The organism is Polaromonas sp. P1_F4 (assembly GCF_056405675.1).
Genome location: NZ_JBFUBP010000015.1, coordinates 1 through 55,131, shown reverse-complemented (window position 1 = coordinate 55,131; position 55,131 = coordinate 1). Strand labels below are relative to the sequence as shown.

The window sequence follows — 55,131 nt, the reverse complement described above, 5'->3', positions numbered from 1 at the left end:
CTGTCGATGGTGCAGATGCTGGCGATGAGCATGGGCGTGGCCGCCGCGGGCGCGGTGCTGGCCGCTTTCACGGGCTTTTTCGGCGCTGGCGAGGCCGCGCAGACGCTGCATTCCTTCCAGGCAACGTTTGCCGCGATGGGTTTGATCACCCTGGCGTCAGCGGGGATTTTCTGGCAGCTGTCGCCGCAGGTGAGGGTGGTGAAGAAGGCTGAAGCGACCGAGGCTTCGGGGCAGGGGTAGTTTTTCTGCCGGCCGCCGCGTCAACTCACCAGTGCCAAAGCCGCAAAATCCCCGACCCGTTCGCCCAGCCCTGCTGCCACCAGCTCAAAATCATCCGTCAGGGCGGGCAACTTGCCGTGAATCTGTGAACGCAGACGCGGCAAGAGGTAATCGCGGTGATTCCAGAATACGCCGCCGCCCATGCTGATGCGCTCCAGGTCCATCGTGACGACGAGGTTGTAGAGACCGCGCCCCAGTACCCGGCACAGTTCATCCACGATCGTGATGGCGGCCATGTCGCCCGTCTGCGCAGCGGCGAACAATGCGGAAGCACCGGGGTAGCCCGCACCGGCAAAGCGCCGCGCAATCGCGTTGCCAGCCACAACGCCTTCGAGGTCACCCACATTGCCGCAGCCGCACAGCGCATCGCTGCTGTCGCTGACAAAGGAATGGCCTGCATGGCCCGCGTTGCCGTGCTTGCCGCGCAGGATCCGGCCATCCACGCACAGACCAAAGCCGATACCGGTGCTCCATGTCACGTAAGCGCAATGGCTGGAGCCTTGCAGTGCACCCCAGCGGCGTTCGGCCTGAAGGGCGCCCACGCCGTCGTTCTCGATGCGGAGTTTTTCGGCGAAGCGCCGGCGCAGAGGCGCTTCCAGCGGAACGCTCACCCAGTCGTTAGGCAGGCCGCGTGCCGGGCCTGCCATGCCGCCGCAGATGTTGGGGTTGGATATCTCCAGCATGCCGTCCCTCATCACGAAAGGGCCACAGGACGAAACGCCCACCGCATCGAGATCCTGTACGCGGATGCCGGCCGCATGGCAGGCCTCGTCCAGCATGCGCAACACCTGGCATGCCAATGTGTCGCGCGGGCCTTCTTTTCCAGTGGGTTCCGTGCGCCGGGACTGCAGGGCCAATGAGGCATGGGCGAAGGTTATCTCCGGGGCCGAGGGAATCAGGCTGACGGCAATCTTGGTGCCGCCCAGGTCGACGCAGGCTTTCATGTAGAGGGCCTTATTCTCAAATGAGCTTGGCGATCAGGCTGGCAATGAAGCTCAGCAGGATCGTGGTGGTGAGCGGGATGAACCATTCGCGCCCGAACAGGCGAAAACGCAAGTCGCCGGGCAGCTTGCCGAAGCCCAGCTTCTGCAGTAGCGGGCTGAACCAGCTGATAAGCATCAGGGCCAGGAAGATAACGATGAACCAGCGGATCATGAGGTTAGTTTAGCCCCCACGGTCGCTCACTTCGTGTAGCTCCCTGCCCCCCGAGGGGGCCGCCCGCCTGTGGCCCGGCAAAGCCGGTTCCACGGCTCATGCTGGCTTAAGAATTCAGTGAGCACAGCCAAGGCGCCGCGGGACTGGCTTTGCCAGATTGCAGGAGCCGTCCCCTTGAGGGGGAACAGGCTACGCGCGGTGAGCCTGGACGGGGTGCTTCTTCTAGAGTGTGTGTGTTCGATCGCCAGCGGCGAAGCCTATGGGTTCCCATGGTGGACTTCCCTTCGCGCCAAAGCCGATCACCTTGAACAGCTCGCCCATTTCATGCTCGTTCACCAGCTTTTGCAACATCACCCGGTCAGGCTGGCTGGCGTTTTCCATGCCGTCCAGCAAGCCGCAATTGAGCAAAAATCGCCCCTGGCTGGTGTAGCCCAGCACCTGCAGGCCGGCTTCCTGCCCTGCCAGGGCAACACCGGTGAAGTTGACATGCGCCGTGATGTCCTTGTCGCCCACGTCCGCCAGCGCATCGGCATCGGCCAGGTGGCCACGGTGGCACATCAGCGTGCCCATGCTGCGTTGCGGATGGTAGTACTCGTGTTCGGGAAAGCCGTAGTCGAGCAGGAATACAGCGCCGGCGTCCAGCCGGTCGGCCAGTGTCCGCATGAAGCCTTCCGCCTGCGGATGGATTTCAGTGACGTAATCGTGTTCGCCTTCCACTTCAATGGGAGGCCGGAGATCGGTCGGGCTGTCGGCATGGACAAATCCTCCCTCAAAGCGGGCCACGCCGCGCTCATGCCAGGCGTTGTTGAGCCGCGCGAGCAGCTTCACCGGCATGGCATCCAGTACTTCGTTGCCCACCACCACGCCCCGCATCTGCGCCGGGAGCTCCGCTACCCAGTCCACCTTGCCGGCAAAAGCCTGCAACCGTTCCTGCTGGCGCTCGCGCAGGCTGCCCGACAAATCGACGATGCGGTACTGCGTGACCGAATCGCCCAGCGCATCCAGCAACTGGTGCGCCAGGGCGCCCGAGCCGGCGCCGAATTCCCAGATTTCCGTGGTGCCGGTTGCCGCCAGGGCTTCTTTCACCTGCCTGGCCAGCGCCCGGCCAAAGTGGGCGGACATTTCCGGGGCCGTCGCAAAATCGCTGCCCGACTGCGGCATCAGACCGAATTTGCGCGAGGCATTGGCGTAATAACCCCAGCCGGGCGTGTAAAGCGCCATGTCCATGAAACGGTCAAACCCGATCCAGCCGCCGGCAGCGTCAATGGCCCTGGCGATGTGGTCGGCAAGGCCGGTCGGTAAAATGGGGGGATTGGTCGTCTGGGTCATGTTTGTCACCGCCTGCAATTGTCGGCGATACGTCCCTGACCTTTTTTGCCAACCCTCACCACCCATGACCCCAACCCCGCCATCATCCCGACCCGTTGTCCTCGTGACCGGCGCCGCCAGGCGGCTGGGCCGTGACATCGCGCTGGCGCTCGCGGCCGGCGGCTGGCAGGTGGCGGTGCACTACCGCAGCTCCGAAGAAGATGCTATGAAAACAGTAGCTGCTTGCGCACAACTGTCGGGCGCTGCAGCCGCTTTTCATGCGGATTTAAACGACGAAACGGCGGTGCGCGGCCTGTTGCCGGCCGTGGTGGAGCGCATGGGCCAGGTCGATGCCGTGGTGAACAACGCCTCGACCTTTGAGCAAGACAGCGCCGCCAGCTTCGGTTTCGCCGCCATGGACCGGCATCTGCACAGCAACACCGGCGCCGCCATCGTGCTGGCCCAGGCCCTGCATGCGCATGTGGCCTCGCGCGGTGCCAGGGGGGCCGTCGTCAACCTGCTGGACCAGAAGCTCTGGAACCAGAACCCCGACTTTTTCAGCTACACGCTTTCCAAGGCCGCGCTGGAAGCGGCCGGCACCATGCTGGCGCTGGCGCTGGCGCCACAGGTTCGTGTGGTCGGCGTTGCGCCGGGGCTGACGCTGACCAGCCACCTGCTCACCGACGAACAATTCGAGACCCGTCACAAACTGTCGCCGCTGGGCCGGTCGTCCACCCCCGCCGACGTGGCGGCCACGGTGAAGTTTGCACTGGAGAACAGCTCCATCACCGGCACCACGCTGCTGGTGGATGGCGGCCAGCACCTGATGAAGTTCGAGCGCGATTTTTCGCTGATGTAAGCCATCGGCAACGGCTTACACATCACCACAACCGACCCACTACAGACTGGCACCATGTTCAATTCCCGGGGCACCCAGATCCTGAACCTCACCGGTTTGCGCTTTGACGCCAACCTGGGCATTCTGGATCACGAAAAAACCGCGCCGCAACCGATCCAGGTCGATGCCGAACTGAACCTGGGCGCGCAGCCGCTGCTGCCCCATGACGATGACATCCACCATGTGCTGGACTACCGCAAGGTGCGGCAGATCATCATCACCGAATGCACCTCGGAACACGTCAACCTGCTGGAAAGCCTGATCGGCAAGCTGGCACACCGGCTGATGAAGTTGCCCGGCGTGCTGGGCGTGCGGGTGAAGATCGCCAAACTTGAAATTTTTGACGACTGCGAAGTAGCCATTCGCATCGAGACGGGACAGTGGTGAACGATATGGGAGTGAATGATATGAGTGCTGTTTGGGAAGATGCTGTCGCGGAACACGAGCAGCAGGAGAGTTCTGCACGTGTGCAAAACAGCATGAAAATTGAACGCGAAGACCACAAGCTTGAAAAACGCCTGTGCCGCGAAGTGGGCCGCGCCATCGTCGACTTCAACATGATTGAAGAAGGCGACAAGGTCATGGTGTGCGTTTCGGGCGGCAAAGACAGCTACGCCATGCTCGACATCCTGCTCAAGCTGCAAAAGCGCGCGCCCATCAACTTCGAGTTGGTGGCCGTCAACCTTGACCAGAAACAGCCCGGTTTCCCGGAGCACATCCTGCCGGACTACCTCGGCAAGCTGGGTGTGCCCTTTCATATCGAAAACCAGGACACTTACAGCATCGTCAAGCGCGTGATCCCCGAAGGCAAAACACTGTGCTCGCTGTGCTCACGCCTGCGCCGGGGCATTTTGTACCGCGTGGCGGGCGAACTCGGCTGCACCAAGGTCGCGCTGGGCCACCACCGCGACGACATGCTGCAGACATTCTTCCTCAACATGTTCTTCGCGGCCAAGCTCAAGGGCATGCCGCCCAAGCTGGTGAGCGACGACGGCAAGAACGTCGTCATCCGCCCCATGGCCTACGTGACCGAGAAAGACCTGACGCGCTGGGCGCAGGTGCGCGAATTTCCCATCATCCCGTGCACACTGTGCGGCAGCCAGGAAAACCTGCAACGCAAGCAGGTTGGCAACATGCTGCGCGAATGGGAGAAAAAATTCCCCGGACGGCTGGAAAACATGTTCGCGTCACTGCAAAACATCGTGCCGTCGCATCTGATGGACAACAAGCGCCATGATTTCAAGGGCATCAAGACAACGGGCATTGCCGACCCGGAAGGCGACAAGGCTTTTGACGCTGAGGAGTTCCGGGAGCCGGTGCCTCCGGGCCTGTCCGTGATCGGTGTTCATTCCGGTTGACTGGTTTTTTCGGCGTTCTTCGTTTTTCAACAACTCATTGCTTTGGAGGTCTCATGAAACGTGCGTTCGCGATTTTCTTCATGGCTGCCATGGCTTTTGTCATGGCGGGTTGTTCCACCGTGCGCCTGGTCGACAGTGATGTCACTGCCTTCTACAACTGGAACGGCGCGCCGCCGGCGCCGGGCACACCTTACCGCTTTGAGCGCCTGCCCTCCCAGCAGGCCCCGGGTTCGCCGCAGGAAGCCCTCGAGGGCATGGCGCGCAGCGCCCTGGCCAAGGTGGGAATGGAGCTCAATCCGCCCGCCGCACGCTACAGCGTGCAGATTGTGGCCAACACCCAGATCATCGACCGCGGCCCCTATGGCTACAGTCCCTACGGCGGTTTTGGGTTTGGAAGCGGTGTGTTCATGGGCGGCGGCAGCCGCGGCGTCGGGGTCGGCCTGTCGTTCCCAATCGGCGGCGGAATCTCGGAGCCGACCTATTTCAAGCGCGAGCTGAGCATCGTGATGCGCGACCTTCGCACCAACCAGGTCGCCTATGAAACGCGGGCCTTGCACGACGGCGTCTGGTCGGACACGCCGGCCGTGCTGCCCGCCATGCTGGACTCGGCCTTACGGGGCTTTCCGCAACCCCCGCCGGGGACAAGACGGATTAACGTCGAGATCCCACGATAAGAATGGAATCAACGCGCGTTATTGCCATACGGCATGGTGAGACCACCTGGAATGTGGATACCCGAATCCAGGGCCACCTGGACATTCCCCTCAATGACATTGGACGCCGGCAGGCTGAGCGCATGGCGCTCGCGCTGGCCGAGGAACCCATCACCGCCATCTACGCCAGCGATCTGACACGCGCCTGGGAAACCGCGGAGTACCTGGGCCGTGCACTGGGCATCGAGGTGACGCGTGAGGAAGGCCTGCGGGAGCGCGGCTTCGGCGACTTTGAAGGGAAAACCTTTTCGGAGATCGAGGCCCTGCTGCCCGAGCAGTCGATGCGATGGCGCAAGCGGGATCCGGAGTTTGCGCCTGCCGGCGGCGAGTCGCTGCTGGATTTGCGCAGCCGGGTGGTGGCCACCGCCGAGCGTCTGGCGGCCGCGCACCCGGGCGAACTGATCGCCATGGTGGGCCACGGCGGGGTGATGGACGTGCTGTACCGCGCCGCCACGCGGCTGGACATCCAGGCCCCACGCACCTGGGCGCTGGGCAACACGGCCATCAACCGCTTGCTCTGGACGCCCCAGGGTTTTTCGCTGGTAGGCTGGGCCGACACCCAGCACCTGGACGGCATTGCGCTGGATGACGGATTTGCCGGCGGCGAGGCCGGTTCCGGTGTCGGCGCACAATAGGCACAGATAAACTTCTACGTATCCATGAGCACCCTGCCATCCCATCTGGCCGAACTGATCGGCAAACCGGTCAACGACATCGATACCCCCGCCCTGGTCATCGACCTGGATGCGATGAAGCGCAACCTCGCGCGCATGGCCGAATTTGCCAAGAAGCACAACGTTCGTTGGCGTCCCCATGCCAAGCTGCACAAAAGCGTCGCGCTGGCCAAGGCGCAGATGCGGGCCGGCGCCATTGGCGTGTGCGTGCAAAAAACGTCCGAAGCCGAAATCATGGTGGCCGGCGGTGTGTACAACGTCTACATCAGCAATGAAGTGATCGCCCCGGGCAAGTTGGCCCGTGTGGCGGCGCTCACGCAAAAAGTCGCGGCCCAGGGTGGGCACCTTGCCATTGCGGTGGACAGCACCGAAGGCGTCATCCGCCTGGCGCAGGCCATGACGGAGGCCCGCATCAACAAAAAGAGCACGGGCGCCACCGTGATCGACGTGTTTGTGGAAATTGACGTTGGCCAGGGCCGCTGCGGTGTCGAGCCCGGCGCCGCCGCCGTCACGCTGGTACTGGAAATCCGCAAACACCCCGCGCTGCGTTTTGCCGGCTTGCAGGCCTACCACGGCAAGGCCCAGCACATGCGCAGCGCCCAGGAAAGGCGCGACGCCATCGCCAGGGCGGTGGAGGCCGTGCTCCTGACGCGCAAACTGATCGAAGCCCAGGGCATCACGGTAGACCTGGTCACGGGGGCCGGCACCGGCAGCCTGATGCTGGAGGCCGCCAGCGGCGTCTACGGCGAACTGCAGGCCGGCTCCTTCATGTTCATGGACGCCGACTACGCCCAAAACGAACGGGACCCGTCGCAGCCGCAGTTCGAACATGCGCTGTTCGTCAAAACGCAGGTTGTCAGCACGCACGGCAGCCATGCGGTGTGCGACGCCGGCCATAAAAGCCACGCCATTGATTCCGGCCTGCCGCTGGTGCATGCCTTTGACAGCGAAAGCGAGCTGGCCTATTTCAACGGCGGTGATGAGCATGGCATTTTGCGGCCCGCCGGCGACAGCAAGCGCCTGCCCGGCCTGGGCAGCATGCTGTGGCTGATTCCCGGCCACTGCGACCCTACCGTGAATTTGCACGACGCCATGATCGGCGTGGCCGGTGGCCTGCGCCACGGTACGGTGCAGCGCATATACCAGGTCGACGCGCGCGGCGCATTGACCTGACTCCCCTGCGCGTAAAACAGCGCGCCTAGAAGTTCACGCCGTAAACAGCGTACATCGGTGACGGCGCACCATTGATGCGCCCGCCCCGGTACTCCGCCTCGCGTGCCGACTGCAGCACCGCCTCATTGAGCTCGGCATGCGTGGACGACAGCACACGCGCATCGAGCAACCGGCCTTCAGCATCCAGCAGCGAGATCACTACAACCCGGCCATGGACTCCCTGCGCGCGGTAAGTCTGCAACGCGTCCAGCGCACCGGGCTTGCGCACGCGTGCGATGGAAATTTTTTGCCCCATACCGTCGCCGTCCTGCATCTGCGGCGCCTGCGGATGATCAGCGTAGAGTTTTCCCATCTGCCGGAACAGTTCGGGGAATTCCGGCAGGCTGGACGTGGAAGCGAGAGGCACGGCCGGATTGGGCATGCGCGGTCCCGATGCCGGGACCGCGCAGCCCCCGACAGCCATTGCCCAACAAAGCATCAGACCTAGCGAAATCAGGGAACGGCAAGACATGGCTATTTTTCTCAGGGGTTGGATTTGGATTTGGGTTTGGCGGCACTCACGCGCTCGGAAATCCGCGAATCAATGGCCTTGAGCTCCGCGCTGATCACCCGCACGCGGGCCTGGCCGGCTGCGGCGGTGACATCGCCCTGCACGGCACGTGCAGTGGCCAGCTGGATTTGCATCAGTTCCACCATCAGGTTGTTGGCGCGCTTGACGTCGCGCATGCCGGCGCCGACTTTGTCATTGGCAGGAATGTCCAGCGGGGCCAGGGCGCGCTGGACGGCCTGATAACCCGGCAGGTGCCGTGTTTCTATCGCCTGGACAAATTCAGGCTCCGGCAACTTGCCTTCCCGAAAAGCTTTGACATCGGCCTGAAAGGCTTTTTCCGCGGCTTGCATTGCGGGCAAAATGCGGGTCAATCCGGCCTGGAATTCAAACAGCTGCCGATGGTGCACGGCAGGGGTGGGCGTTGTGACTACCAGCGCGGCCAGCGCCATGGACGACACCAGCGCACCGATGGCCGCCGTTGAAAGTCGCCGCGCCGGCGTGGCCGCATCGGCGATCTTTTCCGTCAGCAGCCAGGCCAGTACACATCCCGCAATAAGACCACCCACGTGAGCGGCGTTGTCGATGCCCTGCTGGCTGAAACCCTGGACAAGGGCATAGGCCAGAAAAACCCCCTGGCTGGTCATCACCTTCTTGGTGGTGAGGCCGGGTATCTGCCCGCGATGCTGGTGCATCGCGACCAGCAAGGCCCCCAGGACACCGAACACCGCGCCGGAAGCGCCCACTGAAACCGATTGCTGAGCGGAAAAGTGCAGGCTGAGCGCGCTACCGGTAAGTGCGCTGGCCAGATAAATCAGCAGGAACTGGAAATTGCCATGAAGCCGGTTGAGCTGCCTGCCGGCTTCCCACAGGCCCAGCATGTTCAGCGCGAGGTGCAAAAAGCCGCCATGCAGAAAAGCGGCCGTCAGTAGGCGCCAGTATTGCCGGTCTTCCACTACCGAGGCCGCCGAATTGGCACCCCAGGCCAGAAGCTCCGAGGGCAAGGGCTTCAATGCGCTCAATCCGGAACCCAGATTGGCCAGCCAGACGGCAACGTTGAGGCACACCACCAGGTAAAGCGCCCACGTCACGGGCGTGAGCTGTTTGAGCCGGGCCTCAAAATCCTCGGCCGCCTTGAGTTCTGCAGTTCGTTGTGCCATGGCCTGCATGAAGCCGCGCCCGCCGTACGCTGCGAAGGCCTGCGTCGCAGCCGCTATCGCCTGGGTGTGGTCTTTGGTCCTGATGCTGCTCAATGGAATACCGAGGCGTTTTTTACGGCTGCCCCACCACCATTTTTCGTTCACGTGCGGCGCGAGCGACACGATGATCGACGTGTTGCCCTGCACAGTCTGCGACTCGATGTCGGAAACCTCGGACCACGCGACGCACCTGTTTTTCAATACGGCGGCGCTGATGCCTTCCGGACCCACGCGAAGCGCTGGACGCCCACTGACCAACTGCCGCCCGAGAAGCCAGGCAAGCCACAGCAGGCCACCCAGGGAGAACACCCGCCACCCCGGAAAGCCGGTGAGCGGGACAAACACGAGCATCAAGGCCGGAATGGCCGCGAGGAACAAAAAGAGGATCGTCAAGGTACCCGTCGTGCTGCGCCACGATGGGGAAAACTCACGCACATAATCATCGTGAGTCGCGCCGGCAGCCGAATCGCCATTCAGCTCTGCCGACGGAACAGTATCCGGAAATTCCACTATTCCCCCTCCTGCCCTTGCCACCCCGGTGAGCGGGCCTGTTTTTCAAAGGTGTTGCGCGCCGAAAAAGTCCTGTCCCTGCTGCGGCGGCGCCACGCCCAGGTGGCGGTAGGCGGCCAGCGTGGCGATGCGTCCGCGCGGTGTGCGCTGCAGATAGCCCTGCTGGATCAAATAGGGTTCGATCACGTCTTCGATCGTGTCGCGCTCCTCGCCGATGCTGGCGGCGATGTTGTCCAGGCCCACCGGGCCGCCGTCGAAGCGGTGAATGACAGCCTCCAGCAGCTTTCTGTCCATCACGTCAAAGCCCTGCGGGTCCACGTCGAGCATGGCGAGTGCCTTGTTGGCGATGTCCAGTGAGATGTGGCCGGTACCTTTCACGTCGGCGTAGTCGCGCACGCGGCGCAGCAGGCGGTTGGCGATGCGCGGCGTGCCGCGAGAGCGCCGGGCAATTTCAAAACCGCCTTCTTCATCCATGGGCGCATTGAGCAACTTGGCGCTGCGCCGCACGATGCGTGCGAGTTCGTCGGGCGTATAAAACTCCAGCCTCGCGACGATGCCGAAGCGGTCGCGCAGCGGGTTGGTCAGCATGCCGGCGCGCGTGGTGGCACCCACCAGCGTGAAGGGCTGCAGGTCGAGCTTGATGCTGCGTGCCGCCGGGCCTTCGCCGATCATGATGTCGATCTGGTAGTCCTCCAGCGCCGGGTAGAGGATTTCTTCGACCACCGGGCTCAGGCGGTGGATTTCGTCGATGAAGAGGACGTCGTTCTTTTCAAGGTTGGTCAGCAGCGCCGCCAGGTCCTTGGGCTTTTCCAGCACCGGGCCGGAGGTCTGCCGCAGGTTCACACCGAGTTCGTGCGCAATGATGTGGGACAGCGTGGTCTTGCCCAGACCGGGCGGGCCAAAGAGCAGCACGTGGTCCAGCGCCTCGCTGCGTTTTTTGGCCGCGCCGATGAAGATCTCAAGCTGGTCGCGCACCTTGGTCTGGCCGACGTACTCGTCAAATAGCTTGGGGCGCAACGCGCGCTCGATCGCCTCCTCGCCCGGCGAGGCCGGGGCTGCCGACATGACGCGTTTGGCGGGCGGGAAGTCGCCGGGGGAAAAGTCGTCTGTTTGTATGGTCATGCTGGAAGGTCTACTTAGCCAGCGCCTTCAACGCCAGCTTGATGCCGTCGCTCACGCCAATATCCTTGGGTAATGCCTTCAGTGCCAGCGCAGCATCGCGGTCACTGTAGCCCAGCGCCACCAGAGCCTGCAGGATATCGGACTGGGCATCGTTGGCGACGCTGACCTGAATACCGATGTCGGCGCCCAGTTTTCCCTTGAGTTCAAGCAGCAGGCGCTCGGCAGTCTTTTTGCCGATGCCGGGCACCTTGATGATGCGGCCGGCTTCTTGCTGGGTGACGGCTTGTGACAGCTCTTCAACGCTCATGCCGCTGAGCACGCTGAGCGCGGTGCGTGGGCCTACGCCGGAAATCTTGATGAGCTGGCGGAAGGCGGCACGTTCGGTGGCGCTGCCGAAACCGTAGAGGATCTGCGCGTCTTCGCGCACCACAAAGTGCGTCAGCAGGCTGACTTTTTCGCCCAGGCCGGGCAGGTTATAGAAGGTGCTCATGGGTACCAGCACTTCATAGCCGACGCCGTTGCAGTCCACCAGGATTTCCGGGGGATTTTTTTCGGCCAGCTGGCCTGAGAGTCTTCCGATCATGGGCAAATCTTATCAGTCAGACGCAGGCGTGCGTTTGGGCGGACAATTGTGTTTTTTCGCTTCTACCCGGTTTTTCAGGAAACACACTGCCTTGATTCTTCGTCACACCTTCACGCCGCCGAACAACACCCGTATGGGCCATCTGTGCGGACCCATGGACAGCCACATCCGCACCATCGAGGTGGCGCTGGACGTCACGATTGCCCACCGCTTCGAGCAGTTCAAGATCGACGGCACCAAGGTGAAGGCCAACCAGGCGCTGGAGGTGCTGCAGGCCCTGTACGAAATCGCCCAGCGCCCCATAGAGCCCGAAACCGTGCAGCTGATGCTGGCCGGCGACACCGCGCTCAGCATCGCACCCGACGGCGCCATGGCGCTGTCGACCCGCCGCGCCGACCTGCGTGCCCGCACCACCAACCAGGGCACCTACCTGGAAAACATCGCCACCCACGACATCACTTTCGGTATCGGCCCGGCCGGCACCGGCAAGACCTACCTCGCCGTGGCGTGCGCGGTGGATGCGCTGGAGCGCAGCACGGTGCAGCGCATCGTGCTGACCCGCCCGGCGGTCGAAGCCGGCGAGCGCCTGGGTTTCCTGCCGGGCGACTTGAGCCAGAAGGTGGACCCTTACCTGCGTCCGCTGTACGACGCGCTGCATGAGCTGATGGGCTTTGAGCGCGTGCAAAAGGCCTTTGAGCGCCAGCAGATCGAAATCGCACCGCTGGCTTTCATGCGCGGCCGCACACTGAACCACGCGTTTGTCATCCTCGACGAAGCGCAAAACACCACGCCCGAGCAGATGAAGATGTTTTTGACGCGTATCGGCTTTGGCAGCAAGGCCGTGGTGACAGGCGACATCAGCCAGGTCGATTTGCCGCGCACGCAGCTGAGCGGCCTGGTGGACGCGGAGCGCGTGCTCAAGCGCGTGAAAGGCATTGCGATCACACGCCTGACGAGTGCCGACGTGGTACGCCACCCGTTGGTTGCGCGCATTGTGGATGCGTATGACAAGACACGACCCGGCATCGCAGCAGAAATTGCTACAGATTCGATAGCTGCTCCCGCACGTCGCACAAGCGCCAGGAGCCGAAATGGCTCTTAAAAACCTGAGCCTGTCCTTGCAGTTCGGCGACCTGAAAGACGCCGCCCGCCACCGCGCCGCCCTGCCGCGCCACAGTGTGGGCCGCTGGATCCGCCACGCGCTCGCGCATGACGGCGAGATCACCGTGCGCATCGTCGACGCCGAAGAAGGCCAGGCGCTGAACCGGGACTACCGCCAGCGCGACTACGCCACCAACGTGCTGACCTTCGACTACACCCAGGAGCCGGTGGTCACGGCCGACCTGGTGCTGTGCGCGCCGGTGGTGGCCAAAGAGGCGAAAGAGAACAAGAAGACCTTGCAGGCCCACTACGCCCATCTGCTGGTACACGGCACGCTGCACGCGCAGGGCTGGGACCACGAGAGCGGCGAAGCCGATGCCGAAGCCATGGAAGCGCGTGAAATCGAGATCCTGGCCGGCCTGGGCATCCAAAACCCTTACCGCTGAGATTCAAGGGTTTTTTGGCTGAAGCCCAATAAGGACGGGCGCAAAGAGCTATTGAATTGATAGCGGGTTCACGTGCCCGGCGCAACCTGCAGGGGAATGGTCACCGGCCCGTCATTGACCAGGTGCACCTGCATGTCGGCTGCGAATTGCCCGGTTTCGACTTGCGGGTGCAGGCTGCGGGCCTGGGCCACAAAGTAGTCGTACAGCCGGCGCCCTTCGTCAGGCGGGGCCGCACCGGTGAAGCTGGGCCGGTTGCCGCCCGAGGCGTCGGCCGCCAGTGTGAACTGGCTCACGATGAGCAGGCCGCCTTTGACGTCCTGCACGCTGAGGTTCATTTTTCCGGCTTCGTCCGAGAAGATGCGCAGCTTCAATATCTTGGCCAGCAGCTTGTCGGCCTGCGCTTCAGCGTCGCCGCGCTCGGCACACACCAGCACCAGCAGCCCGCCGCCAATCTGGCCGACGGTTTCGCCGGCAATCACCACGCGGGCTTCGGCCACGCGCTGCAGCACCGCCTTCATCAGTCGGTCACGCCGGCAGCCACAAACAGCGGCTTGCCGACCGGGCCGGCCAGGAAACTGACGAACTGCTGGGCCACGTCCTGCTGTTTGCCGGAAGCCAGCGGCGCGGCGGTGTACGACGTGTAGTTCTGCACCTCGGCCGGCACCGGGCCGACGAACTTCAGGCCCTTGTCCTTGTACAGAAGAATCTCGGTCATCGCACCGAAGCCGATCTCGCGCCCCTTGCCCTTGAGCACGTGCTCCATCACCGAGGCGCCGTCGGGGTAACGTGTGGTTCTGCCTTCCACCTGCACATACACATCCATCTTCTTGAGAAGGCCTTCCAGGTACAAGCCGGTGGATGCGCGGTTGAACACCAGCGAGTCGGCGGCCAGCACCGAGCGTTTGAGTGCCTCGGCATTGGCGATGTCAGGCACGGGCGCGCCTTCGCGCACAGCCACGCCCATGCCGACACGGCCGACGTTGGCGCGTGTTTCCGCCAGCTTGCTGGCCGCGGCAAATTCGCCGATGACGGCGGGCGGTGCAATCACCACGTCAAACGCCGGATTGCTGTCCATGCGCTTTTTCAGTTCGGGTGCGGTGTTGAAGGTGATTTTGGCGGTGTGGCCGGTCTGCTTTTCAAAAGCGGCCGCGGCCGCCTTGAGGCCGGGCTCGATGGCACCGGCGCTCAGCACCTGGAGCTCCGCCGCCTGCGCGGCGGCGCTGAGCAGTGCGCAGGCAAGGACGCGGGCGGCAAGCGCAAGAGGGGTTCGTTTCATCAGGGCTCCTGGACTCATGGGTAGAAGGTCGGAAGTTCGGGGAAATTATCGGTGGCCGGAAGAGGGCGGCAGGCCGTCAGATCAGGTCGGCCTCATCGTCGAAATGGGCTTCCACGTCGCTGGGCAGCAGCTGGATGCTGGCGCGCAGGCCGGGCACGGCGCTCATCAGCGCCTGTTCAACGCTGGTGCGCACGGCCGCTGCGCGGCCCAGCGACCAGCTGGCCGGCATGTGCATGTGCATATCGACAAAGCGCCGCTGGCCGGCGCGGCGCGTGCTCAGGTGGTCAAAGCGGATGGTGGGGTGGCTGAAGCCAGCGAGCGTTTTCTGGATCTCGGCCAGCACCTCGGGCTCTACCGCCTCGTCCATCAGGCCTTGCGACGAGCGCCAGACCAGCCGGCCTCCCTCCCACAAGATATTCAGGGCCACGCCGATCGCCACCACGGCGTCCAGCCACAGCCAGCCGTTCAACATGACAGCACCTATGCCGACCACCACACCAACGGAGGTCCAGACGTCGGTCACCAGGTGCCGGGCGTCGGCCTCAAGCGCGATGGACCGATGCTGCCGGGCCGCGCGGAACATCACCCAGGCCAGCAGGCCGTTGAGCGCCGAGCTACCGATGGACAAGGCCAGACCCCAGCCCAGCTGCTGCAGCGGCCGCGGGTCCAGCACGCGGTGCGCGGCAGCCCAGATGATGGCCACAGCCGCACCGACGATCAGTGCGCCCTCGAAGCCGGACGAAAAATACTCGGCCTTGTGGTGGCCATAAGGGTGGTCGTCGTCGGCCGGGCGCTGTGCGATCGTGACCATGGCCAGGCCAAAGAGGGCGCTGGCCAGGTTGACGAAAGACTCCATGGCATCAGACAGCAGGCCGACCGAATCCGTGATGTACCAGGCCGCCGTCTTGAGGACGATGGTGACTGCGGCCACTGCGACGGAAGCGCGCAGCAGCCGTTGCGGCGTCAGGGACTGCCAGGCGGGAAAATTCATCTGTGCATTGTGAGGTATGGGGGCATGCCGGGTAACAAACCGGAGAAGGGTGGCGGGGTGGCAAGACTTGCCCGGCGAATCGTAACCAAAGGTAATGGATAATCGGCCCAAAGAGGTCTTCATGAAACATCGCTATCTGACAACCTTGGCCGGACTGATGCTTGCAGCCGTGCAGGCCACCGCACAAACCCAGCCGGAACCTGCCGCGGTCGTTCCGGCTACGCCGGCAGCCGCGCCAGCCGAGGCATCGGCCCCAACCGCTTCTGTACCCTTGCCCCCACCTCCACTCGCCCCCGGGCAGGCCGGCTTTCTGAAAACCCTGCGCGGTGATGTCAAGCTGCTGGAGGCCGGCGGCGCAGCGCGGCCGGCAAAGGCCGGAGACCCTGTATTGCCCGCCGGCCGCATCGTCACCGGCGCCGACTCCGCCGCCAGCCTGGTACTGCGCGACGGCACCACGGTGGTGGTGGGCCCGGCTTCGCAACTGGACATCAAGGGTTTCAGCTTTGATGCCACCACCCAAGAGGGCGGCCTGCTGCTTTCCCTGCTGCAGGGTTCGCTGCGCATGATGAGCGGCCTGGTGGGCAAAGCCCACCCCGAGACCGTGCGCATCGAGACCAAGACCGCTTTCATCGGCATTCGCGGCACCGACTTCATCGTCCAGGCGGACCCACAGCCATGAGAATCCATTTCCCCCTTCTCTCCGCCATTCTCCTGAGCACGCTGCTGGCGGCTTGTTCCACCGGCACCCGTGTTGTGCTGCTGCCGCAGGAAGACGGAACGCCGTCCGCCGTGGTGGTGCGCGCCCGCGAAGGCAGCGGCGGCGAAGCCGTGCTGTCCGCGCCTTTCCAGCGTGCCACGGCAGCGCTGGGTGCGACCGGTGTCCCCAAGGTGGACCAGGCCGATCCGGCCAAGGTGCGCGCCGATAACGCCGCGTTGTTCGACATGGCGCCGCCCAGGGGCAAGCGCTACACCGTGTACTTTGATGCGGGCGGCACGGTGCTGACGGCCGAGTCGCAGAAAATCATGGAAGACGTGCTCGCCGATGCGCTGGCCCGAAGCGGCGGCGACATCGTGATCACCGGCCATACCGACACCGTGGGCGCCGGCGCCAGCAACGACGTGCTGTCGGCCCAGCGGGCGCAGCAGGTGCGCCAGATATTGATCGACCGCCAGTTTCCGGCGGAGCGCATCGAAGCGGCGGGCCGGGGCGAGCGCGACCTGGCGGTGCCTACCGCTGACGAAGTGGAAGAACCGCGCAATCGGCGCGTGGCCATCGAGGTTCGCTAGGGAAATCGCCAGAATTCAAGTGAAATTACCCTGCAGCCCAATAGGAACGAGCGCAAGCAGCTATTAAAACTGTAGCGCTCGGTCGCCGTCCGCGGGTCTGCGGAAAGCGCCCCGTGCCGCAGTTCAGGCCAGCGTGACCCTGGCAAACTTGCGTTTGCCCACCTGCACCACATACGTTCCGGTGTCCAGCTTGAGCGCCTTGTCGCTCACCACGCTGGAGTCAATCCGCACGCCGCCGCCCTCAATAAGGCGCGTGGCTTCGCTGCCCGAGGGCGCGAGGCCGGCCGCCTTGAGCAGCGCACCAATGCCCATCGGTGCGCCTGACAGCGACACCTCGGGAATCTCGTCGGGCACGCCGCCCTTGCTGCGGTTGATGAAGTCCTGCTCGGCGGCATCGGCCGCAGCGGCCGAGTGAAAGCGCGCGGTGATTTCCTTGGCCAGCGCCACCTTGGCGTCCTTGGGGTTGCGCCCGCTATCCACTTCGGCCTTCAACGCCGCGATGTCGGCTTCACTCTTGAACGACAGCAGCGTGTACCACTTCCACATCAGCACGTCGGAGATCGACAGCACCTTGGCGAACATGGTGTTGGCGTCTTCGCTGATGCCGATGTAGTTGTTCTTGCTCTTGGACATCTTCTCGATGCCGTCCAGGCCTTCGAGCAGCGGCATGGTCAAAATGCACTGCGGCTCCTGGCCGTATTCCTGCTGCAGGTGCCGGCCCATCAGCAGGTTGAATTTCTGGTCGGTGCCGCCGAGCTCGAGGTCACTCCTGAGCGCGACCGAGTCGTAGCCCTGCATCAGTGGGTACAGAAACTCGTGCACGCTGATGGGCGTGCCGGCCTTGAAACGGTCGTTGAAGTCGTTGCGCTCCATCATGCGGGCCACGGTGTAGTGCGAAGCCAGCTTGATCATGCCGGTGGCGCCCAGCGGTTCGCTCCACTCGCTGTTGTAGCGAAGCTCGGTTTTGGCGGGGTCCAGGATCTTGTCGGCCTGCGCCCGGTAAGTTTCGGCATTGACCTTGATCTGCTCGGGCGTGAGCGGGGGCCGTGTGGTGTTGCGCCCGGACGGGTCGCCGATCAGGCTGGTGAAGTCGCCTATAAGAAAAATGACTGTATGGCCCAGATCCTGGAGCTGACGCATTTTGTTCAGTACCACGGTATGTCCGACATGAATGTCAGGCGCCGTGGGGTCCAGCCCCAGTTTGATGCGCAGCGGGACGCCCGTGGCCTCCGATTTGGCCAGTTTTTGTATCCAATCGTTTTCCGGGATCAGCTCATCGCAGCCGCGCAGGGACACAGCCAAGGCCTCCCTGACGCGGTCGGTGACGGGGAATTTTGTAACAAGCTCTTGATTCATAAGGGTTTTTCACATGTCGGGGAATTGTCCGACAGATATACTGGCGGCTCTCCTGCAGCGGCGGAGCCATTTTAGTTGGCCTGCAATTTGCTGATCAGGAAACTCATAACCGGATGGCTCCGGCCCCACCCCTGCATCCAGGGCTGGCCGCCAAAGCTCTCCACCTTTTATACAGCAGTCCGGTGCTCGCGCAGCACCCGATGCACTTTTGTTGGGAATACTGCTTTGCCACTGCCATCTCCCTCCCAGATACTGCTGCCCATCGCCGACAGCCTCCGTCGCCATCCCAAACGGGTCACCGCCAGCCTTGCAGCGCTGCTGCTGGGCACAGGCGTCACCGCATTCGGCGTTGCGCCCCTGGCACCCGATGCGGCCAACCTGCCGGTCCGCCAGATACTCGAAGCGGTCGAGCCTTTGCCCACGCAGATACAGACCGATTCCCTCACCGATTTCCGTTTCAAGCTGTTCCGCACCGAAAGCACCCGCAGCAGCGATACCGCCGACACCCTGCTCAAGCGCCTGAACATCGACGACAGCGCCGCTGCCGCCTTTTTGCGCAGCGACGCCAATGCGCGCCTGCTGCTGTCGGGCCGGGCCGGAAAGAACGTAACCGCTGAAGCCAGCGACAGCCAGCAACTGCTCAAGCTCAGCATGCGCTGGCCCACTGACGACGAAACGATGTTCAAGCGCCTGGTGGTCGAGCGCGGCGCTGCCGGCTTCAGCTCGCGCATTGAAACCGCCCCGTATGTGGCTACTGCGCGCTTGTCCAGCGGCAGCATCCAGACCTCGCTGTTCGCCGCTACCGACGACGCCCGCATCCCCGATGGCGTGGCGGTGCAGATCGCCGAAATTTTCTCCAGTGATATCGATTTCCGCCGCGCACTGCGCAAGGGCGACCGTTTCAACGTGGTCTATGAAAGCCTGGAAGCCGACGGCGAGCCGCTGCGCACCGGCCGCGTGCTGTCGGCCGAGTTTGTCAACGCCGGCAAGGCCTACCAGGCCATGTGGTTCCAGCCTCCGGGCGTGGACGCCACGGGCGCTGCCCACAGGGGCGGCTACTACACGCTCGACGGCCAGAGCCTGCGCCGCGCCTACCTGAGCTCGCCCGTCGAGTTCTCGCGCATCAGCAGCGGCTTTTCGATGCGTTTTCACCCCATCCTGCAAAAATGGCGCGCCCACCTGGGCACCGACTTCGCAGCGGCTACGGGAACACCTGCACGTACCGTCGGCGATGGCGTGGTGGAGTTTTCGGGTGTCCAAAACGGTTACGGCAACGTGGTGTTCGTTCGCCACCGCAACGGTCATGAAACTGTTTATGCCCACCTGAGCAAAATCATGGTGCAGCGCGGCCAGAACGTCAGCCAGGGCCAGACCATCGGTCTCGTCGGCTCCACCGGCTGGGCCACCGGCCCACACCTGCATTTCGAGTTCCGTGTCAACGGCGTGCACCAGGACCCGATGATGATCGCCAAGCAAAGCGAGACCATCCCCGTCGCTGCGGCCTCCATGCCGCTGTTCAGGGAGCGTGCAGCCGGCGTGAAGACGCAGTTGCTCGCGGCTGCGACGATCACCCAAACCCGGGCTGAATAAATGGCCCCCACGGTCGCTCACTTCGTGTAGCTTCCTGCCCCCCGAGGGGGGCCGCTGCGCCTGCGGCCCGGCAAAGCCGGTTCCGCGGCCCCTGCTGGTAGGGAACTTACTGCGGCAGAATAGTCAGAATGCTTGATCTCTACATTGGCCTGATGTCAGGCACCTCGCTTGACGGCGCCGACGGCGTCCTGGTGGCGTTTGAGGGCGACAAGCCGCGCGTGCTCGCCGCCGCGACCGAGCCATTCAGCGATGCCTTTCACGCCGAACTTCTGGCGCTCAATACACCCACCCACAACGAACTGCACCGCGCCGCCCTCGCCGGCAACCAGGTCGCTGCGGTCTATGCCAAGGTCGTCGCCGCGCTGCTGACCCAGGCGGCAACCCAGGATATCTCGCCGCTAGACATCAAAGCCATAGGCGCGCACGGCCAGACCGTGCGGCACCAGCCGCAAAGAACGTCAAACGAGCCTGCCGGCGCGGGCTATACGCTGCAGCTCAACAACCCGGCCCTGCTGGCAGAGCTCACGGGCATCACCGTCGCGGCCGATTTCCGCAGTCGCGACGTGGCCGCGGGCGGACAAGGCGCGCCGCTGGTGCCGGCTTTTCACCAGGGTGTCTTCGGCCGTGAAGACACCGCAGTGTGCGTGCTCAACCTGGGCGGTATTTCCAACCTCAGTGTGCTGCCGAAAGCGGCGGCCTCGCCGGTGCTGGGATTTGACTGCGGGCCGGGCAATGCGCTGATGGATGCCTGGTGCCGGCAGCATACCGGCCAGCCCTATGACGCCGGCGGCGCCTGGGCGGGCAGCGGCAAGCCGCTGCCCGCATTGCTGGACAGCCTGCTGGCCGAGCCCTATTTTTCGCAGTCGATTCCCAAGAGCACGGGCCGCGACCTGTTCAGTCTGGACTGGCTGGCAAGCAAGCTCCAGCCCTTTGCCGGCGAGCGGCCTGAGGACATCCAGAACACCCTGACCGAGTTCACCGCCAGGGCCTGCATCTTGGGCGTCGATGGTTACGGCAAAGGCAGCGAGTCGCTGATCGTCTGCGGCGGCGGCGCTTTCAACAACCACCTGCTGGCGCGCCTGCAGGCCGGCCTGCCCTCGCTGCACGTCAGCACTTCCGACCAGCACGGCCTGCCGCCGTTGCAGGTAGAAGCGGCGGCGTTTGCGTGGCTGGCGCGGCAGCTGGTGCTGGGTCGACCGGGCAATCTGCCCAGCGTGACGGGCGCGCGCGGCCTTCGCGTTCTCGGCGCGGTCTATCCTGCCTGAGGCCTAAGGTAAGTCCTTGTAAGGCTCGGGCTGCGCCGCATCGCGCGGCCCCACAGTGCTCAACCTTGCTTTCAGCGACTGCGGCCGCCCCGTCAGGATGGCCGCGTAGTTGGTGGTGTTGGACAGCACTTTTTTCACGTAGTCGCGCGTCTCGCTGAAAGGAATGCTTTCGGCCCAGATCGCCGCGTCCAGCACCGGGCCGTTGCGCCAGGTGCGCGGACGGCCGGGCCCGGCGTTGTAGGCGGCCGCGGCCATGGGCATGGAGCCGTTGAAGTCATCCAGTGCGAACTTGAGGTAGGCCGTGCCGATCGCGATGTTGGTGTCGCGATCGTTGAGCTGCTCTTGCGTGAAACCTTCCAGACCGATTTTTTTGGCCGTCCAGCGCGCCGTGGCCGGCATGACCTGCATCAGGCCAGAGGCGCCCGGTCCGGAACGGGCATCCATGATGAAACGGCTTTCCTGGCGGATCAGGCCATACACATAGGCCGGGTCCAGGCCGATGGACTGGCTGCGTTTGGCCACTGCTTCGCGAAACGGCATCGGGAAGCGTTGCTCGAAGTCGATCTCACCCTTGGTGCGTTCGCTGGTGTTGATGCAGCGGTCCCAGATCTGACGGTCGCAGGCGAGCTGGGCGGCCGCCAGCAGCTCACGGTCGTTCATGCCGCCGCGCTTATGCAGGTTGGTGCTGTAGTTCCATTCGCGGTTACCTTCCGAGCGCAGGTCGATCGTGATGGCATATATGGCGCGGTTCAGGCCCGGGTTCAACCGTGCGGCTTCTTTTTCCTCGGCCGTCAGCGGCGCGGGCCTGGCCGGCACTGTGATCTTCTGGCCCAGCTCTTCCAGCGCGAGCTGCTCGTAAAAACCACGGGTCGACGCAAAGGACTGCAGCAAGGCCAGGGCCTCGGCCCGCTGCGGCGCAATGGTGATGCCGGTGCTGATGGTTTGCGTCACGCCGGGTGTGGTCGCGACGACGATCGGGCCTTTGGGCGCCACGTCGGGCGGCGCGGTTGCCAGCAGCGCACGCGCTTTCCAGTAGCTCCAGGTGGGGTCCTTGCGCGCGTCGTCGCTCATGGCGTTGACCGCTGCCAGCACCAGCGTCCAGTTGGGCTGTGTGCCCGCGCGCAATGCGGCCCGGACTTTCCAGCCCAGCATGTCGTCGGTAAGGTCGGTGTCCTTGGTGACCTTGGCAAAGTATTGCAGTGCGTCGCCTGCAGGCGTGGTGCCCAGGCGGGTGGCGGCCTGCCTGCCGATTACACCCCAGACCCAGTTGCGCTCTTCGGTATTCAGCTGCATGCCCCATTTGTTTTCCATTTGGGATGCCGCTCCGTCCGTGTCGCTGATCGCCATCTTGATCAGCGCCAGCGTGACGATTTCGCGCCGCGCCTTGCTGAGCGCGAGGTGTTTGCCCGCCAGGAACCTGATGGGGCTGGCGTTCAGTTCATTGACCATGCCAACGGCATCGGGGGCAACGATCTGCACGGCGCCTGTCGCTGCCCGGGGCCGGTTGGCTTCAGTGGCCAGGCGGGCCTTGATCCACGCGTCCTGCGGTGTGAGGTTTTTGGTGCCGACCAGCCGCTCGGCGGCCGAGTTGCAGCCGTCGTCAGCTTCGCGCTGCGCAAACCAGTTCTTCTTCACTTCGTCAGCCAGGCGCGCATCAGCCACCGGATTTTTGAGGTGTTCGACCAGCAGCGCGTAGCAACGCACTTCCTTGTCGTCGTTCATCCGGTAGTTGGGGTATTCAGCGGCAAAGCCGGCCCAGTCGCGGCGCTGGCCCAGCAGCAACAGCCAGTCGTTGCGCAGGCGGTCTTCCTGGTAGGTGCCGGCGTAGCGGCCGAAAAAATCCTGCACTTCCTGTGCACTGGCTTCGCCCAGGCGGGCTTTGAGCTCCCAGTAGGCGGCCCAGGGCTCAAGCGCGTGGCCCCGGGCCTGGGGCAGCAGTTGTGCCAGCCGGCCCTTGTCACCGCGTTTGAAAGCCTTGTTCATCTCCACAATCACGTTGTCAGCTGCGCTGGCGCTTGCGGGAAGGGTGGTTTGGGCGGTTGCAGGAACGAGCAGCGTCAGGGAGGCAATCGCGGAAAAAATGGCGGGCAGGGCGGCCGAACGTACCGGGCCGTTAAGAAATTTGTATAGCATCGGGACATTATGGACAAATTAAGCATACGCAAGGCGCTGGTGGAAGCGCGACTGAACATGCCTGACCGCCTGGTGCGGGCTGACCTGCTGCAGCGTGTGATGCGCATCTGGCTGGTAGGTTCCACGCACGAGGTGATTGGCGCGTATTGGCCCATCAAGGGCGAGTTCGATCCGCTGCCTGCGCTGTACCGCTGGCAGGAAGATGCCATTTTGAGCCAGGACTCGTCATCAAATCCGGCGCTGGACCAAGTGGAACGTGCGCAACTAGCTACTGAAAGCATAGCAGCGCGATCGCCGCGCAAGATCGGTCTGCCGGTGGTCAACAAGCTGCACAAGACATTGACTTTCCATGCCTGGTACCCGGGCTGCCCCATGGAAGAAGACGCCTACGGCATTCCGAAACCAAAAGATACAGAGGTGATTATTCCCACCCTGCTGTTCGTGCCCTGCGTAGGTTACGGGCCCGGGGGCTATCGGCTGGGCTATGGCGGGGGCTTTTACGACCGCACGCTGGCCACGCTGCAGCCACGGCCCTTCACAGTGGGCCTGGGCTATACCCAGGGCTGGCTGCCCGACATGGAGCCCGAGCCGCACGACATTCCGCTCGATGCCATCCTGAACGACAAGGGCGTGGTCTGGCCGGTGTGACCGTCAGGCGCCCGACAGCCTCCCGGCTTCGCGGGTGAGAAGGGCCGGTATATTAGCCACTCGAGCAAAGCGGTTAATGACTAAAAAAACAGGGAGCGGAGCATGGCAGGCAGTGGAGAAGACAGCAATACGGTCAGCAGCAGGATCAGGAAGGACCTGCTGAAAGTTCTGGCCCTCGCGCTGGTGACGCTGTTTCTGGTTCCGGGTTCAACCTTGCTGTTCGCCAGGCATGCACAGCAGCAACTCGACCGCACCATCATCCAGTCGATAGAGCGGCAGGTCGACCAGGACTCGAGCATGTCCGCCGAAAGCAAGGCGCAAACCAAGAAGTTTTACCGTGACAACCCGGTCTCCCGCATATGTGCCGATGCCAACGCCGACCTCGTGCAGGACAGGGACATGTTCTGCGAGCCGTTCTCCGAAGTCTGGCAGTTTTACGCAGCGCATCTCATCGCCAAATGGACGATTGCCGGCGGTGTGGCCATCTTGCTGGTGGAACTGCTGCTGGGCGCCGTGGCTTTCTGGAACCGCAAGGCCCAATATCTGAGTTTTGTGACCGGCTGGCGCCTGCTGAGCCTGGCCAGTGCGGCGCAAATGCTGGTGCAGGGCACCATGCTTGTCTGGCTGTCCTTTTGGGTGACGGCGTTCTTCTTTCACGTGTATTACATCAAGCTGATCGCGCTGATCGGCTTTGTGGTGGCTGTCGCGGTGTTCTTTGCCATTGCCGGACTGCTGCGGCGCCCCGCCATGGGAAATACCATTGACGGGGAACTGGTCAGCGATGGCGACGCGCCGGGCCTGTGGGCCAACACCCGCGCCCTGGCCGCACGCCTGAAGACCGCACCGCCCAAACAGATCGTGGCGGGCATCGACACCAATTTTTTTGTCACCGAAGCGCCGCTCACCGTGGCCGGCCAGGCGCTCACCGGCCGCACGCTGTTTGTCAGCCTTCCGCTGCTGCGGCTGCTGGATCGCGCCCAGGCCGATGCCGTGCTGGGCCATGAGCTCGCGCATTTTCGCGGTGGCGATGCCGCCAGCAGCGCCCGGCTTGGGCCCAAGCTTGTGCAGTACGACCACTACCTCGGCCTGATGCGTGGCGGCGGCCTGACGGTGGCGGTCTATCACCTGATGTACCTGTACCGGGTGATCTTTGAGTTCGCGCTGATGCGTGACAGCCGCGAGCGCGAATTCAAGGCCGACCGCGCCGCCGCGAAGCTGGTTTCGCCGCAGGCCATTGTGGAATCGCTGATCAAGATTACCGCCTACGCGAGCTACCGGTCGGAAATCGAGCGTGAACTGTTCGAGCACGACCGGCAGCACGGCCAGCAACTCGGCATTGCGCAGTTTGTGGCCTCGGGCCTGGCACCCTACGCCGCCTCTACCAAATTCGTGAAGGCCATGGGAACAGCCAGCGTGCCTCATCCGTTTGATTCGCATCCGGCCATGCTGGATCGCATGAAAAACGTGCGTCACCTGGTCAAGCCCGACGCCTTCGGCGCCATCGTGACTGATCCACCATCGCGCAACTGGGCTGACGACATACAGACCGCGCCGCAGATTGAGCAACGACTGTGGTCGGCCTACGAGCAGGGTTTTGCCGCTGACCATGAACGTACCCTCGCTTACCGCTATGGGCCGGACAATGACATGGAGCAGGCGCTGGTGCTGCGCTACTTTCCTCCTGTGCTGTTTCAGCTCAAGGGCACTCTCTCTGTCGGTGTGACATACAGCGGCCTGCAGCTGCCTGGCAAGCCCGATGAACTCTCGTGGGATGACATCCAGAACCTTGGCTATGAAAACGGTTTTGGCGGCGATGTCCTCACGGTTACCTTGACTGAAAAAGGCCTGTTGGGTGCCAAGACAACCAAGGTAAAACTGCCCGGCATCAGTGCGCAGCGGGAGCAGTTCAAAGAGGTGCTGGGGACTTACCGGCACCGGCATGAGGTGATGCGCGAGCAGTTGGCGGGGTAGGCTTTTATCGGCCGGTTCTTGCTCCGGCCTTTGCGCTCTTTGCTGAGATCTGCTGGCCGGGGGTAGCCCGGCGGCTACTCACTTTTCTTTTGCTTCGCCAAAAGAAAGTTACTTGCATGCCGGGCAACCCCCGGCCAGCAGGATTCAAAGGAGGGCGCGCCGCCGGAGCAAGCCAGGCCTAGCCCTTGGGCTTGTAAGCCACAACATCAATCTCCACCCGTGCATCCACCATCAACCGCGCCTCAGTCGTCGAGCGGGCCGGCTTCTTCTCACCGAAATAGCCCATGTAGATGCGGTTGAAGCTGCCGAAGTCACGCGCATCCTGCAGCCATACCGTGCTCTTGCAGACGTCGTCCAGCGTGCAACCGGCCAGGGCCAGCACCGCCTGCAGGTTCTTCATCACCTGGTGGGTCTGCACCTCAATTCCGCCGGTCACGATCTCGCCGTTTTCATTGGCCGGCACCTGGCCGGAGACATAGACGAAGTCACCGGCGCGTACAGCGGGTGAGAACGGGCGTGGCTGGCGGTCGGAGGCCAGCGGAGGATTTCCGAAATGTTCCAGAGGCATGAAGAACTCCTTTTTTCCAGTCTCTTTTGTAGCAAATTATGAAATATATTTTCATGAATATGTGCAAATACTCGGGTTTATCCTGAAAATGATCGTCTTCAGGTCAATTAATCTTCACTTTTGAAATTTAACTTCAATCAGGAGTTGTCATGATCCGTGGAATTCGCATGCACCGCCGCACTGCCCTGTCTTCCCTGTTGGCCCTGGGTGCGGCCGGCGCCGGCTTCGGTCCGGCCGCCGCGCAGACGGGCAAGTCAGCCCTGAACCTGGCCATGGTGGCTGAGCCGCCGACACTGGACATCCAGTCGACCCCGGCCGACCTGGTCTGCATCATCATGCAGCACGTCTACGAGCCGCTGTTCACCTTCGACGCCAAGGCGGCCTTGGTGCCCATGCTGGCCGAGGCGATGCCCAAGATCTCGGCGGACGGCAAGCTCTACAGCATCGCACTGCGCAAGGGCGTGATGCTGCACAGCGGGCGCGAGCTTCATGCCGACGATGTGGTGGCCAGCCTGAAACGCTGGATGGAAGTCTCGCCGCGTGGCAAGTCGGTGGCGGTGCAGGTGGCCGACCTGTCGGCCAAGGGCCCGCACGGTGTGGAGATCAGCCTGAAGAACGCCTATGCGCCGTTGCTCTCGCAACTGGCCATGGCGTCGGGCATGGCAGCCATCATGGCCAAGGAATCGCTGGCCCAGCCGCTGCGCGAATACGTGGGCACCGGGCCCTACAAGTTCAAGGAGCGCAAGCCCGACCAGTATGTGCTGCTCACCCGCTTCGACGGCTACACCGCGCGCAATGAAGCTGCCAGCGGCTACGGCGGCAAGCGGGTGGCTGCGGTGGAGGAACTGCGCTTTGTGCCGGTGCCCAATGCCAACACGCGGGTGGAAGGCGCGCTGGCAGGCCAGTTCCACTACGCCGATTTGCTGCCGATTGAGGCGCTGCCCCGGCTGGAAAAAGCCGCCGGCAAGGTGGTCCCCATCATGACCCCCTCTTTTGGCTTTCCTTACCTGGTGTTCAATACCAAGGAAGGCTCGCTGGCACGGCAGCCTGTACGCAAGGCGGTGCAGACCGCGCTGGGCGAAGGCGAGATGCTGGCTGCGGGCTTTGGCGACACGCGCTTTTTCATCGCCGAAGGCAACCATTTTCCCAAAGGCACCCCTTTCTATTCCACCGCCGGCACCGCAGCGTATAACGAACGCGATGCCAAGAAGGCCAAGAGCCAGGCCGAGCAGGCCGGCTACAAGGGTGAGCCGGTGCGCATCCTGACCAGCCGGCAGTACGACTTTCACTACAACATGGCATTGATCATGGCCGAGCAGCTCAAGCGCGCCGGCTTCAAGGCCGAGCTCAACGTGGTCGAGTGGGCAACGCTGCTGCAGCGCCGCGCCGACCCCAAGCTGTGGGACATCTACATCACCCATTCGGGCCTGTTCCCCGAACCCATGCTTTCGCCGCCGCAACTGGGCGACGGCGCGCCGGGCTGGTGGAGCTCGCCCGCCAAGGCCGAGGCGCTGGCCGCGCTGAACCAGGAGCCGAACCCTGCCAAGCGCGGTGCGTTGTGGGGCAAGGTGCAGCAGGTGGTGTATGACGAGGTGCCTTACATCCAGGTGGGCAAGTTCGCCAGCCTGTCGGCGCGTGCCCCTGCGCTGCAGGGCTACACCCCCTATACCTATCCGTTCTTCTGGAATACCAGCCTAAAGAGTTGAGCCCCCACGCTCCCCCACTGCGAGCCTGCGGCGCGCTGCCCCTTTCCTCACGTATGGGGGCCGCCCGCCTGCGGTCCGGCAAAGCCGGTTCCGCGACTTGACTGGCTTGTTTCGTTTCGTCTCGGATCGGGTTTAGTGCTGCTGACAGGACACCCTTGGATGGATAAAGAGATTTCCCCCTTTATGAATAGAGCAATGTCATGACACGGTACCTCCTGTCCCGGCTGGGCGGCATGCTGGTGGTCATGGCCATCGTGGCGGTGCTGGTTTTCATTCTCACGCGCGCCGCGCCGGGCGACCCGATCGCCGTGCTGCTGGGCGACCAGGCTACAGCCGAGGACATCGCGCGCGTGCAGAAGGTCTATGGCCTGGACAAGCCCCTGCCAGTGCAGTTCGGCCTGTGGGTCCGTGAGCTGGCGCGCGGTAACCTGGGCGAATCGATCTTTCTGCAGCGCCCGGTGACCCAGGCGCTGTGGGAGCGGGCCGAGCCCACGACCCTGCTCTCACTGATGGCGATTGCCATTGCAGCGCTGATCGGCGTGCCCTGCGGCATCGTTTCGGCCGTGTATCGCGGCAGGGCCGTCGACCAGGCCTTCACCGGTTTTGCCATGCTGGGCGCCAGCATCCCCAGCTTCTGGTTCGGCCTGGTGCTGATGCAGATCTTCGCGGTCTCGCTGGGCTGGTTTCCGGTTTCGGGCTATGGCGAGCCGGGCGCCTCACTGGCGGCCCGCATCCACTGCCTGGTGCTGCCGGCCACGGTGCTGGGCGTGCTCAATTCGGCGCTGATCATCCGCTTCACCCGCGCCTCCATGCTGGATGTGCTGGGCGAGGACTACGTGCGCACTGCCCGGGCCAAGGGGCTTTCGGAAAACGTGGTGGTGCTCAAGCATGCGCTGCGCAATGCGTTGGTGCCCATCGTCACCGTGCTCGGCCTGACAGTGGCGCTGATGATCGGTGGCGCGGTGGTCACCGAGACGGTGTTCGGATTGCCCGGCGTGGGCAACCTGGTGGTGAGCGCGGTGATCCGGCGCGACTACCCGGTGATCCAGGGTGCGCTGCTGGTGGTGGCCGCGATCTACGTGGTCATCAACTTTGCGATCGACCTGCTCTATACCGTGGTCGACCCACGCGTGAAGTACTGAAGCGACGCATATGCCTCAACTCCCTCTCATCCTGCGCAAGCTGTTTCGCCGCCGCATCGTGCTGGCTGCGGCCATCGCGTTGGTCGTGGTAGTGCTGGTGTCGCTCTTCGCCGGCCCCCTGAGCGGGCTGGACCCGAATGAAACCGCCGTGAGCCAGCGCCTCGCGCAACCCTCTTCCAGCCATCTGTTCGGCACCGACGAACTGGGCCGCGACCTGTTTGCCCGCATCGCCTTCGGCGGCCGCTATTCGCTGACCATCGCGTTGCTGACGGCGCTGGGTTCGGTGGTGGCCGGTACCTTGTTTGGCCTGGTTGCAGGTTTCTTTCGCCGGCTCGACGCACCCGTCATGCGGGTGGTAGACGCCATGATGTCCTTCCCCGACATCCTGCTGGCCATCGCCCTGGTCGGCATCCTCGGCCCCTCGATGCTGAACGTGGTGCTGGCCCTGGTGCTGGTCTACACGCCGCGCGTGGCGCGGGTGGTGCGCGCCTCGACGCTGGTGGTGCGCGAGCTGCTCTTTGTGGAAGCTGCACGCGCCGTCGGGGTCTCCACCGTGCGCATCCTGTGGCGCCATGTGCTGCCCAACCTGATGTCGCCCATCCTCGTCCAGGCTTCGTTCATCTTCGCCTACGCCATCCTGGCGGAAGCCGCGCTGTCTTTCCTGGGTGTCGGCGTGCCGCCCGAAATCCCGACCTGGGGCACCATGGTCGCCGGCAGCCAGCAATACGCCCACCAGGCGCTGTGGATCGTGTTGTTCCCGGGCCTGGCCATCATCCTTACCGCGCTGTCGCTCCAATTGCTCGGCGACGGCATCCGCGACCTGCTGGATCCGCGCCTGCGGAAATCGATGTGAACCGTCTCGAAGTACGCCACCTTTCCACCTTCTTCGACACCGACGAAGGCCTGATCCGTTCCGTCGCCGACGTGAGCTTCAACATTCGTGCCGGCAAGACCACGGCCCTCGTCGGCGAATCGGGCTCGGGCAAATCGGTCACCAGCCTGACGCTGATGCGCCTGCTGCCGCGTGCGGCATCGACGCAGGTCAGCGGTCAGGCCTTGTTCGTCAATCGCGCCGGCGAGACACTGGACTTGTTGACGCTGCCCGAGCCGCGCATGCGCGCAATCCGCGGCAACGAGGTGGCGATGATCTTCCAGGAGCCGATGACCAGCCTGAACCCGGTCTTCACCGTGGGCGAGCAGGTGGCCGAATCGCTGCGCCTGCACAAGGGCCTGGGCCATGCGGCAGCCCTGGCCCAGGCGCTGCGCATGCTGGAACTGGTGGAGATCCCGGCGGCTGCCCAGCGCCTGCACGAATACCCGCACCAGCTCTCCGGCGGCATGCGCCAGCGGGTGATGATCGCGCTGGCCATGGCCTGCGACCCGACGCTGCTGATCGCCGACGAACCCACCACCGCGCTGGACGTAACCATCCAGGCGCAGATCCTGGCGCTGATGCGAAGGCTGCAGGCTGAGACCGGCATGAGCATCCTGTTCATCACCCACAACCTGGGCGTGGTGGCCCACCATGCCGACGATGTGGCTGTGATGTACGCCGGCCGCATTGTGGAGGCCGCGCCCGTCAACGACCTGTTCGCACGGCCGCAGCATCCCTATACCCAGGGCCTGCTGGCCTGCTTGCCGGCGCAGCAGCGCGGGCGGGCGCCAGCAGAGGTGGGCAAAGGCCAGGATACGGCGGGAGGCAAGCGCCGGCTCTACGCCATCCGCGGCCAGGTCTCCAGCCCGCTGGCGCCGCCACCGGGCTGCGCCTTCGAGCCACGCTGTGACAAGGCCATCGCGGCCTGCCGCGACGCCATGCCGGCGTTGCGCAACGACGAAGCCGGCGGCAGCGCCCGCTGCATCCTGGTGCCGGAGGCCGCATGAGCATAGAGACGCCAGCCGCTGCGCCCTTGATCGAGGTGAGCAACCTGCAGAAATTCTTCGGCTCCTCCGTGCGGCCGGTGCGCGCGGTGGACGATGTGTCCTTCGTGATCCATCCCGGCGAGACACTGGGCCTGGTGGGCGAATCGGGTTCGGGCAAGAGCACCATCGGCCGCGCCCTGCTGCGCCTGGTCGACAGTACCGGTGGCACAGTGAGCTACCGCGGCGAAGACCTGGGCGCGGCTTCGGGCGGCCGCATGCGCGCGTTGCGCAGCAAGCTGCAGATGATCTTCCAGGACCCGTACGCCAGCCTGAACCCCAAGATGCGGGTACGCGACATCCTGGGCGAGGCGTTGCAGGTGCACGGCATGGCCAAAGGCAAGGAGGCGACTGCGCAGCGTATCGCCGAGCTGTTGCAGCTGGTGGGGCTACCGCCCGAGCACGCGGCGCGTTACCCGCACGAGTTTTCCGGCGGCCAGCGCCAGCGTATCGGCGTGGCGCGGGCGCTGTCGGTGCAGCCCGAATTCATCGTGGCCGACGAGCCGCTCTCGGCACTGGACGTGTCCATCCAGGCGCAGGTGGTCAACCTGCTGTGCGACCTGCGCGACAGCCTGAAGCTGACCATGTTGTTCATCTCGCATGACCTGGATGTGGTGGAATACCTGTGCGACCGGGTGGTTGTGCTGTACCTGGGCCGGGTGATGGAAGTGGCGCCGACGGCGGCGCTCTTCGCCCGGCCGCTGCATCCCTACACCCAGGCGCTGCTGGCCGCGTCGCCCAAACCGGACCCGACCATCAAGATGGTGCATGTGCCCTTGAAAGGCGACATGCCCAGCCCGGTCAACCCGCCTTCGGGCTGCGTGTTTCGCACACGCTGCCCGCATGCCATTGACGCCTGTGCCCAGACGCGGCCGGAGCCGCGCGACATGGGCGGCGGCCGCCTCAAAGCCTGTATCCGAGACGACATTGAATCATTGACGACACCATGACATTGCAAGACATTCTCGACCCCCTGCTCGACGCCTCCTGGAAGGGCTTTCCGCACCACAGCCCGCCGCTGCGCCGTTCGGCCATCGGCGACCAGGGCTGGAACGTGCTGCGCGGAGACCTGCCGCTGCCGCTGGCCGTGATCCGCCGCGACGCGCTGGCCGGCAACCTGCAGTGGATGCAGGGCTTCGCCGGCAGTCATGGCGTCGGCCTGGCGCCGCACGGCAAGACCACCATGTCGCCGCAGCTGTTCCGGCGCCAGCTGGAGGCCGGCGCCTGGGGCCTGACTTTCGCCACTGTGACGCAGCTGCGCGCGGGCGTGACGGCCGGTGCGAAACGCTGCCTGATCGCCAACCAGGTGTTCCAGTCGGTGGACCTGCAGGGCATAGCCGAGCTCAAGCGTGCCAATGCCGGGCTGAGCGTGGCTTTTCTGGTGGATTCCCTGGCGCAGGCAGAACTCATTGAAGCCTGGCATGCGGTGAATGCACACGCTGAGCCTTTCGACGTGCTGCTGGAGATCGGCGTGGACGGCGGCCGCACCGGCTGCCGCAGCCACGAGCAGGCGCTCGCATTGGCCAAGCGCCTGCGCAGCGGCACGGCCACGCGGCTGGTCGGCATCGAATGCTACGAGGGTCTGGGCGCCACCGGCCAGTCGGACGCTGACACGGCCTACGCCAATGCGCTGATGCAACGTGTGCGCGACATTGCGCAAGCCTGCGACGAACAGCAGTTGTTCGAAACGGATGAAATCCTCCTTACGGCCGGCGGCTCCGCCATCTTCGATCTGGTAGCCGAACACCTGAAGATGAAACTGTCGCGGCCTGTGCAGGGCCTGCTGCGTTCGGGCTGCTATGTGACGCACGACCATGGCACGTACCACCGCTTCATGAATACCGTGGCCGCGCGCATGGGCTGCGGCCATGGCTTGCACGCGGCGATGCAGGTGTGGGCGGCGGTGCAATCCCGCCCCGAGCCGGGCCTGGCTATCCTCGCGGTAGGCAAGCGCGACATCTCCTACGACCTGGAGCTTCCCGTACCCCTGGGTGTGTGCAGAGCGGGCGAGGCCACCATGACGCCGGCGCCGGACGACTGGAAGATCGCCGGCCTGAACGACCAGCACGCCTACCTCCGCCACGCGACCCCGGCCGGCAGTGGCCCCGAACACCAGGCCTTGCGCGTGGGCGACCTGGTTGCGCTGGGCATCTCCCACCCCTGCACCACCTTCGACAAATGGCGCTGGATGCCGGTGGTGGACGAACAAAACAACGTGTGTGACGCCATCGTCACCTGCTTTTAAATGACCCCCCGCGTACTCGAAAAAATTGCCGAGATCATGGACCGCGCGCCGGCCGCGCGGCGCACCGTGCTGGCCCTGATCCTGGAAGACCCGCAGCGCGTGCTGGACGAGACCTTCGAGACCCTGGCCCAGCGCGCCAACAGCTCGGTCCCCACCATCATGCGCACCTGCCGCGACCTGGGCTACCCTGGGCTGCGCGAGTTCAAGCTGGCGCTGGCGCAAGAGCTGGCGGTGGGCGGCTCGCCACTGAACCGGCGCGTGCGCATCGATGACGACACCCGACAGGTCATCGCCAAGGTGACGCGCGGCGCCACCACGGTGATCAACAGCGTGCAGGCTCAGCTCAATGTCGAGGCAGTGCAGGCGGCGGCCGACGCCATCGTCGACGGCGCCCGGGTGGACTGCTACGGCGTCGGCGTCACCTCCAACTTCATGGCTTCCGACTTGCAGGCGCGGCTGTACCGCATGGGCGTGGCCTCCAACAGCTACCTGGACCCGCACCTGCAGCTGATCTCGGCCGCCACCATCGGCCCGCGCGGCGTGGTGATGGCCATCACCCACGTCGGCGGCATGCCTTCGCTGCTGGAGGCGGTGGACGTGGCACGCTCGCAGGGCGCCACCATCATCGCGCTGACGCAGCCCGGCTCGCAGCTCGCGGCGCTGGCCGACATCGTGCTGGGCGTGGAAGTGGCGCCCGACCCGGTGATGCCGGTGGGCCCCGAGGCTTACCTGGCGCACCTGACGGTGATCGAGATCCTCACCGTGCTGGTGGCACAGCGCCTGGGCGACAAGGCCGTGAACCGGCTGGCCAACATCCAGCGCACGCTGGAAACCCGCGGCGTGGACATGCACCACCATCCCCGGCTGGACTGGGACGAAGGCGCCAAGCTCACCATGGGAAAAGTACGATGACGCGCGCCACCTTGCTGGAAAACGGCTTGCTGGTGGACGGTACCAGCGCGGCTGGCCGATCAGGCGACCTTCTGCTGGCGGGCGACCGGATTGTGGCCATGGGCCCGGACTTGCGCCGCGGCCTGCCGGATGGCCTGTCTCTGTCCGATGTCCAGGTGTACGACTGCAGCGGCCTGGTGATTGCGCCCGGCTTCGTCGACGTGCACACCCACGACGACGCTATCGTGCTGAACGCGCCCGGCATGTTTCCCAAGCTGTCGCAGGGCATCACCACGGTGGTCACCGGCAACTGCGGCCTGTCGGTCGCGCCCTTCGTGGTGAAGGAGCCGCAGGGCGCCCTCACCCTGCTCGGAAATTCGTTTAAATACCCTTCGGTGGAGGCCTACGCACAGGCCGTAGCCGAAGCGCAGCCGGCCGTCAATGTAGCGCCGCTGATCGGCCACACCACGCTGCGCTATGCCTGCGTGGACGACCTCAACCGGCCAGCCACCGCCGACGAAGTGGCCGCCATGTGCGCCCTGCTGGAGCAATGCATGGCCCAGGGCGCGATTGGCCTGTCGTCGGGCCTTTTTTATGCCGAAGCCATGCCTGCGCCAGCCGCCGAGGTGACAGCGCTGGCGCGCGTCGTCGCGCGGTACGGCGGCATTTACGCCACCCACATGCGCTCGGAGATGGCCGACATCCTGGAGGCCATGCACGAGGCCGCCGGCTGCGCCTTCGAGGCAGGTGTGCCGCTGGTGATCTCGCATCACAAATGCGCCGGCCCGGCCAACTGGGGCCGCACGCAGGAGACACTGCCGCTGATCGACACGCTGGCGCAGCGCCAGGACATCGCAATGGATGTCTATCCCTATGTGGCCGGCTCGACCGTGCTGCGCGAAGACCTGGTCGACGGCATTATTGACGTGCTGGTGAGCTGGTCGGCCCCGCACCCGGAAATGATGGGCCGCACCCTGGCGTCGATTGCCGCTGAATGGGGCGTCGACCAGAAAACAGTTTGCCGCCGCCTGCAGCCGGGCGGGGCCTGCTATTTCCAGATGCACGAGGATGATGTGCGGCGCGTCATTGCGCATCCGCTTTCCATGATCGGATCCGACGGCCTGCCGCATGACAAGCATCCGCACCCGCGCCTGTGGGGTGCCTTCCCGCGGGTGCTGGCGCGCTACTGGCGCGAGCAGCAGCTGCTTTCGCTGGAGACCGCGATCTACAAGATGACCGGCCTGTCGGCGCGCAACTTCCGCCTGCACCAGCGCGGCCAGTTGCAGCCGGGCTGGTACGCCGATGTCGTGGTGCTGGACCCAGCCCGAGTGCGCGACGTGGCAACGTACGAAAACCCCATCGCGCTGTCGGAAGGCATTGAAAAAGTTTTTGTGAACGGCGAACTGGCCTACGTTGCCGGCGCTGCTGATGCGGCCAGCGTCAGGGTGCAGGCGCGCGCCGGGCGCTTGTTGAAACGGCATGTGTAATAAGAAACACCCCCGTCCAGGCTCACTGCGTGTAGCCTGTTCCCTCCTCAAGGGGGCGGCGCCTGAGGCCGGCGAAGCCGGACCCGCGGCCCCTGCTTGCATGGGGCCCCGCTCGCTGTACTCAATGAACTCTTAAGCCCAGCATGAGCCGTGGAACCGGCTTTGCCGGGCCACAGGCGGGCGACCCCCTCGGGGGCAGCGACCCACACGAAGTGGGGGAGCGTGGGGCCCCTGTTTCTAGTCCAGGGAATCCACTGTGTCCGGATCAGGCACATCCCCAATCGCCTCGCGCGTCAGTGCGGCCTGGCTTTTGAGCCAATCGCAAAACGCCAGCACTTCGGGCCGGGCCACATTGCGCGGGCCGATGATCAGCCAATAACTCATCGGGGACTCCATGCGCATTTGCGGCAGCGGCTCCACCAGATCGCCTGAAGCCAGGCTTTCGGCAATCAGTGGCAGCCGCGCCAGCACCACGCCCTGGCCCGTCAGCGTCGCCTGCACCATCTGGTAGGCGTAGTTGAAGTACAGCCAGCGCTTGGCTTCCAGCTTGGGGCTGGCGTGCTCTTCCAGCCAGCGGCGCCAGGTCAGCCATTCCAGGTGCGTCTGATGGGCGTCGCCCGCCTCAATCAAGGTGAACTGCGCCAGGTCGTCGGGCTTCTTCAGGCGCGGCCCGCTTTTAAGCAACCAGGGGCTGATCACCGGCGTGATCTGCTCGCCGAAAAGGCGTATGGCGCCTGGCGGCATGTGGCTGGCCGGGGCGTAACGCAGGGCCAGGTCCAGGTCTGAAATGTCCAGGTCAACAGCCACGTCCGACGCATCAATCCGGATGTCGATGTCGGGGTTGTCGCGCTGAAAGCCCTCCAGCCGGGGAATCAGCCACATCGAGGCAAACGAGGCAAAGGTGGTGAGCGAGACGCTCTTGCGCCCGGCGGTCTGGCGTATCTGCCGCACCGCGTTGTCGATGCGCTCCAGCGAGGGCGTGACGGCCCGCAGCAGGATGCCGCCGGCGGTGGTGAGCTCCACGGCGCGGGTGTGGCGGTGAAAAAGGCTCACGCCCACGTCTTCCTCCAGGCCCTGGATCTGGCGGCTCACAGCCGACTGGGTGAGGGCCAGCTCTTCCGAGGCGGCGCGGAAGTTGAGGTGGCGGGCGACGGCCTCAAAAGCCCTTAACTGGCCGGCGGAAATCGGCCGGGAGCGCAGGTGTGTTTGTGAATGGAGCATGACAGTGTGGGGGTGAAAAAGGCCAAATAGGGCAATTCGGGCCTAATTGATTGATGCGATTATGGAATCAATAGCTTACCGCGATTTCATTGGACTGTGCAAGCCCGTGGCGAGATGATTCAACCCTCATCACTCACTTTGTGCCTTTTTAGGAGAACACCATGGACCACGCAGCTCACCTCTCAGGAGATCGTTTCTTGCAACAGGCTTCCGATGCCACCAACGGCCATGTGGCCGGCCTGGCGGGCTTCTGGAAACTGGGCGCGGGCCGAGCGCTGACGCTGCGTGCCTCGCAGGCCGGTGTGTTGCGAATTGCGCATGGCCGGGTCTGGGCCACCTTCGACTCCGCCAGCCAGGACATCCAGGTCCGCGCAGGCGACCATTTCCTCGGCCGGGGCGAAAGCCTTTCGCTGCGGGCGGGTGAGTCGCTGGTGATGGAGTCCTTCAGCGCTGGTCACGCTGCTTCCGCTTATTTCAGCTGGGAGCCGGCAACGGCCTGCGCCGAAGTGCCCGAGATGAAAGAGACTTCCGGCTGGCGTGCCGGCGTGATGCAGCCTTTGGGTGACTTGCGCGCCGCCTTCGGCCTGGCCACCAGCGCCCTCGGCCGCCTGGTCCGCGGGCTGGCGATGGGTGCTGTCGCAGCTATTGAAGCGGTGCTGACCCCCGTTGCCCTGGTGTTCGTCACTGCCCGCGCCCGGCCTCACGTCACCGGTCACGACTTTGACGCCTACAGGGACAATCAGCTCCAGCCGCGCAACTACAACGTGCTGGCCATGTCCAACCTGGTCTAAGCGCAGATAGCCAACAGTTTTACTCCGGGAAAACCGTTTAACCCGCAGTCGCAAGGCTGCGGGTTTTTTTATGGGCGCCTGGTTCGGGGCTTGGCCGTTTTGGCCGTCTTGGTTGCCGGCGCCTTTGGCGTTTTCCTCGCCTTCGCTGTCTTGGGCGCTTTGGTCGCCTTGACCGCACGCGCCTTCAACGCACACTCCAACGCTACACGCGCCCACTCCAGCATCACGGCGGGCGACTCCATCGCCTCTTCGGGTGCCGCGTAGTAGTTGAGACTGTGCGGCGCACTGACGCCATTTCGTGTCATTTCATAGGTGAACCGCTCACAGCCATGGGCTTCATACAGGCTGCGGGTCTCCGCATCCGCCTTGAGCCACAGCTTCTCGCCGCCGCCCAGGTCGGCCACCAGGGCCAGCGTCAGTCCCGAGGTGCTGATGCCAAACCCGCCAAACATGCGCCTGGCCGTGCAGGGCCCGACGCCTGACAAAAGCTCGCAGCAGTAGGTCGCAAAATCATTCCTGGAAGAGGCCATCGCGCAACCATACCAAACCCGGCGGACTTGTGTTGCGGCGAGCGCAGCGCGCCGTGGCTGTCGCTTTGTTCAAAAAACCGACGTCTGGCAGATATCGCAGGCGCGACGCGCAAAGACGCGGCGGGCCGCGATAATTTGGGCATGGCCCCAGCTTCCCAGACCCACTCCTTCTCCGCGCCCGGTGTGCGCCACGCCGGGCCGCCGGTCCATGTGGTGGTCATGGGGGTGGCCGGCTGCGGCAAGTCGGCGGTCGGGCGTCTGATGGCCGACCAGCTCGTGTTGCCGCTAATCGAAGGGGATGATTTCCATCCCCCCGGCAACATCCAGAAGATGCAGCAAGGCATTCCCCTCACGGACGAGGACCGCGCTGACTGGCTGCGCCAGCTGGGTGTGGAACTGGCGCGCCACCCGGCCGGTGTTGTGCTGACCTGCTCGGCCCTCAAGGCCGCTTACCGCGACAGCCTGCGAGCTGCCGTGCCCGGGCTGCAGTTTGTGCACCTGGCCATCAGCCAGGCTGAATCCCTGCGGCGCGTCTCCGCGCGGCCGGGCCACTTTTACCCACCCAGCCTGGTCGCCAGCCAGTTTGAGGCGCTGCAGGATCCTTCGGCCGAGCCGGGTGTGTTGACCCTGGCCGGGAATGCTTCCCTGGAAGCCCTGGCCGACAGCGCGGTCGCCTGGCTGGAAATCCGCGGGTAGAGCCCTGCCGCCAGGCCTCGCCTGCAGGCCCCGTTTTCTGGCATCAAATTGCCTCGCAGGCCAATCAGGACGAGCGCGAGCAGCTATCAAATAAGTAGCAGTCTTGAAAATCGTTTTCGCCGGGCAGGGTATCGGTTTAACTATCCGTAACGCATTACGTTTAAGTAAAATGACCCAAAACTGGCGCCGGCTTCACTGAACCGCCGGCGCAGCGTCCCAAACACAGGAACCGCATGTCCAAAGCCTTCGCCTCGCAGTCCGATCTCACCGACAAGGTCATCACCTTTGAGCAGCTCAGCGCACATTGCTGGGCCTACACCGCCGAGGGTGACCCCAATTCCGGCGTGATCATTGGCGAAAAATTCATCATGGTGAGCGACGCCACCGCCACCCCGGCCATGGCACAGGACCTGATCGCCCGCATCCGCACCGTGAGCGACAAGCCCATCAAATATGTGCTGCTGACTCACTATCACGCGGTCCGGGTGCTGGGCGCCAGTGCCTACCTTGCGGAAGGCGCCACGGAAGTGATCGCCAGCCAGGGCACGTACGAACTCATCGTCGAGCGCGGCGCGCAGGACATGCAAAGCGAGATGGAGCGCTTTCCGCGTCTCTTTCGCAACGCCGAAAGCGTGCCCGGCCTGACCTGGCCGACTTTGGTCATCGAAGGCGGCAATCCGGTGAAGGGCGAAGTGCCCGGCAAGCTGGTGCTGGACCTGGGCGGTGTCAAGGTGCAAGTCTGGCACCCGGGCCCCGGCCACACACGCGGCGACACGATTGCGTGGGTCGAAGAAGAAAAAGTGCTGTTTTCAGGCGACCTGGTCGAGTACGAGGCCGGCGTTTACACCGGCGACGCGCAGCTGGAGGAATGGCCCGCCACACTGGAAGCCCTGCGCGCACTGAAAGCCGAAGCCATCGTGCCCGGCCGCGGCGAGGCCATGAAGGGTGCGGCCAACGTCAACAAGGCGCTGGACTATACGAAGCGCTGGGTCGAAACCCTGTACCAGGCGGGCAAAGAAGCCGCCGCCGCCGGCATGGACCTCAAAGCCGCCATGGACCACACCCGCAAAAGCATGGACCCGATCTTCGGCCACGTGTTTATTTACGAGCACTGCCTGCCGTTTGACGTGAGCCGCGCATTTGACGAAGCCAGCGGCATCAAGAACCCGCGTATCTGGACAGCCGAACGCGACCAGGAAATGTGGCAAGCGCTGCAGGGCTGAACCTCAGGCGTCGAGATCCAGCCTGGAAAGCAGTCCCACAAATGACTCCAGCGCAACTTGCCCGTCCATCCGCTCCATCCGCTCCAGCACGTCGTCGTCGTCGACCGTGCAGTAACCCAGGCTGAAGCGCCGAAATCGCCGGGCGTCCAGCTCGTCGTGGTGCAGAACCTGCATGTTGATGTGGCGGGTGTCCTGGCGGATGCGTTCCAGCAACGTCAGCACCTGCTTCTGGTCGCCCTCCAGTTGCTGGCAAAAGCGCATGCCGTCAAAAATCAGCAGCCCGGTGATGTCCCGTTCCGCGTTGGCCTGGCGGGCCTTGACGGCAATGTTCGCCACGACGCTGAGCGGCGCTTCGGGCGCCAGGGTACTGACATAAAGAACTTCATACAACGTGGGGCTTTTTGGCGTCATGGCGGCAGAATGTAGCGGGCGGTCCGGCTTTTCACAATGTCAAAAGACACAGTCAAAAGCGCCTAAGATTCTCCTTTTATGAACATTCCAGCGCCAACGTCATCGATTTGTCCGCCTCACTGCAATGCCTGCGGGCTGCGCAGGACCGGGGCCTTCATGCCTGTGAGCGATGGGGAACTGGCGTTCATCGAAGCCTTTCGCACCGGCACCTCTGCAGTGCGGGCGGGCGGCACCATCCTGTATGAACAAAAGCCCAACGGCAAACTCTTCACGCTGTATTCGGGATGGGCATTCCGGTACAAAACCCTGAGCGACGGCCGCCGGCAAATCCTCAATTTCCTGTTGCCCGGCGACTTCATCGGCCTGCAGCAAAAGTTCGCGGACGGCGCCATGCACGGCATCGAGGCCGTGACGGATGTAAGCCTCTGTGTGTTCCCGCGGGACGGTCTGTGGGAACTGTTTCGCAACCACCCCAGCCTGGGCTACGACATCACGTGGATGGGTGCGCGAGAGGAAGGTATGGTCGATGACCATCTGCTGACGGCCGGCCGGCGCAACGCCACCGAACGCGTGGCGATGCTGTTGATGCACCTGTACCGCAGGCTGGAACGCGTGGGCATGGCCGAAAAAGGCTGGATAGGGTTTCCCATCAACCAGCAGCATATTGCCGACGCGCTGGGACTGTCGCTGGTGCATACCAACAAGACGCTCAGGCGTTTGCGCCAGCTGGGCCTGCATGAGATTGAAAATGGGCAGCTCCGCTTGCTCAATACCCGCGCGCTGGAGCGCATTGCCGACTATTACGACACGCCGCCTGCGCAGGTTCCTTTGCTCTGATTTCGTCTGTTTAAGCTTTGGTTCAGGTGTGTAGGCGGCCGCTGACAACAAGGCCATGGGGCGGATGACAAATGCGGCCTGCATCCGGTTTTAAGGTGGCTCTCTTGCCCACGATTTGTCCTTTCCTGCGAAGGGAAAGCCGTGGCGACGCGCACCGACCACCACCCAGGAGACGTTCATGAACCACGCACAAGCACCCGGCGCACGCCTGCAGCAGCAACCGCGCCGTGTTTCCGACCGCCAGCAACAGCAAAGCAGCGGCTCACGCGAGTTCCAGCCGCGCCAGTCAAAGCCGGGCGATGCCCCGGCCGGTCAGATGGGCGAAGGGAGCTATGAAGCCACCCGCGACTACCGGAAGAACATCAAGTCCTATCTCAAGGATGCAGATGTCGCTGCCGACGCGAAGGCGGCCAGGCCCGACTCGCCCCAGCAGGCCGCGGAGCTGAAAAAAGCTGAGCAGGAAGGCTTGTCCCATACCAAAGCGCCCGGCAAATAAGGGGGGTGTGTGGGGCGATTCCGGAGTCAGGACTTTTGGCTGTTCAGTGCTCTGAAATCCCGCTCATAGCGGTGAAGGTTTTCCACGGCTTTTAAGCGCTGGGCGGGCGTGGTGCTGTTGTGCAGTTCTGCAAATCCCTGGCAAATGTCCTGGGTCAGGCGTTCGAAGTAGTCCCGATAAGCGACGTCCGGTGAGTTCAGCGTGCGCTCAAACAGTCCATTCACGGCGGCCTGCGTTTTCTCGGGTGCGCTGTGGCCGTCAGCCAGCGGGCGCAGGGTTTGCAGGGCATCCTGCTGGCGCCGCAGCCTTTCCCGGTAGGACACGGCGGCGTCAAAGTGGGACGCATCGATCCGACGGCCAATGATGTCCAGCTGTTTTTCTTCCAGCCGCCCGTAAAGCATTTCGGCCCGATTCACCGCCTCTTTGTAGCGTTTTTTGCGGCTGGTTTTGGATGACTCCAGAAAGTCCTCGCGATAGTCGGCATTGCCTTTTTCAAAACGCTGCTGCAGCTTCTTCATCTGGCTGGCGTGAAGCGTGCCCGCCAGCTTCGTCATGAGGGGTTCCGCCTCGTTCGACACCACCAGCAGCTTTCGGCGCAGATCGGTATAGACCGCACAAGCTTTTGCCGTATCCATATCCTGCGGCATCTGGTGCTGCAGTTTTTGCAGCGTGTCGATATAGCCCGGCAGCTGGGTTTGCCGGTGCCAGGCATGCAGCTTGTCCAGGTCGGCCCTGACCTGCACGCTTTGCGTGTCGGTGAAGTCAAAATGACCGTCCAGATGCCAATACACCAGCTCAGGCGCCTGGTTGTAGGCCAGTTTCATCATCACGTTGCAGCCAGGCAGCGCTACACCCAGCAGCACGGCGGCAAGCACACCGATAATCCGTAAGCTGCGTACCAGCCCTGCCCCGGCGGGGGGGGCGCGCTTTTCAAATCCTGTCCTTCGAAAATCCAGAGGAAACTTCATGGCAACCCCAGTTGATGTCGTCATCATGGCCGCGGGCAAAGGCACGCGGATGAAAAGCAGCTTACCCAAGGTTTTGCACCGATTGGGCGGGAAGGCTTTGCTGCAGCATGTCATCGAATGCGCTGCGTCTTTGTCAGCGCGCAAGGCGGTCGTCATTACCGGCCACGGCGCGGAGGCTGTTGAGGCCGCCTGCCAGGGCTTTGCGCAGCAGGAAGTGGGCCCGGATTCGAAGGTCAGCCTGCAATTTGCGCGGCAGGAACCACAACTCGGTACGGGCCATGCGGTGCAGCAGGCAATTCCCCTGCTGGCCGACGATGGCGTCACCCTGGTGCTGTCGGGCGATGTGCCGCTGACCCAGGCCGCCACGCTGCAGGCCCTGCTGGCACAGTGCGACGGCCAGCGGCTGGCACTGCTCACGCTCAGCATGGCCGACCCCACGGGTTATGGCCGTATCGTGCGCGCGCAGGCGCACGCCTCCGAGCCCTTGCGGGCCGGCGCCGAAACTTCGGCCCAGGTACGCGCCATCGTCGAGCATAAAGATGCGACACCTGCCCAGCGCGAGATCCGCGAAATTTACAGCGGCATCATGGCCGTGCCCACGCGCCTGCTGCGCGCCTGGCTTTCCCGGCTGGACAATCAAAATGCCCAGGGCGAGTATTACCTCACCGACATCGTCAAGTTTGCGGTAGCTGATGGCGTGGCCGTGGTGGCGCAGCAGATTACCGACGCAGCCCAGGTGGCCGGCGTGAACAGCCCGGTGCAACTGGCCGAACTGGAACGCGTGTACCAAAGCCGCCTGGTCACGGCACTGATGGAGCAAGGCGTGCGGCTCGCCGATCCCGCACGGCTCGATGTGCGCGGCACGCTCCACTGCGGCCAGGATGTGGAGATTGACGTGAATTGCGTGTTCGAAGGACAGGTCACGCTGGGCGACGGTGTGCACATAGGCGCCAACTGCGTGATTGCCAACTGCACCATTGCCGCCGGCGCCGTGATCCATCCCTTTACGCATATCGACGGCGAGAAGCTGGGTGTGCAGATCGGCGAGGGCGCGTTGATCGGGCCCTTTGCCCGACTGCGGCCCGGCGCGCAGCTGGGCGCAGAGGTGCACATCGGCAATTTTGTGGAAGTCAAAAATGCCACCCTGGCCAAGGGCGCCAAGGCCAACCACCTGGCTTACCTGGGTGACGCGACAGTGGGCGAACGCGTGAACTACGGCGCTGGCAGCATCACCGCCAACTACGACGGCGCCAACAAGCACCGCACGGTGATTGAAGCCGACGTGCACATCGGCAGCAACTGCGTCCTGGTGGCACCCGTCACCATAGGCGCGGGCGGCACGGTGGGCGGAGGCTCAACCATCACCAAAAGCACGCCACCGGATTCGTTGAGTGTGGCGCGGGGCAAGCAGGTCAGTTTGCCTAACTGGAAGAGGCCGGTGAAGGCGCCCCGCCAGCCTTGAAGGCGTTTTCTTCGGGTATTCCCGGAGTGGCTTGAATGGCGGTTACGTGACGTAACATATGCCCAGCGGCACTCGCAATGAGGGCCGTTCATTCCAATAAATCAACGAGGGGTTTTTCATGTTTCAACAGCTCAGGCGTGTTGTCCTGTTCACGGGTATTGCCGTGTCTGCGTTTTTGGTGGGTTGCGCGGGCCCGGCACCCAACTATGCGCCGTCCATCGACAACGTCGAGACGCTCAAGAAAATGGACGGCGCGCGTGCCGTGAAGACGGGCGTCATCAGCGTTGCGCCAGACCTGCAGGGCGGCGCCTCGCTCAGCCTTCGCGCCAATACCATGACCTCGCCCGTCGGCAAGAACTATGGCGACTACATCGCCGCGGCGCTGCGCCAGGAACTGGAACTGGCCAAGCTGTACAACCCGCAATCGGGCGTTGAAATCAGCGGCACCCTGCTCAAGAACAACATCGACGCGGGCGGTATGAGCACTAACGCCGGGCAGATAGAGGCACGCTTCGTGGTGACGGCCAACGGGCAGGTGCGCTTTGACAAGGTCAAGCGCATAGAGCGCAAATGGGAAAGCTCCTTCGCCGGCGCCGTGGCCATTCCGCTGGCGGCCAACAACTACCCGCTGATGGTGCAGTCACTGGTCGCCTCGCTGGTGACCGATCCAGACTTCGTCAAAGCCATTCGCAACTAAGCCGGGACATCCATCATGAACCGATTTGTTGGCTATGTTTTTTCGGCGCTGGCCTGTGTTTTCCTGTTTGGCTGTGCACACCCCATTACCATGAACCCGGACCTTGCGGCGGTCACTGTGCCCGCCGGCGCCAAGCCCATTGGTAAAAAAGTGGGTTACCACATCCCCGATGCCTTGCGTTCGGTTGAGGTGACAACACCCGGCGGCGGTGGTGACAAGGTGCGCTACTTCCCGTACCGCGATATCGAGCCGGGCTTCTACAAGGCACTGTCCGAGGCGTTTTCCAGCGTGACCAAGGTGCAAAATCCCAAGGACTTCGCGGCGCTGCAGGCTGGCGGTGTTGCATTGCTGATCACGCCGGAAATCACCACCAATTCGTCTTCCGACGGCGCATTCACCTGGCCGCCGACGCAGTTCAGCGTCAAGCTTGTCTGCACCATCGTCGATGCCGGCGGCAAGCCCGTCGAGACGATACGGGTCAGCGGTGAAGGCGGTGCTACTTTTTCGGAGTTCAAGAGTAACTTCTCGCTGGCCGCCGTGCGCGCCTCCAACGACGCGCTGGCCAAGCTGGTCAAGGCGCTGGTCGAGTCGCCCGCGCTGCGCAAGTAAGCGCTTTCAGGCCGGCCGGCGGCCGGCCTGAAACCTGGCCCGCCTATTTGAGGCGGTTGACCAGGAACACTCCAAAAATTGCGAGCCCTCCGCCAGCCAGCAGGCTGGCACTCAGGGGTTCCCCCAAAATCAGCCACCCCAGCAACACGCCAAACACCGGCACCAGGTTGTTGAACACCACGGTGCGTGCCGCGCCCAGCTGGCGTATGCCTTCGTAGTACCAGACAAAAGCCACCGCGGTGCCGAGCACGCCGAGGAACGCCAGGCCGGCCCACACCTCAGGGGTGAATGATCCGGCATGTACGCTGGCAATGTCGCGCAGGGCCAGCAGGCCCAGGAACAGCGTGCCCCAGATGGCCGCCCAGAGCGTGGCCAGCACCGGCGACAAGCCCTGCAGCAGTTTGCGGCCCAGCAGGGTGTACACCGCCCACGCACACACCGCGCCAAACATGGACAGTTCACCCTTGCCGAGCGACTGTGCAATCTGCGAAAGATCTCCGCGCGTGACGACAATCCACACGCCCAGCAAGGCCAGGGCCACGCCAAGCCAGCGCGTCGGCGAAAGCCGGTCGCCCAGGAATGCGGCGGCCAGCAGCAGCGTGACCACCGGGTTCAGGGCAATGATGAGCGATGTACGGCCTGCCGGCAGCACGGAAAGCGCCGTGAAGAACAGCAGGTTGTAAATAAAGATACCGGTGGCGCCCAGCGCCATCGTGCCCAGCAGCTGGCGGCGCGACAGTGTTGTCAGCGCGCGCAGCCCTTCGGTGAAGTGCAGCGCCACCAGCAGGGCCAGCGTGGCAAACACAAAGCGTATGAAACCTGCGGTGGCGGGCGGCAGGTGGGCCGAAATGACGCGCCCGGCAATGAAGGTGCCGCCCCACAAAAATGGCACGCAGGTCAGGCGCAGGTACAGGCCCAGAAGGCTTTTACCGGCAGGCGGAGCCGTGGGGGCAATGCCGGGCAAGGGGGCTGTGGTGGAAGAGGTGGCGGTGGCGGTCATGCGGTTTTTGTTGGAAAAATGGCTGGCATCGGTTAGATTGATGCATGAGATTAACTGCTAAGCGACTCACCATCAAATGAGTATTTACTCATCATCGCAAGTGCACTGCCTTGTTGTTTTTTCGAGCCGACCATGACCCTCGCCCAACTTGAAGTCCTGATCACACTGGATGAATGCCGCAGCTTTTCACGCGCGGCCATGCGGCTGGGCACGACACAATCGGCCGTCAGCCATGCGCTGCGCGCGCTCGAAACGCAGTTCGGCGTCAAGCTCGCGCTGCGCGACGCCTCGGGCGTGGCCATGACGGACGCCGGTGAGCGCCTGCTGCTGCGCGCCCGAGAAATGACCGCGCTGGCCGCCACCATGACGCAGGAACTGGGCGACGCCCGCGAGCTGAAAACCGGCACGCTGCGCATCGGTTCATTTGGGCCCACTTCCACCGTCAATCTGTTGCCACCGCTGTTAGCGGCATTCAAGAAGCGCCATCCGGGCGCGCAGGTGCGCATTGAAGAGGAAAGCGACGAAGTGGTGGACGACTGGCTGCTGCAAAAGCGGGTGGAACTCGGGTTTGTTGTCGTGCCCGATGAGCGCTTTGAGGTGCTGCCGCTGGTGCAGGACGAATTCGTCGCCATCCTGCCGGCCAAACACCCACTGGCCAAACACAAGGCCGTGCCGGTTACCGCTCTGACGGGGCTGGACTTTGTGCTGACGGAAGCCGGCTGCGGCCCGGTCATCGTGCCCATCCTGCAGAAAAACATCGCGCTGCCCAAGGTGCTGTATCACTTCACGCAGATCATTTCCATCCTGCAATTTGTGCAGCAGGGCCTGGCAGTGTCGGTAGCTGCCCGACTGGCGCTGCCTGATGCGCCCAAGGGCGTGGTTTACCGGCCCTTGTCACCGCCGCAACCCCGAACGGTCGGCCTGGCCTGCCTGGATGTGGCCAAACTCTCGCCGCTGGCACGCGCGTTCTGGAACACCGCCCGTGAAGGGGCCAAGGCGCACTGAGTCAGGTTGCTACTTATTTGATAGCTGCTTGCGCTTGTCCTGATTGAATTTCAGCCGGTTTCTTCCTAAATTAATAAGGACTGCTGGCGGGCTTTTCTGCGGGCTTGCCTGGCACCGTGCCGCCGGTGCTCACGAGTGGGTCCATCAAGTACCATCAGCCCATTCCGCAGGCTGGCGTGCAACATCGCAGCACGGAAAACAACAGGGAGGCTGGGGTCATGATTATCTGGAGCATTGTTTGGGGTGCCGTGCTGGGCTGGTTCTGGCCGGGCTACGGCGATTTCGGTGTTTTTCTGGGGGGCTTCCTCGGGTTGTTCGCAGGCCTGTCATTGCGCTGGGCCGTGCGTGCTGAAGTCGAGGCCGCGCGCAAGAAGCATGCGCCGCAGGTGAGGACAGCGACTGCATCAGCAACACATCCGCCTGCCATTCCGGCCACGGCAGACGACGGCGGATTCAAGGAATTTGAGAACACCGCTCCTTCGCCCGTTGCCCCGCTTCCTGCCCGTGCACCTGCTGCGCCGCAAACCATGGCGCCAGCGGCCGCCAGCGCTCTCAGTGCCGTCAGCAATGAAGAGGCATCCCTGCAAGAAGACCTGGCCCCGAACGGCTTGCCGCGTGGCCAGGCAGCACCCGCCACCCGGCCGGCTTACACACCGGCCGAGCCCAATGCCATCGAGCTGGCCCTGATTGCCGGCAAAAACTGGTTCCTGGGCGGCAACACCATCGTGCGGGTCGGGCTGGTCATCTTGTTCATCGGCCTGTCGTTCCTGGCACGCTACGCGGCATCGGCCGGGCTCTTTCCGGTGGAGTTCCGGCTGACGGCCATCGCCGCCGCAGCGATTGCGCTGCTGGCCGTGGGTTTTCGCAAGCGCACGGAAAAGCCCGGCTTTGCACTCGCGCTGCAGGGCGCCGGCGTGGCGGTGATGTACCTCACGGTGTTTGCCGCCTTCCGCATGTACGGCCTGCTGGAGCCACTGCCGGCCTTTGGTTTGATGATTGTTGTGTGCGCGCTCAGTTGCGCGCTGGCATTGCTGCAAAACTCGCGCGCGCTGGCGGTGGCGGCATTCGCCGGTGGTTTTGCCGTGCCGATTCTGCTGTCAACGGGGCAGGGCAGCCATGTGGGCCTCTTCAGCTATTACTCAGTGCTGAACCTGGCCATTCTGTTCATTGCCTGGAAGCGCTCATGGCGCATCCTGAACGTGGTGGGTTTTATCGCCACCTTCGGCGTGGCCACTGCCTGGGGTGTTCTCAAGTACACGCCAGAGCATTACGCCAGCACCCAGCCCTTCCTCATCGGCTTTGTACTGATCTATCTTTTTGCCGCCATCCTCTATGCGCGCAACACGCCCACGAAGCTCGGCAACGCCGTCGACACCATGCTGGTGTTCGGCACGCCGCTGGTGGGCTTTGGCCTTCAGGCCGGGCTGGTGCGCACCATGGAACTGGGCACGGCCTTTTCGGCGCTGGGCTTTGCCGCGCTGTACCTGGTGACGGCGATGGTGCTGGTACGCCGGGCGCTGTCCAGCTACCGCCTGCTGATCGAATGCTTTATTGCAGTGGGTGTGGGTTTTGCCACGCTGGCGGTGCCGCTGGCACTCGATGCAAAGTGGACTTCGGCTGTCTGGGCGCTCGAAGGTGCGGGCGCGTTCTGGGTCGGCATGCGGCAGGCGCGCTGGATGCCGCGCGCTTTCGGCTTGCTGCTGCAGGGCGTGGCCGCCATGGCGTTTTTGGGCGGGCTTGATGACGCGGGCGCACTGGGCAACCCTGTCTCGGCCATTCCTTTCGGCAACCCGGCCTTTATCGGCGCCATGTTGATCGCGCTGCCGGCGCTGCAGCTGGCGTGGTGGCTGCGCCGGCCCCTGCCGCACAGCGAGTCTTCGTGGGCCAAGGCCTATGCCGGCGTGGAGTCGCAGCTCAGCGTTCCTGTTTACCTCTACGGCTTTTTCTTCTGGTGCCTGGCCTGGTTGCTGGAAATCAACCGCCGCGTGCCGGCGCTGGAAGCAGATGCCTTTCCTCAGCAGGCCTTTAGCGACCGCACTACCGGCCTGCTGATGATGCTGGCGGTGGTGGCCAGCGCGGCCTTGTCGATGGTGCTTGGCCTGAAGAAGCAGTGGACGGTGGCGACCTGGCCCGCGCGCATCACCGTGGGTGTGCTGGCGTTGGGTTATGTGGCGCAGGCAGGTCAAGGCTACCGCGTGCTCGCTACTCCGGCGTGGGCTGTGTGGCCGGCGGTGCTGGTGCTGCATTACTGGATGCTGCGGCAGACGGACCGCCAGGCGTTGGCGCAGGCTACGTCCACGGGCGCCTCTCAGTCGCCCTATGGTTTCCTGCACGCCGCAAGCGCGTGGCTGGTGACCTTCCTCCTTGCGGATTGCCTGTGGTCGGGTATCGGCAAGGCCGAGCTCTGGCGCACTTCGTGGGCCGGCGTGGTCCTGCTGGTCAGCGCCATCGCCGTGCTGATGCTGCTGGCGGTGTGGGCAGGGCGGGCCAACAGCGCGGCCCTGCGACAGGGCGCGAAGTGGCCCCTCAATCCGCATGCCCAGGCTTACTACTGGTATGCAGCCTTGCCGCTTGCGGTGCTGGTGTTCTGGGGCACGCTGGTGGCTGCGGTTCACTCGTCGGGCCACACCGCGCCGCTTCCCTACATCCCGCTGCTCAACCCGACCGACCTGACGCTTGCGCTCGCGCTGGGCGCCCTGGTGTTCTGGCGCCGCGTGCTGGTGACGGCCGCGCCGCCGCCGGGCAATGCGGGCTGGGTGACGGGCCGCAATGCGTTGGTGGCGCTGGCTCTACTGGTGTTTGTCGCCGTCAATACCGTGTGGCTGCGCATCGCCCACCATTTCTTCGGCGTGCGCTGGGATGCCGACGCGCTGTTCGGCAGCTTCGTGGTGCAAACCGGTTACGCCATTTTGTGGACGCTGCTGGCCCTGAGCCTGATGGTGCTGGCGCACCGGCGTGTGCAGCGGCCGCTGTGGCTGGTGGGCGCGGGCCTGCTGGGCCTGGTGGTCGTCAAGCTGCTGTTGATTGACCTGTCGAACGCCGGTGGTGCGGAGCGCATCATCGCGTTCATTGTGGTGGGTGTGCTGATGCTGGTGGTGGGCTACTTTGCGCCGCTGCCGCCCAAGGCCGCCGGCACCGCCACTGCGCAAGATGTTTTGCCCGAAGATGCGGGCGACCTGAAGGTAACCCAGTCATGAAAATCAACCAACGTTTTTTAACCCTGGCGCTAACTCTGGCGCTCTCCACCGCATTGGCAGCCCCGCTGGTGGTGCTGGCCGCCGACGCTGCGGATGCCGGCAGCGCCAAATCGTATGCCGTTCGCATACCTGTCACGCTGGCGCCTGATGCGCCGCTGCAGCGGCTGGTGGTGCCCGCCGAGGCCCTGGTGCGGCTGCAAAGCGCCGGTTATGCCGACATACGCCTCTTCAACGCGGCGGGCCAGCCGGTGCCCATGGCACTGGCCAACGTCGCCGCAGAAACGGCGACGCAGGAGCAGCAGGTCAAGCTCACGGCGTATCCCATCCTGGGTGCCGCAAGCGCCGCCGGGCTGGAAGGCCTGTCGCTGCGCATTGAAGAGCGGCAGGGCCGGCGCGTAGTGCAGCTCAACACGGGCAGCGGCGCAAACACCGCGGGTGCAGCTTCATCGCAAAAAGTGCTGGGCGCGCTGCTCGACACACGCAGCGTCAATGCGCCTGCCGCCCGCATGACGCTGGACGCCGACCTGCCGGTCGGCCAGCCAGTCAGCTTTAATGTGCAGGCCAGCAAGGACCTGAAGAACTGGCGGCCCCTGGCCGACACCGTGCTGTACCGCGCCGATGCTTCTGCCAAAGCCGCGAGCCTGGGCGACAACAGCCTTGCGCTTTCCATGGCGGATTTGAAAGACCAGTACCTGCGCATCACCTGGGGCGACGCCGCCGTCACCCTGCGCGGCGCCACGCTGATTACGTCCCGCAGCACGGCCCTGCGCCAGCGTGTGGGCGCCACCATGACCACGCCGGTGCTGACGAATCCCCATGAGCTGACTTTTGCGTTGCCCTTTGCGACGCCTGTTGCTGCTTTGAAGATCACGCCGCAGGGCAGCAATGTGCTGGTGCCCATCCGCGTGCTGGGCCGTAATGACCGCAACCAGCCGTGGGCGTTGCTGGCCAGCGCCGTGGTCTACCGGATGACAACCGCAGGCAAAGAGCAAACCAGCGGCCCGGTCGAATTGCAGGGCTCATCGGTGCGCGAAATGAAGATCGAAGCCGATCTCAAAACGCCGGGGTTTGCCGCCGCGCCTGAAATCGTCCTGCAGTTCGAACCGGCGCAGCTCATCTTTCTGGCCAGCGGGCAGGGCCCTTTCACCCTGGCTGCGGGCCTGGCCAGCGCAACGGGGGCCGCAGGCGCTTTTCTGCCCATGGCCAGCCTGATTCCTGGCTACAAGGCGCAGCAGGAGAACTCGCTGCCTGTCGCCCAGGCCGACGTGTCCAAAGCAGACGTCACCGGTGGCAGTGCTGGTGCGGCCGGCCCGCTGGTGGCGGCGCAACCCCCCAGCCAGGGCATGCCGACACGCAGCCTGGTGTTGTGGGGCGTCTTGCTGGCGGGTGCCCTGGCGCTGGGGCTGATGGCGTGGGTGCTGCTCAGGCAAACCCGGCAAGGCCCCGGACCGGCCCCCTAAGGTTTTCCGGCTGATGGTGGGTGCTGACGGGGCGATTGATGCGCTATTGTTTTGATAGCTGCTCGCGCCGGTTTTTATTGGGCTAGAAGCACTTTTGGTTCAAATTTTGCGCGTTTGGTGCTGAAAAAAGCCTTCACGTTACGCACATTTGCATCGCTGGTGAAAAGCCGCTGCGCCAGCGCCAGGTAGCGCGGCATGTCGGCCACGTGCACCACCAGCATGAAGTCCGGCCCCGGTGAGACGCGGTAGCACTGCTGAACGGCGTCGTCCTGCACCACCCTCGTTTCAAATGCCTCTTGATGTTCCGTGCCCTGGCGATCCAGCGTGATCTCCACCAGCGCCGTCAGCCCGTGGCCGGTGAGGGCGGCCAGCTTGTCGGGGCTGAGCAGCGCGATTTCACGTTCTACCAGCCCGGCATCGCGCAGGCGTTTCACGCGGCGCAAGCAGGTCGGCGGCGAGATATGGGCGCGTTCGGCCAGCGCCTGGTTGCTCAGCGATGCGTCGGTTTGCAGGCTGTCCAGTAGCTTCACGTCGACGTCATCAATGATTATTTGTTCCATTAAGGAAATATAAATGAAATTTAATTCAATACATTGGAATGAATGAAATTAAATTCCATTCAAACGAAAAAATAGATCACATTGGAAAACTGTAAATACGTAGCATCACCGCATTGACCTTCAGGAGACCTTCATGTGCGGCATTGTTGCTTCCGTTTCGACCCGAAATATCGTTCCCATCCTGGTGCAGGGTTTGCAGCGCCTCGAATACCGCGGTTATGACTCCTGCGGCGTCGCCGTGTACGCCGGTGGCCTGAAGCGCGCTCGCAGCACCTCGCGTGTGGCCGAGTTGCAGGAGCAGGTGAGCGCTGACAAGCTCGAAGGCGGCACCGGCATTGCGCACACCCGCTGGGCCACCCACGGCGCGCCCGCAGTGCACAACGCCCACCCCCATTTCAGCCACGGCAGCGGCGCGGGCGCCACGGCGCGCGCAGGCAAGGTCGCGTTAGTGCACAACGGCATCATCGAAAACTACGAAGAGCTGCGCGCCGGCCTCAAGGCCAAGGGCTATGTCTTCGACAGCCAGACCGACACCGAAGTCATCGTGCATTTGATGGACAGCCTGTACGACGGCGATTTGTTCGAAGCCCTCAAGGCCACCGTGGCACAACTGCACGGCGCGTATGCGATTGCGGCCTTCTGCAAGGACGAGCCGCACCGCGTCGTCGGCGCGCGCGCCGGCTCGCCGCTGATCCTGGGCGTCGGCAAGGACAAGACCGAGAACTTCCTCGCCAGCGACGCCATGGCCCTGGCCGGCGTGACGGACCAGATCGTCTACCTCGAAGAAGGCGATATGGTCGACATCCAGCTCGGCAAGTACTGGGTACTCAACAAAGAAGGCAAAGCCGTCCAGCGCGAAGTCAAAACCGTGCACGCCCACAGCGGCGCCGCAGAGCTGGGCCCGTATCGCCACTACATGCAAAAAGAAATCTTCGAGCAGCCGCGCGCCATTGCCGACACGCTCGAAGGCGTGGAAGGCATCGTTCCTGAACTGTTCGGCGACGAGGCTTACCGCGTCTTCAAGGACATCGACTCGGTCCTCATCCTGGCGTGCGGCACCAGCTACTACAGCGGCTGTGCCGCCAAGTACTGGCTCGAGTCGATAGCCGGCATCCCCACACAAGTCGAAGTGGCCAGCGAATACCGCTACCGCACATCGGTACCTAACCCGAAGTCACTCGTCGTTACCATCACCCAGAGCGGCGAAACCGCCGACACGCTGGCCGCACTGCGCCACGCGCAAAGCCTGGGCATGACGCAAACCCTCACCATCTGCAATGTGTCAACGTCAGCCATGGTGCGCGAATGCAAGCTCGCCTACATCACGCGCGCCGGCGTTGAAATTGGTGTGGCTTCCACCAAGGCCTTCACCACGCAGCTGGCAGGCCTCTTCCTGCTCACGCTGGCCCTGGCCCAAAGCAAAGGCAAGCTCAGCGACGAAGAAGAAGCCGGTCACTTGAAAGCCATGCGCCACTTGCCCGCCTCTCTGCAGGCTGTGCTGGCGCTGGAGCCGCAAGTCATCAGCTGGGCCGAAGACTTCGCGAAAATGGAAAACGCACTTTTCTTAGGGCGTGGCCTGCATTACCCCATCGCACTCGAAGGCGCCCTCAAGCTCAAGGAAATCAGCTACATCCACGCAGAGGCCTACCCCGCAGGCGAACTCAAACACGGCCCCCTGGCTTTAGTCACCAGCGAGATGCCAGTCGTCTGCGTCGCCCCCAACGACGCGCTGCTTGAAAAACTCAAAAGCAACATGCAGGAAGTCCGCGCCCGCGGCGGCGTCCTCTATGTATTGGCAGACGCCGACAGCCACATCGAAAGCGGCGAAGGCCTGCACGTCATCCGCATGCCCGAACACTACGGCGCGCTCAGCCCGCTGCTGCACGTGGTGCCGCTGCAGTTGCTGGCATATCACACGGCTGTGGCGCGCGGGACGGATGTGGACAAACCGAGAAACCTGGCGAAGTCAGTGACCGTCGAATGACGGTCAGCGTGCCCGGGCACGCTTTGATTGCGAGGAATAAAGTCCGTCGGGTTAAATAAAAGTCCGTCGGACATTTTTTGCAATATGGAACTGCGCCTTGTAAATGCGAAGCTTATAAGGGGGTTGCTTCTCGTTTCGCTGCCAGCGACTTTTCACGAAATTCTTACTCCATTGGCTCCATCATTAGAAGTGAGTGTGTTGAATTCCGTCGAAATCTGATCCACTTAGCGCAGTAATTTCCATCCAAAACTGACCCACGTAGGCACTACTCTGCTTGTTTTAAAAGCAGGGGGAAATTAGGAGTGATAGACGTGGCGACATTGAATGTCATCAGACGTTGGGCATTGCGGGATCAGATGTCCATCCGCGAGATCTCAAGGCGTACAGGCCTGGCTCGCAACACCGTGAAGAAGCACCTGCGATCAGAGGAGAGCGAGCCTAAGTA

Annotated in this window: 55 protein-coding genes (1 of these 55 only partly in view); 36 read left to right on the top strand and 19 right to left on the bottom strand. The window is 63.8% G+C overall.

The window, feature by feature from the left end; all coding sequences use genetic code 11:
* Positions 1 to 240, top strand: partial view of a multidrug transporter subunit MdtD gene (gene mdtD / locus AC1DYQ_RS21665; RefSeq protein ID WP_477688532.1) — the end only. 1,182 nt of this gene lie to the left of the window's left edge; 240 of the gene's 1,422 nt are visible here — the last part of the coding sequence; its start codon lies beyond the left edge, outside the window; it ends in the stop codon at positions 238 to 240.
* A gap of 20 nt (positions 241 to 260) precedes the next feature.
* On the opposite strand, the gene AC1DYQ_RS21660 is transcribed toward mdtD, so the two are convergent.
* The 3 genes from AC1DYQ_RS21660 to AC1DYQ_RS21650 all read right to left on the bottom strand — a co-directional run bounded on the left by AC1DYQ_RS21660 (position 261) and on the right by AC1DYQ_RS21650 (position 2,763).
* Positions 261 to 1,223, bottom strand: coding sequence for an ROK family protein (locus AC1DYQ_RS21660; protein WP_477688531.1), 963 nt, complete (start codon positions 1,221 to 1,223; stop codon positions 261 to 263).
* A gap of 16 nt (positions 1,224 to 1,239) precedes the next feature.
* A complete protein-coding gene (locus AC1DYQ_RS21655) occupies positions 1,240 to 1,434 on the bottom strand; it encodes a DUF2905 domain-containing protein (RefSeq protein WP_477688530.1) in 195 nt (64 codons plus the stop codon).
* Positions 1,435 to 1,656: 222 nt separating this feature from the next.
* A complete protein-coding gene (locus AC1DYQ_RS21650) occupies positions 1,657 to 2,763 on the bottom strand; it encodes a class I SAM-dependent methyltransferase (protein ID WP_477688529.1) in 1,107 nt (368 codons plus the stop codon).
* 64 nt (positions 2,764 to 2,827) lie between these two features.
* On the opposite strand from AC1DYQ_RS21650, the gene AC1DYQ_RS21645 reads away from it, so the two are divergent.
* The 6 genes from AC1DYQ_RS21645 to AC1DYQ_RS21620 are packed head-to-tail and all read left to right on the top strand — an operon-like array spanning position 2,828 to position 7,558.
* Positions 2,828 to 3,601, top strand: a complete 774-nt coding sequence (locus tag AC1DYQ_RS21645; protein ID WP_477688528.1) for an SDR family oxidoreductase — start codon at positions 2,828 to 2,830, stop codon at positions 3,599 to 3,601.
* A 54-nt stretch (positions 3,602 to 3,655) separates the two neighbouring features.
* Entirely contained in the window at positions 3,656 to 4,027 is a 372-nt protein-coding gene (locus AC1DYQ_RS21640; RefSeq protein WP_348046741.1) for a dihydroneopterin aldolase, read from the top strand.
* Positions 4,028 to 4,047: 20 nt separating this feature from the next.
* Positions 4,048 to 4,998, top strand: coding sequence for a tRNA 2-thiocytidine(32) synthetase TtcA (gene ttcA / locus AC1DYQ_RS21635; protein ID WP_477688527.1), 951 nt, complete (start codon positions 4,048 to 4,050; stop codon positions 4,996 to 4,998).
* A 53-nt stretch (positions 4,999 to 5,051) separates the two neighbouring features.
* The gene (locus AC1DYQ_RS21630; RefSeq protein ID WP_477670046.1) at positions 5,052 to 5,672 is read left to right on the top strand and encodes a DUF4136 domain-containing protein; all 621 of its coding nucleotides are present in this window, start codon (positions 5,052 to 5,054) and stop codon (positions 5,670 to 5,672) included.
* Between the two features lie 2 nt (positions 5,673 to 5,674).
* Complete coding sequence (locus tag AC1DYQ_RS21625) at positions 5,675 to 6,346, top strand: histidine phosphatase family protein (RefSeq protein ID WP_477688526.1); 672 nt, start codon at positions 5,675 to 5,677, stop codon at positions 6,344 to 6,346.
* 24 nt (positions 6,347 to 6,370) lie between these two features.
* On the top strand, positions 6,371 to 7,558 hold the full coding sequence (locus tag AC1DYQ_RS21620; RefSeq protein ID WP_477688525.1) for a DSD1 family PLP-dependent enzyme: 1,188 nt from the start codon (positions 6,371 to 6,373) through the stop codon (positions 7,556 to 7,558).
* A gap of 25 nt (positions 7,559 to 7,583) precedes the next feature.
* On the opposite strand, the gene AC1DYQ_RS21615 is transcribed toward AC1DYQ_RS21620, so the two are convergent.
* The 4 genes from AC1DYQ_RS21615 to ruvA all read right to left on the bottom strand — a co-directional run bounded on the left by AC1DYQ_RS21615 (position 7,584) and on the right by ruvA (position 11,519).
* Complete coding sequence (locus tag AC1DYQ_RS21615; protein WP_477688524.1) at positions 7,584 to 7,979, bottom strand: energy transducer TonB family protein; 396 nt, start codon at positions 7,977 to 7,979, stop codon at positions 7,584 to 7,586.
* 101 nt (positions 7,980 to 8,080) lie between these two features.
* Entirely contained in the window at positions 8,081 to 9,814 is a 1,734-nt protein-coding gene (locus AC1DYQ_RS21610; RefSeq protein ID WP_477688523.1) for a rhomboid family intramembrane serine protease, read from the bottom strand.
* A 45-nt stretch (positions 9,815 to 9,859) separates the two neighbouring features.
* Positions 9,860 to 10,936: a Holliday junction branch migration DNA helicase RuvB gene (gene ruvB, locus AC1DYQ_RS21605; protein WP_477688522.1), complete on the bottom strand. Its 1,077-nt coding sequence runs from the start codon at positions 10,934 to 10,936 to the stop codon at positions 9,860 to 9,862.
* Between the two features lie 10 nt (positions 10,937 to 10,946).
* Positions 10,947 to 11,519 carry a Holliday junction branch migration protein RuvA gene (gene ruvA, locus AC1DYQ_RS21600; protein WP_477648181.1) on the bottom strand — a complete coding sequence of 191 codons (573 nt, stop codon included), beginning with the start codon at positions 11,517 to 11,519 and terminating at the stop codon, positions 10,947 to 10,949.
* A gap of 91 nt (positions 11,520 to 11,610) precedes the next feature.
* Here ruvA and AC1DYQ_RS21595 point away from each other — a divergent pair, with 91 nt between their 5' ends.
* Together AC1DYQ_RS21595 and ybeY are read left to right on the top strand one after the other, a co-directional pair.
* Entirely contained in the window at positions 11,611 to 12,621 is a 1,011-nt protein-coding gene (locus AC1DYQ_RS21595) for a PhoH family protein (protein WP_477670040.1), read from the top strand.
* Positions 12,611 to 13,066 carry an rRNA maturation RNase YbeY gene (ybeY, locus tag AC1DYQ_RS21590; RefSeq protein ID WP_477688521.1) on the top strand — a complete coding sequence of 152 codons (456 nt, stop codon included), beginning with the start codon at positions 12,611 to 12,613 and terminating at the stop codon, positions 13,064 to 13,066. Before AC1DYQ_RS21595 ends, ybeY begins: the two co-directional genes overlap by 11 nt.
* Before the next feature lie 68 nt (positions 13,067 to 13,134).
* Here ybeY and dtd read toward each other — a convergent pair whose 3' ends face one another.
* From dtd to AC1DYQ_RS21575, 3 genes are all read right to left on the bottom strand, one after another.
* Positions 13,135 to 13,584, bottom strand: coding sequence for a D-aminoacyl-tRNA deacylase (gene dtd, locus AC1DYQ_RS21585; RefSeq protein WP_477688520.1), 450 nt, complete (start codon positions 13,582 to 13,584; stop codon positions 13,135 to 13,137).
* Positions 13,584 to 14,342 carry a substrate-binding domain-containing protein gene (locus tag AC1DYQ_RS21580; protein WP_477688519.1) on the bottom strand — a complete coding sequence of 253 codons (759 nt, stop codon included), beginning with the start codon at positions 14,340 to 14,342 and terminating at the stop codon, positions 13,584 to 13,586. Before AC1DYQ_RS21580 ends, dtd begins: the two co-directional genes overlap by 1 nt.
* Before the next feature lie 76 nt (positions 14,343 to 14,418).
* A complete protein-coding gene (locus AC1DYQ_RS21575; RefSeq protein WP_477688518.1) occupies positions 14,419 to 15,333 on the bottom strand; it encodes a cation diffusion facilitator family transporter in 915 nt (304 codons plus the stop codon).
* A 121-nt stretch (positions 15,334 to 15,454) separates the two neighbouring features.
* Here AC1DYQ_RS21575 and AC1DYQ_RS21570 point away from each other — a divergent pair, with 121 nt between their 5' ends.
* Positions 15,455 to 16,012 (top strand): FecR family protein, encoded by a 558-nt coding sequence (locus AC1DYQ_RS21570; RefSeq protein ID WP_477688517.1) that lies wholly within the window; start codon positions 15,455 to 15,457, stop codon positions 16,010 to 16,012.
* Entirely contained in the window at positions 16,009 to 16,620 is a 612-nt protein-coding gene (locus AC1DYQ_RS21565) for an OmpA family protein (protein WP_477688516.1), read from the top strand. Before AC1DYQ_RS21570 ends, AC1DYQ_RS21565 begins: the two co-directional genes overlap by 4 nt.
* Before the next feature lie 123 nt (positions 16,621 to 16,743).
* Here AC1DYQ_RS21565 and tyrS read toward each other — a convergent pair whose 3' ends face one another.
* Positions 16,744 to 17,976, bottom strand: a complete 1,233-nt coding sequence (gene tyrS / locus AC1DYQ_RS21560; RefSeq protein WP_477688515.1) for a tyrosine--tRNA ligase — start codon at positions 17,974 to 17,976, stop codon at positions 16,744 to 16,746.
* A gap of 225 nt (positions 17,977 to 18,201) precedes the next feature.
* Here tyrS and AC1DYQ_RS21555 point away from each other — a divergent pair, with 225 nt between their 5' ends.
* Positions 18,202 to 19,566 (top strand): peptidoglycan DD-metalloendopeptidase family protein, encoded by a 1,365-nt coding sequence (locus AC1DYQ_RS21555; protein WP_477688514.1) that lies wholly within the window; start codon positions 18,202 to 18,204, stop codon positions 19,564 to 19,566.
* 128 nt (positions 19,567 to 19,694) lie between these two features.
* Positions 19,695 to 20,831: an anhydro-N-acetylmuramic acid kinase gene (locus tag AC1DYQ_RS21550; RefSeq protein ID WP_477688513.1), complete on the top strand. Its 1,137-nt coding sequence runs from the start codon at positions 19,695 to 19,697 to the stop codon at positions 20,829 to 20,831.
* Positions 20,832 to 20,834: 3 nt separating this feature from the next.
* Here the strand turns inward: AC1DYQ_RS21550 and AC1DYQ_RS21545 are convergent, their stop codons facing one another.
* On the bottom strand, positions 20,835 to 22,964 hold the full coding sequence (locus AC1DYQ_RS21545; protein ID WP_477688512.1) for a lytic transglycosylase domain-containing protein: 2,130 nt from the start codon (positions 22,962 to 22,964) through the stop codon (positions 20,835 to 20,837).
* 9 nt (positions 22,965 to 22,973) lie between these two features.
* Between AC1DYQ_RS21545 and AC1DYQ_RS21540 the strand changes: the two genes are divergently transcribed.
* Both AC1DYQ_RS21540 and AC1DYQ_RS21535 read left to right on the top strand, forming a co-directional pair.
* A complete protein-coding gene (locus tag AC1DYQ_RS21540; protein WP_477651343.1) occupies positions 22,974 to 23,612 on the top strand; it encodes a 5-formyltetrahydrofolate cyclo-ligase in 639 nt (212 codons plus the stop codon).
* A gap of 102 nt (positions 23,613 to 23,714) precedes the next feature.
* The gene (locus AC1DYQ_RS21535; RefSeq protein WP_477688511.1) at positions 23,715 to 25,583 is read left to right on the top strand and encodes a M48 family metallopeptidase; all 1,869 of its coding nucleotides are present in this window, start codon (positions 23,715 to 23,717) and stop codon (positions 25,581 to 25,583) included.
* A 178-nt stretch (positions 25,584 to 25,761) separates the two neighbouring features.
* Here AC1DYQ_RS21535 and AC1DYQ_RS21530 read toward each other — a convergent pair whose 3' ends face one another.
* A complete protein-coding gene (locus AC1DYQ_RS21530) occupies positions 25,762 to 26,151 on the bottom strand; it encodes a RidA family protein (protein WP_477648168.1) in 390 nt (129 codons plus the stop codon).
* 149 nt (positions 26,152 to 26,300) lie between these two features.
* Here AC1DYQ_RS21530 and AC1DYQ_RS21525 point away from each other — a divergent pair, with 149 nt between their 5' ends.
* The 8 genes from AC1DYQ_RS21525 (at position 26,301) to AC1DYQ_RS21490 (ending at position 35,539) form a co-directional block, all read left to right on the top strand.
* Complete coding sequence (locus tag AC1DYQ_RS21525; protein ID WP_477688510.1) at positions 26,301 to 27,857, top strand: ABC transporter substrate-binding protein; 1,557 nt, start codon at positions 26,301 to 26,303, stop codon at positions 27,855 to 27,857.
* 200 nt (positions 27,858 to 28,057) lie between these two features.
* Entirely contained in the window at positions 28,058 to 28,999 is a 942-nt protein-coding gene (locus tag AC1DYQ_RS21520) for an ABC transporter permease (protein WP_477648166.1), read from the top strand.
* A 10-nt stretch (positions 29,000 to 29,009) separates the two neighbouring features.
* Entirely contained in the window at positions 29,010 to 29,852 is an 843-nt protein-coding gene (locus AC1DYQ_RS21515) for an ABC transporter permease (RefSeq protein WP_477688509.1), read from the top strand.
* A complete protein-coding gene (locus AC1DYQ_RS21510) occupies positions 29,849 to 30,880 on the top strand; it encodes an ABC transporter ATP-binding protein (RefSeq protein ID WP_477688508.1) in 1,032 nt (343 codons plus the stop codon). The genes AC1DYQ_RS21515 and AC1DYQ_RS21510 overlap by 4 nt, the downstream gene beginning before the upstream one ends.
* Positions 30,877 to 31,866 (top strand): ABC transporter ATP-binding protein, encoded by a 990-nt coding sequence (locus AC1DYQ_RS21505; RefSeq protein ID WP_477688507.1) that lies wholly within the window; start codon positions 30,877 to 30,879, stop codon positions 31,864 to 31,866. Before AC1DYQ_RS21510 ends, AC1DYQ_RS21505 begins: the two co-directional genes overlap by 4 nt.
* Entirely contained in the window at positions 31,863 to 33,161 is a 1,299-nt protein-coding gene (locus AC1DYQ_RS21500) for an amino acid deaminase (RefSeq protein WP_477688506.1), read from the top strand. The genes AC1DYQ_RS21505 and AC1DYQ_RS21500 overlap by 4 nt, the downstream gene beginning before the upstream one ends.
* The gene (locus tag AC1DYQ_RS21495) at positions 33,162 to 34,073 is read left to right on the top strand and encodes a MurR/RpiR family transcriptional regulator (RefSeq protein WP_457282472.1); all 912 of its coding nucleotides are present in this window, start codon (positions 33,162 to 33,164) and stop codon (positions 34,071 to 34,073) included.
* Positions 34,070 to 35,539 carry an N-acyl-D-amino-acid deacylase family protein gene (locus AC1DYQ_RS21490; RefSeq protein WP_477688505.1) on the top strand — a complete coding sequence of 490 codons (1,470 nt, stop codon included), beginning with the start codon at positions 34,070 to 34,072 and terminating at the stop codon, positions 35,537 to 35,539. The genes AC1DYQ_RS21495 and AC1DYQ_RS21490 overlap by 4 nt, the downstream gene beginning before the upstream one ends.
* Before the next feature lie 237 nt (positions 35,540 to 35,776).
* Here the strand turns inward: AC1DYQ_RS21490 and AC1DYQ_RS21485 are convergent, their stop codons facing one another.
* Positions 35,777 to 36,760, bottom strand: a complete 984-nt coding sequence (locus tag AC1DYQ_RS21485) for a LysR substrate-binding domain-containing protein (RefSeq protein WP_457282474.1) — start codon at positions 36,758 to 36,760, stop codon at positions 35,777 to 35,779.
* Between the two features lie 161 nt (positions 36,761 to 36,921).
* On the opposite strand from AC1DYQ_RS21485, the gene AC1DYQ_RS21480 reads away from it, so the two are divergent.
* On the top strand, positions 36,922 to 37,551 hold the full coding sequence (locus AC1DYQ_RS21480) for a DUF2917 domain-containing protein (protein WP_477688504.1): 630 nt from the start codon (positions 36,922 to 36,924) through the stop codon (positions 37,549 to 37,551).
* Positions 37,552 to 37,619: 68 nt separating this feature from the next.
* Here the strand turns inward: AC1DYQ_RS21480 and AC1DYQ_RS21475 are convergent, their stop codons facing one another.
* Positions 37,620 to 38,081 (bottom strand): TfoX/Sxy family protein, encoded by a 462-nt coding sequence (locus AC1DYQ_RS21475; RefSeq protein WP_477688503.1) that lies wholly within the window; start codon positions 38,079 to 38,081, stop codon positions 37,620 to 37,622.
* 141 nt (positions 38,082 to 38,222) lie between these two features.
* On the opposite strand from AC1DYQ_RS21475, the gene AC1DYQ_RS21470 reads away from it, so the two are divergent.
* Positions 38,223 to 38,777, top strand: a complete 555-nt coding sequence (locus AC1DYQ_RS21470) for a gluconokinase (RefSeq protein ID WP_477688502.1) — start codon at positions 38,223 to 38,225, stop codon at positions 38,775 to 38,777.
* 233 nt (positions 38,778 to 39,010) lie between these two features.
* Entirely contained in the window at positions 39,011 to 40,000 is a 990-nt protein-coding gene (locus AC1DYQ_RS21465; RefSeq protein WP_477688501.1) for an MBL fold metallo-hydrolase, read from the top strand.
* 3 nt (positions 40,001 to 40,003) lie between these two features.
* Here the strand turns inward: AC1DYQ_RS21465 and AC1DYQ_RS21460 are convergent, their stop codons facing one another.
* A complete protein-coding gene (locus AC1DYQ_RS21460) occupies positions 40,004 to 40,411 on the bottom strand; it encodes a BLUF domain-containing protein (RefSeq protein WP_477688500.1) in 408 nt (135 codons plus the stop codon).
* Positions 40,412 to 40,489: 78 nt separating this feature from the next.
* Here AC1DYQ_RS21460 and AC1DYQ_RS21455 point away from each other — a divergent pair, with 78 nt between their 5' ends.
* Entirely contained in the window at positions 40,490 to 41,248 is a 759-nt protein-coding gene (locus AC1DYQ_RS21455) for a Crp/Fnr family transcriptional regulator (protein ID WP_477667433.1), read from the top strand.
* 178 nt (positions 41,249 to 41,426) lie between these two features.
* Complete coding sequence (locus tag AC1DYQ_RS21450; RefSeq protein ID WP_477688499.1) at positions 41,427 to 41,744, top strand: hypothetical protein; 318 nt, start codon at positions 41,427 to 41,429, stop codon at positions 41,742 to 41,744.
* Positions 41,745 to 41,770: 26 nt separating this feature from the next.
* Here the strand turns inward: AC1DYQ_RS21450 and AC1DYQ_RS21445 are convergent, their stop codons facing one another.
* Entirely contained in the window at positions 41,771 to 42,619 is an 849-nt protein-coding gene (locus AC1DYQ_RS21445; protein ID WP_477688498.1) for a DUF6279 family lipoprotein, read from the bottom strand.
* 91 nt (positions 42,620 to 42,710) lie between these two features.
* Between AC1DYQ_RS21445 and glmU the strand changes: the two genes are divergently transcribed.
* From glmU to AC1DYQ_RS21430, 3 genes are all read left to right on the top strand, one after another.
* Positions 42,711 to 44,174 (top strand): bifunctional UDP-N-acetylglucosamine diphosphorylase/glucosamine-1-phosphate N-acetyltransferase GlmU, encoded by a 1,464-nt coding sequence (glmU, locus tag AC1DYQ_RS21440; RefSeq protein ID WP_477688497.1) that lies wholly within the window; start codon positions 42,711 to 42,713, stop codon positions 44,172 to 44,174.
* A 118-nt stretch (positions 44,175 to 44,292) separates the two neighbouring features.
* A complete protein-coding gene (locus AC1DYQ_RS21435; RefSeq protein WP_457282484.1) occupies positions 44,293 to 44,871 on the top strand; it encodes a hypothetical protein in 579 nt (192 codons plus the stop codon).
* A gap of 15 nt (positions 44,872 to 44,886) precedes the next feature.
* Complete coding sequence (locus tag AC1DYQ_RS21430; RefSeq protein ID WP_477688496.1) at positions 44,887 to 45,480, top strand: hypothetical protein; 594 nt, start codon at positions 44,887 to 44,889, stop codon at positions 45,478 to 45,480.
* Between the two features lie 43 nt (positions 45,481 to 45,523).
* Here the strand turns inward: AC1DYQ_RS21430 and AC1DYQ_RS21425 are convergent, their stop codons facing one another.
* On the bottom strand, positions 45,524 to 46,480 hold the full coding sequence (locus AC1DYQ_RS21425) for a DMT family transporter (RefSeq protein ID WP_477688495.1): 957 nt from the start codon (positions 46,478 to 46,480) through the stop codon (positions 45,524 to 45,526).
* Positions 46,481 to 46,612: 132 nt separating this feature from the next.
* Here AC1DYQ_RS21425 and AC1DYQ_RS21420 point away from each other — a divergent pair, with 132 nt between their 5' ends.
* The 3 genes from AC1DYQ_RS21420 to AC1DYQ_RS21410 all read left to right on the top strand — a co-directional run bounded on the left by AC1DYQ_RS21420 (position 46,613) and on the right by AC1DYQ_RS21410 (position 52,142).
* Positions 46,613 to 47,485 (top strand): LysR family transcriptional regulator, encoded by an 873-nt coding sequence (locus AC1DYQ_RS21420; RefSeq protein WP_477688494.1) that lies wholly within the window; start codon positions 46,613 to 46,615, stop codon positions 47,483 to 47,485.
* Positions 47,486 to 47,703: 218 nt separating this feature from the next.
* Positions 47,704 to 50,682 carry a DUF2339 domain-containing protein gene (locus AC1DYQ_RS21415; protein WP_477688493.1) on the top strand — a complete coding sequence of 993 codons (2,979 nt, stop codon included), beginning with the start codon at positions 47,704 to 47,706 and terminating at the stop codon, positions 50,680 to 50,682.
* Complete coding sequence (locus AC1DYQ_RS21410; RefSeq protein WP_477688492.1) at positions 50,679 to 52,142, top strand: DUF3999 domain-containing protein; 1,464 nt, start codon at positions 50,679 to 50,681, stop codon at positions 52,140 to 52,142. The genes AC1DYQ_RS21415 and AC1DYQ_RS21410 overlap by 4 nt, the downstream gene beginning before the upstream one ends.
* A gap of 74 nt (positions 52,143 to 52,216) precedes the next feature.
* Here the strand turns inward: AC1DYQ_RS21410 and AC1DYQ_RS21405 are convergent, their stop codons facing one another.
* Positions 52,217 to 52,702 (bottom strand): Lrp/AsnC family transcriptional regulator, encoded by a 486-nt coding sequence (locus tag AC1DYQ_RS21405; protein ID WP_477688491.1) that lies wholly within the window; start codon positions 52,700 to 52,702, stop codon positions 52,217 to 52,219.
* Positions 52,703 to 52,835: 133 nt separating this feature from the next.
* Here AC1DYQ_RS21405 and glmS point away from each other — a divergent pair, with 133 nt between their 5' ends.
* Entirely contained in the window at positions 52,836 to 54,686 is a 1,851-nt protein-coding gene (gene glmS, locus AC1DYQ_RS21400; RefSeq protein ID WP_477688490.1) for a glutamine--fructose-6-phosphate transaminase (isomerizing), read from the top strand.
* 302 nt (positions 54,687 to 54,988) lie between these two features.
* On the top strand, positions 54,989 to 55,131 hold a 143-nt coding region (locus AC1DYQ_RS21395), incomplete at its 3' end, for a winged helix-turn-helix transcriptional regulator (RefSeq protein WP_477685834.1).

Bases quoted from the DNA above. Each gene is read 5' to 3' on its own strand.
- AC1DYQ_RS21520 (WP_477648166.1), top strand. From the start codon at position 28,058: ATGACACGGTACCTCCTGTCCCGGCTGGGCGGCATGCTGGTGGTCATG.
- AC1DYQ_RS21430 (WP_477688496.1), top strand. From the start codon at position 44,887: ATGAACCGATTTGTTGGCTATGTTTTTTCGGCGCTGGCCTGTGTTTTC.
- AC1DYQ_RS21655 (WP_477688530.1), bottom strand. From the start codon at position 1,434: ATGATCCGCTGGTTCATCGTTATCTTCCTGGCCCTGATGCTTATCAGC.
- tyrS (WP_477688515.1), bottom strand. From the start codon at position 17,976: ATGAATCAAGAGCTTGTTACAAAATTCCCCGTCACCGACCGCGTCAGG.
- AC1DYQ_RS21455 (WP_477667433.1), top strand. From the start codon at position 40,490: ATGAACATTCCAGCGCCAACGTCATCGATTTGTCCGCCTCACTGCAAT.
- AC1DYQ_RS21465 (WP_477688501.1), top strand. From the start codon at position 39,011: ATGTCCAAAGCCTTCGCCTCGCAGTCCGATCTCACCGACAAGGTCATC.
- AC1DYQ_RS21450 (WP_477688499.1), top strand. From the start codon at position 41,427: ATGAACCACGCACAAGCACCCGGCGCACGCCTGCAGCAGCAACCGCGC.
- AC1DYQ_RS21475 (WP_477688503.1), bottom strand. From the start codon at position 38,081: ATGGCCTCTTCCAGGAATGATTTTGCGACCTACTGCTGCGAGCTTTTG.
- AC1DYQ_RS21540 (WP_477651343.1), top strand. From the start codon at position 22,974: ATGGACAAATTAAGCATACGCAAGGCGCTGGTGGAAGCGCGACTGAAC.
- glmU (WP_477688497.1), top strand. From the start codon at position 42,711: ATGGCAACCCCAGTTGATGTCGTCATCATGGCCGCGGGCAAAGGCACG.
- AC1DYQ_RS21570 (WP_477688517.1), top strand. From the start codon at position 15,455: ATGAAACATCGCTATCTGACAACCTTGGCCGGACTGATGCTTGCAGCC.
- AC1DYQ_RS21650 (WP_477688529.1), bottom strand. From the start codon at position 2,763: ATGACCCAGACGACCAATCCCCCCATTTTACCGACCGGCCTTGCCGAC.
- AC1DYQ_RS21480 (WP_477688504.1), top strand. From the start codon at position 36,922: ATGGACCACGCAGCTCACCTCTCAGGAGATCGTTTCTTGCAACAGGCT.
- AC1DYQ_RS21420 (WP_477688494.1), top strand. From the start codon at position 46,613: ATGACCCTCGCCCAACTTGAAGTCCTGATCACACTGGATGAATGCCGC.
- AC1DYQ_RS21615 (WP_477688524.1), bottom strand. From the start codon at position 7,979: ATGCCCAATCCGGCCGTGCCTCTCGCTTCCACGTCCAGCCTGCCGGAA.
- AC1DYQ_RS21640 (WP_348046741.1), top strand. From the start codon at position 3,656: ATGTTCAATTCCCGGGGCACCCAGATCCTGAACCTCACCGGTTTGCGC.
- ybeY (WP_477688521.1), top strand. From the start codon at position 12,611: ATGGCTCTTAAAAACCTGAGCCTGTCCTTGCAGTTCGGCGACCTGAAA.
- AC1DYQ_RS21485 (WP_457282474.1), bottom strand. From the start codon at position 36,760: ATGCTCCATTCACAAACACACCTGCGCTCCCGGCCGATTTCCGCCGGC.
- AC1DYQ_RS21535 (WP_477688511.1), top strand. From the start codon at position 23,715: ATGGCAGGCAGTGGAGAAGACAGCAATACGGTCAGCAGCAGGATCAGG.
- ruvA (WP_477648181.1), bottom strand. From the start codon at position 11,519: ATGATCGGAAGACTCTCAGGCCAGCTGGCCGAAAAAAATCCCCCGGAA.
- ttcA (WP_477688527.1), top strand. From the start codon at position 4,048: ATGAGTGCTGTTTGGGAAGATGCTGTCGCGGAACACGAGCAGCAGGAG.
- AC1DYQ_RS21460 (WP_477688500.1), bottom strand. From the start codon at position 40,411: ATGACGCCAAAAAGCCCCACGTTGTATGAAGTTCTTTATGTCAGTACC.
- AC1DYQ_RS21525 (WP_477688510.1), top strand. From the start codon at position 26,301: ATGATCCGTGGAATTCGCATGCACCGCCGCACTGCCCTGTCTTCCCTG.
- AC1DYQ_RS21545 (WP_477688512.1), bottom strand. From the start codon at position 22,964: ATGCTATACAAATTTCTTAACGGCCCGGTACGTTCGGCCGCCCTGCCC.
- glmS (WP_477688490.1), top strand. From the start codon at position 52,836: ATGTGCGGCATTGTTGCTTCCGTTTCGACCCGAAATATCGTTCCCATC.
- AC1DYQ_RS21620 (WP_477688525.1), top strand. From the start codon at position 6,371: ATGAGCACCCTGCCATCCCATCTGGCCGAACTGATCGGCAAACCGGTC.
- AC1DYQ_RS21625 (WP_477688526.1), top strand. From the start codon at position 5,675: ATGGAATCAACGCGCGTTATTGCCATACGGCATGGTGAGACCACCTGG.
- ruvB (WP_477688522.1), bottom strand. From the start codon at position 10,936: ATGACCATACAAACAGACGACTTTTCCCCCGGCGACTTCCCGCCCGCC.
- AC1DYQ_RS21490 (WP_477688505.1), top strand. From the start codon at position 34,070: ATGACGCGCGCCACCTTGCTGGAAAACGGCTTGCTGGTGGACGGTACC.
- AC1DYQ_RS21645 (WP_477688528.1), top strand. From the start codon at position 2,828: ATGACCCCAACCCCGCCATCATCCCGACCCGTTGTCCTCGTGACCGGC.
- AC1DYQ_RS21405 (WP_477688491.1), bottom strand. From the start codon at position 52,702: ATGGAACAAATAATCATTGATGACGTCGACGTGAAGCTACTGGACAGC.
- AC1DYQ_RS21580 (WP_477688519.1), bottom strand. From the start codon at position 14,342: ATGAAACGAACCCCTCTTGCGCTTGCCGCCCGCGTCCTTGCCTGCGCA.
- dtd (WP_477688520.1), bottom strand. From the start codon at position 13,584: ATGAAGGCGGTGCTGCAGCGCGTGGCCGAAGCCCGCGTGGTGATTGCC.
- AC1DYQ_RS21415 (WP_477688493.1), top strand. From the start codon at position 47,704: ATGATTATCTGGAGCATTGTTTGGGGTGCCGTGCTGGGCTGGTTCTGG.
- AC1DYQ_RS21550 (WP_477688513.1), top strand. From the start codon at position 19,695: ATGCTTGATCTCTACATTGGCCTGATGTCAGGCACCTCGCTTGACGGC.
- AC1DYQ_RS21565 (WP_477688516.1), top strand. From the start codon at position 16,009: ATGAGAATCCATTTCCCCCTTCTCTCCGCCATTCTCCTGAGCACGCTG.
- AC1DYQ_RS21470 (WP_477688502.1), top strand. From the start codon at position 38,223: ATGGCCCCAGCTTCCCAGACCCACTCCTTCTCCGCGCCCGGTGTGCGC.
- AC1DYQ_RS21500 (WP_477688506.1), top strand. From the start codon at position 31,863: ATGACATTGCAAGACATTCTCGACCCCCTGCTCGACGCCTCCTGGAAG.
- AC1DYQ_RS21660 (WP_477688531.1), bottom strand. From the start codon at position 1,223: ATGAAAGCCTGCGTCGACCTGGGCGGCACCAAGATTGCCGTCAGCCTG.
- AC1DYQ_RS21410 (WP_477688492.1), top strand. From the start codon at position 50,679: ATGAAAATCAACCAACGTTTTTTAACCCTGGCGCTAACTCTGGCGCTC.
- AC1DYQ_RS21515 (WP_477688509.1), top strand. From the start codon at position 29,010: ATGCCTCAACTCCCTCTCATCCTGCGCAAGCTGTTTCGCCGCCGCATC.
- AC1DYQ_RS21505 (WP_477688507.1), top strand. From the start codon at position 30,877: ATGAGCATAGAGACGCCAGCCGCTGCGCCCTTGATCGAGGTGAGCAAC.
- AC1DYQ_RS21435 (WP_457282484.1), top strand. From the start codon at position 44,293: ATGTTTCAACAGCTCAGGCGTGTTGTCCTGTTCACGGGTATTGCCGTG.
- AC1DYQ_RS21495 (WP_457282472.1), top strand. From the start codon at position 33,162: ATGACCCCCCGCGTACTCGAAAAAATTGCCGAGATCATGGACCGCGCG.
- AC1DYQ_RS21575 (WP_477688518.1), bottom strand. From the start codon at position 15,333: ATGAATTTTCCCGCCTGGCAGTCCCTGACGCCGCAACGGCTGCTGCGC.
- AC1DYQ_RS21630 (WP_477670046.1), top strand. From the start codon at position 5,052: ATGAAACGTGCGTTCGCGATTTTCTTCATGGCTGCCATGGCTTTTGTC.
- AC1DYQ_RS21425 (WP_477688495.1), bottom strand. From the start codon at position 46,480: ATGACCGCCACCGCCACCTCTTCCACCACAGCCCCCTTGCCCGGCATT.
- AC1DYQ_RS21530 (WP_477648168.1), bottom strand. From the start codon at position 26,151: ATGCCTCTGGAACATTTCGGAAATCCTCCGCTGGCCTCCGACCGCCAG.